This window comes from Flavobacterium hydatis (genome assembly GCF_000737695.1).
GTDB lineage: Bacteria > Bacteroidota > Bacteroidia > Flavobacteriales > Flavobacteriaceae > Flavobacterium > Flavobacterium hydatis.
The window spans coordinates 1-57671 of record NZ_JPRM01000024.1 but is presented as its reverse complement, the minus strand read 5'-3'; the positions used below and the strand labels follow the sequence as shown (position 1 = coordinate 57671).

Sequence of the window (57671 nt, the reverse complement as noted above, 5' to 3'; positions counted from 1 at the left end):
AACCGTTTGATGAACTGTTTTGATTTACGGCTGATGGTCTAAAATAACCTCCATCACCAATAGGAAATTGAAATTCATCATTTCCATTATGCTGTACATAACCATCTACATAACTATCATCGTTTGTGTTATCATGGCTTGCATTTGCTTCAAAAATGACTTTACCTCCAGAATTATTGTTGGATACTATTCCTTTATAAAAATTAGAAACTCCATAGATGTTAATTTGTGTTGATAATAAAAATGCTGGTTGAATCATTCTGTTTTCAAACCGTACATTATTGAATTCGCTTAACTCGTTACCAGAAATAATCTGTGCTGCAGCTGAACCCTTAAAATATGTTAGCCCAGAAATTGCCTTAGGATTAAAAGTTACTAATCCATCATTATTATAATTTGAATAAACAGTAAATTGTCCATCATTAATAAAATCTCCAGTTGGCTTGTTGTCAAAATCTGCTACTGTTGCAAATTCTGTTCCTGGCAGAATAGAAATTTCTCCTGTATTTGTGGTTTGTGCGTTAAGTTTACCAATAATAAAAAATAATACTGTAGTAACTATTTTTAAATAAAATTTGGCCATACTTTTTAATTTAAAGTGTTTAATTTAAATGTGACAAATTATACTAAAGACTATATTAAACACCTCAGTTATACTATTTATAAAAGAGGTGTTTTTGTGTTTTAGTTTGTGCTCATAGGAATGAGATTGTTTGAACTTGTGTTCTGTTCGATTAATTTTTCTAATCTTTCTAAACGTTGGTTCATTTTTTCAATTTCCTTGTCTTTTGCTATGATTGCATTATTTTGCTCGATTATATGTAGGTAAATCTCTTCTGTCTTTTCTAATAATTGAATAGATAATTCAGACATATTAAATGCATATCCTTCTGCTGATTTTTCCAATTCATTAATTGGTGTAATACCAGGAAGATGTTTGTGTGTTTTTATATATTCTTCTATTTCAGCTAGTCCTTTAAACTTGTAATCTGCTTTTATATCAGAGAATCCCTGGAAATAATCTTCGAATACGTAATCGGCATAAGTACTGTTTACTGTCGTGATAGAGCCTTTTATTCTCATTTTTTCACCAGCTTTTCCTGATGGAGTATCGTACCCGATACCTACCCAACCTTCAGTATAAATATCCTCTGTATTTGTTGTTGCTCCGGCTTTTGTTGTTGCACTAAACCAAGGTTCCTTTACAGCAGCACTTAAATTAATTGGGGTAACAACATTATTTTCATCTTTGTAATCTAATGTACCTGTTGCACTATTTACTTGGAGTGATGTTAATGTTTGCGTATCGCCTACTAAATCAACAAGATTTATAACTGTTGTTGGGCCAGTTTCGGCTTTATAACTTAATGTTTTAGCTGCAGCATCATAAGCCAACGATGTTAGTGTTTCGTTTGCTTTTACAATTTCATTGATGTTTACAACTTGTGTTGTTCCAGAAGCGTCTGTATATGTAAACTCATTAGTTACTGCATTGTAAGATACTGTACCTTCAGATTTAGTAATGAAATTATTTAAGACATTAGTTACAGCTGGATTGTTTACAATAGTTTCAAAATTGTTCGCTACATCTCCTACTACATTAATTGTTACCGAATCATCGCTCTCATTTACATAAGTATATGTTCCGTTATTATTGTTGGTTAATGTTGTAACAGTTTCTTTGGCATCAATAAATTGGGTTAACTCGGTTACAAACTTAGGATCGTTTAAGATTGTGCTTGCATTATTAATTACATCAGCAACAACATCTACCGTTGTTTCGGCTTTATCTTCATTTGTATAAAGATACTTTCCGTCATTTGCAGCATTTTTTACCAATGTTGTAATTGTTTCAGCATCTCCTACTAAATCTACAAGTTTAATTACGGTAGCATCACCTCTTTCTGGTTGATAGCTAAGTGTTTTTCCTGTTGCATCGTAAGTAAGTGACGTTAATGTTTCGTTTCCTTTTACAATTTCATTGATGTTTACAACTTGTGTTGTTCCAGAAGCGTCTGTATAAGTAAACTCATTAGTTACGGCATTGTATGATACTGTACCTTCAGATTTGGTAATGAAATTATTCAAAACATTAGTTACAGCAGGGTTATTTACGATAGTTTCGAAGTTGTTTGCAACATCTCCTACTACATTAATCGTTACCGAATCATCGCTCTCATTTACATAAGTATATGTTCCGTTATTATTGTTGGTTAATGTTGTAATTGTTTCAGCATCTCCTACCAAATCAACAAGTTTAATTACGGTAGCATCACCTCTTTCTGGTTGATAGCTAAGTGTTTTTCCTGTTGCATCGTAAGTAAGTGACGTTAATGTTTCATTTCCTTTTACAATTTCATTGATGTTCACAACTTGTGTTGTTCCAGAAGCGTCTGTATATGTAAACTCATTAGTTACTGCATTATATGATACTGTACCTTCAGATTTGGTAATGAAATTATTCAAAACATTAGTTACAGCAGGGTTATTTACGATAGTTTCGAAATTGTTCGCTACATCTCCCACTACATTAATAGTTACCGAATCATCGCTCTCATTTACATAAGTATATGTTCCGTTATTATTGTTGGTTAATGTTGTAACTGTTTCTTTAGCATCAATAAATTGAGTTAACTCGGTTACAAACTTAGGATCGTTTAAGATTGTGCTTGCATTATTAATTACATCAGCAACAACATCTACTGTTGTTTCGGTTTTATCTTCGTTTGTATAAAGATACTTTCCGTCATTTGCAGCATTTTTTACCAATGTTGTAATTGTTTCGTTTGCTTTTACAATTTCATTGATATTTACAACTTGTGTTGTTCCAGAAGCATCTGTGTAAGTAAACTCATTAGTTACCGCATTGTATGATACTGTACCTTCAGATTTGGTAATGAAATTATTCAAAACATTAGTTACAGCAGGATTGTTTACAATGGTTTCGAAGTTGTTTGCAACATCTCCAACTACATTAATAGTTACCGAATCATCTTTCTCATTTACATAAGTATATGTTCCGTTATTGTTGTTAGTTAATGTTGTAACAGTCTCAAAGCCTTTTAAAATACTTTCAAAATTTATTGTTTGATTACTACCAGAAGCATCAACATAAGTAAAATCATTTGTTAGTTCATTATAAATAACTGTCCCTTTGTTAGATTCAATTTCGCCAGCAATAACAATTCTGTTCCATTTGTTATTATGCCAGTAGTAATACCCAGGTTTAATATCGGCAATAGTTGCAGTATTAAATACCAATAAGCTATTTACATTACCATTTGTAATTGTGGTGGTATCAGTAGAATTTTTTAGCTCAATTCTTGGTATTAATACACCTTTATCATTTGCTACAACTTCTAGTTGAGAAGAAGAATTAGGCATAGTTGTGCCTATTCCAACTTGTGAGTAAGCTGAGTAACTTCCTAAAACAAAAATTAATGGGAGTAATCTATTTTTCATAAAAATTTAATTATAATCTGTTATTAATTTTATTTATAATCCTTGGTTAAAAAACTTAAGCTCAATATTCTTTTTAATTATATACTGCTTAACTGTTCTAAACATGACTTTTAATTATTTGACAAAATTATATACTCAGCTTTTTTGGGAACTACCACATAAATTTTTAAAATCAACATAAAAAGTTATAAATTTTAAATTGTGTAAATGATTGTCTATTAATGTTTTGATTTTAATTTTGACCAAAGAATATTAAAAAGTTCGACTATTGTCTAAATCCCATTTAACGAAAAAAGAGCTTGACATTAATTAAAATGTCAAACTCTTTTTTACCTAACAAACATTAACAAAAATTAAATTTATTCGTTCTGCTCCTTTATTATAATAATAAACTCCGAACGTCTGTTTAGCTCATGTTCAGCTTCTGAACATTTTATGCCATCATCACAATTATTAATAAGTTGTGATTCTCCATATCCATCACCTTTAACTCTATCTCGAGAAATTTCGCCTTCCAGAATAATATAATCCATGGTGGTTTTTGCTCTATTTTTAGATAGTCTTAAATTGTAGTCATCTTTTCCTCTACTATCTGTGTGTGATCGTACCTCGATAGAAATACTAGGACGTGTTTTCATTAAATTAATTACTTTATCTAGTTCTAGTTTTGATGATTTACGAATTGTATATCCTCCATAATCAAAATAAATTGGACTCAGTTTTAATTTTTCAGTAAGGTTGTCTCCTTCTTTAAGGGTTACTACTTTATTATCTACAATAACAGCTAACTCATTAAATAAAGTTACAGGTATTTCTTTTTTTTCTGAGATTTTCAGCCCTTTTGCAAATACTTTTTCGGTTGTATATCCTTTCTTCTTAAAAACTAAATTGTGATTTTTTAGTGGCGGTAAATCCAATGAATACTTTCCTAATTTATCACTAAAAATTACTTTAACCTTTTCGTTTAAATCATTTAATACTGTTACTTCAACCTCTTCAATCGGTTCACCAGATATACTATCTTTTATTGTTCCAAAATAAACGGGATTAAGTTTAAAAGGAAATACGATTGGTTTTATCTCCAAAAATTTATATAAATCATCATCACCAGTTCCTCCTTTTCTATTAGACGAGAAAAAGCCTTTTTTAGAGTCATTATCTATAACATAAGCAAAATCGTCGTTTATAGAGTTTATAGGTCTTCCTACGTTAATAACTGAATATTTTCCTTCATTGTCTTTTGCAGCAGCAAAAACATCTAATCCGCCTAAGCCAGGATGACCATCAGATGAAAAATATAATATTCCATTACTATCTACAAAAGGAAATGTTTCTCTACCGTATGTGTTAATCTCCTCTCCTAGTGATCTGACTTTATTATCGTAACCACCACCTTTTTTTATGCTTATTACATATAAATCTGTATCGCCCATTTTCTTTTTTCTGTTAGACACAAAGTACAATTCATTGTCATCTGGGCTTAATGCAGGATGTGTAGATGAGGTTCCTTCCATGTTTATTGGATATGGAAGTTCCTGAATGTTAACCCATTTATCATTTATCTTCTGTGCTTGAAAAATTTTGAGTTGAGCAATAGCTTTTTTATTTACAGCCTTATTCTTTATTTTATCATAAGGAACCAATCGGGTAAAATACATTGTTGAGCCATCTTTTGTTAGTACAGGTGTGCTCTGATGGTATTTTGTGTTTATATCTCCAGATATTTTTTTTTCATTCTCTAATGTTCCATCCTCAGTAATTTGTGCTGAATATAACTTAAGAAAAGATTTTTCGTTCCAATTATGTTTGCGTTTCAAGAAGACTCCAGAATCTTTGGCGCTTGCATAAATTACTTCTTTATATTTAGGAAGTTTTTCAAAAGATATTACTTCAATATCTTGATTTTCGTTTTCTTCGTTTTTCTGAATAAAGTATTCTCCCTTTGCAGCTAGTTTATTGTTATCTTCTTTTCTTCTTTTTTCAGCATTTTCTTTTATGATTCTTGTTTTTTCGGCTCTTTCAAATTTTATAACTTCAAGAGCTTGTTTTATTGCTTCCTCATTAGGTACTAATGCTGCACCAAAGTCTGCAAATACCGAATTTATTCCTGCTTCGCCTAATTCTGCATATCTATCAGATTGTTCTTCGATAGCATTTAGATACACGGCTGGATTCCAGTTTTCGGCTTGTTCTTTATTACCTGATTTCTCATAATAATCCGCCATTACTAATTGTGCTTCTTCATGCATATCGTTGGCTCTAAGGCATACAGAATATCTCTGATAATATTCTGGTGAGATAAATGTGCTGTTTTTTATCATTTTTGTATACCATGGCAGTGCATTTGAATAATCGGAGTTAAAAAAATAAGTATCTCCTAAACGAGCATATATTTCTTTAGAGTTATATCCTTGTTCGACTAATCTTTCATATAATTTTCCTGCTTTTATAAAAGAAAAATTTTCATATTCTGTATTAGCTTTGGCAATTTTTTTGTTTAGTTTTTGATTGTGCTTTTGCGAAAAACCTATAGTACTGCTTAAACAAAAAAGCAAAACAAGCACCTTATGTATTTTTATTCCCATAATTAATTTTAATTAGTTTTAGTTAGAAAAATCTTGGAGACATCATTCTTGTTTTTGACCTGCTTAATAGTTCAAATCGAAAAAAAACTTCGTGAGATCCTGAGTTATAATTAGCCAGTTTGGTTGTTTCAGCATCATAAGAATATCCTACAAATAAGGAGTTTGATACCTGAAACCCAACAAGACCACTTACAGATGCGTTTATTCGATATGCAAGTCCGGCAGTAAATTTTTCATTAAACAGAAAATTTGCCGAAATGTCTGTTTGTAATGGAGCTCCTTCTACAGCTTTGGCAAGTACCGAAGGCTTAAATTTTAGATTATAATCTAAATCAAAAACATAACCTGCCATTAGGTAATAATGCATGCGATTTTTTACAATATAACTTTGTGTTTCGTCTTTAGCTGATTTGTTAAAATGACTTTTTTCTAACATATTCGGAACCGAGATTCCAATGTAAGATTTATCAGAATGAAGGTAAACTCCTGCTCCAATATTTGGAGAGAATTTATTATCGATATTATCCTGAAATCTAGGATCTGCGGGATCGTAAATATTTAATTTAGTAAAATCAATATTTAATAAATTAGCTGTTCCTTTTAATCCGAATGATAATTTGTAAAAGGGTGAAGTTTCGATTGAATAAGAAAGATCAACAGAAATATTATTTTCAGTAGATGGTCCTATACGGTCGTTGATTACAGAAACTCCTAAACCCATATTACTGCTAATGGGAGTGTTTATAGAAAAAGAATTAGTTACTGGTGCTCCATCTAATCCAACCCATTGTGTTCTATGCAATCCGAAAATACTTATTGTACCACGAGAACCTGCATAAGCTGGGTTAATATTAATAGTGTTATACATATATTGTGTATACTGAGCATCTTGCTGACCATGCATTACACTGGAATAACAGCATAACATAACTGCTATAAATAAATTTAATTTTTTCATTTTTATCCTATTTTATTAAAATATGGGCAAAATTATTGCATCTTCCTTTTTTGCTACTACCACATAGATTCATAAAATCATCATGAAAAGGTTTAGTTTTTAGATGCTAAGGTCCTAAGGTGCAAAGAGACAAAGGGTGTGAGTTTTAGTGGCAGTTTCAGTTTCAGTAACAGTTTCAGTAACAGTTTCAGTAACAGTTTCAGTAACAGTTTCGGTAAAGGTGGCAGTTTCGGGAATCTTAGTGCCTCAGTACCTTAAAACTAAACCTTAGCGCCTCTAAAAACTCTTAGCTTTAAAAACTTCATTAGGTAAATTGCCATAATGTTTTTTGTATATCAATGAAAAATAAGATGTTTTGCTATATCCTAATTCATAAGCGATATCGCTAATTAGTATAAAGTCACCACTTTCTAATAGCTCTTTTGCAAGTATTAATTTTTCATTTTTAAAAAAAGTTGCAGGACTCATACCAAATATGTTTGTGTATAAACTTCTATATTTTGAAATCGACATATGTGCAAGACCAGATAATAATTTTACTCCGGGAAATGGCATTAAAAGATTTGATAATAAGTATTCCTGAGTTTTCATAATGGCATTTAAATCTTTTTCTAGAAATGATCCAGCTTTTGGCATATTAGAATTTAATCTTTCTAAAAAAAAGCCAAAGAGTTTGTAAGCAACGCTTTTTAATGAGAATTCATAATTAGAATCATTCATTTTTTGCTGCTTCAAGTTATATAGTTCAACTTTGCTTCTGCTGTCTATATGACCATAATAAAACATTTTTCTTTTTTTGTCATTAAAGACATTTTTGAAATCTTGTTCTAAAATTACATCATGAAAATAATTTTTGATAAACGATTTACGAATATACAATCGTAAAGAAAAGCTTCTTTCGCCCACCACAGAAACATAAGTACTCTTGATATGACTATCTATAATAGCAAATCCTAGTTTAGACTTATACCCTATTTGATGCTTAATATCATCGACAAAATGCTTGCTGAAATTATCGCTCAGATCATAATAAACAATCCAAAAATCTTCTTCGGATGGCATTCGCGTAAAGCGCATTGGTTCATTTAGTGTTACATCAACAATAAGTACTGATATGTCTTGCGAAATTTCTATAAAATACCCCGAACCAGTTGCTTTGTCCTTAGGGAAATTCATTAATTTATTATCGATTAGCGTACATCCTAAATCATTAACAAAGTCTTGTTGCCATTCGGGTGTTAATGATGCTGTATGCTTGAATTCGGGTATTGTTACATCCATATGCTCTTTTTTAAAATAAGCTTTGATATTCTTTAGGGAAAATGCCATACATCTCATTAAAGCGTTTTGCTAAATAGGAAACATTTGCATAATTCAATTTCTGTGCCACCTCATTAACCGTAAATTTTCCAGTTTCTAACATTTCTTTGGCTCTGTTTATTTTATTATTATAGAAGTATGTGCCTGGGTTTACACCAGAAATTTTGATAAAAAGTTTTTTGTATTTAGAAGGAGACATTGCAACTTGTTCTGCCAGAAAATTTACTCCGGGAAATGGCCCTTCGATAAGATTTTGCAGCATCGCTTTTGATGCTATAATATTCTTTACATCTACAGAAATTGTTTTATCTATAATTATTTTTTTATGAGTTAATTGCTTGAGATAGTTGCCTATTAAACCATATACAAGACCTCTAAAAAATATTTCATAAAGAGTACTATCATAAGGTATTTTTCTGAAAGAATTTATTAAAATTAAACTCTCAATACCCATTCTGTCTAATCTAATTATTGTGTTTTTTTGAGCGTCAAGAACAATGTCGGCTATTGGAGCTATTTTGGTAATTTTAGAGAAATTTTTTTTTAAAGTTTCTTTGTTAAGAATGATGCAGACAACAAATATTCGAGTTCCTTTTTGAACATGATAATCCATATCAATGCTAGAATCTACAATAGATAAGTTATAATTTAATTTTCCTACCGATGTGACTTCGTCATCCAGAATATAATTAACATCTAAATTAGTTAGGTAAAAATACAAACCTATAAAATTGGTATTTTCATTACGATATTTTAATAACACTTCTTCCTTGTAGGTAGTATCTATAAGCATAGCAGTAATACCTTCTTCTATGGGTAAGATAAAGTGAGTGCCTTTGTATGTTTCATTGTCTCCTTTAATGAAATTTCCTTCTATTGAACCTCCCATTGCATTGGCTAATACATCAATCCAATTAAGCGAAGTATCATAGTGATGTATTATTGTTTTCATCTTAAAATTGACTTTTATATTTTTGAATTTTATTTAACTAATACTTTGTATGTTAATACTTAAGTTTTTGATTTACTGAATAATGTGTTTTTAATTCATTAATCGTAAAATGTTTTTTAATAAGTTAAAAGAAAGAAGGTAAAATGATATTTTGATTAGATATAATTAAACTTCTAGAAACTTAATTGTAAATTTTGAATCTGAATACTCTAGTATATAGTTCCTTTTTTTCTTGGCTAATTCTTTTTTGATAATTAGTTTTTCGTAGATACTAAAGGCATCATGTTCCTTAACAGATAAATCATGATTGCACGCCCAGTTTCTAAGTGAATCTTTATATACTAAATGCCCATTTACAGAGTATTGTTCATAATCTATGATTGATATAATTGTTACGCTCATTATTCATTTTTATAAATTAGTTTAACTACATAGTAATTTCTAACAAAATCAATACTCACGAAAAAAACGCGTTAATTGTTGTTATGAAAATGATTTAGCAAAATTATATTGGGTGTGTCTTTTTTAACTACCACTGTGAACCATAAAATCAACATAAAAAGTTACATATCTTAAAATAAGCTACTATTATTTTAAACTTTTAAAGCAAAAAAATCCCGATTACATAATGCAATCGGGAATGCAAAAATGGATAATATTTAATAGATTTTGTATGAGTTATCGGAGTGCTGTATTGGGCAGAACGCCAAAATAGTTTCTGTAAATAGAAGAGAAATAAGCAGTTTTATTATAACCTAATTCATAAGATACATCACTTATTAGCTTAAATTCTCCACTCTCTAATAATTCTTTTGCCAATAGCATTTTTTCATTCTTAAAAAATAACGCCGGACTCATTCCGTAAATAGTATTATACAGGCTTCTGTATTTTGTAGCCGACATATTGGCAATATTTGCTAAGAATTCTATGCCTGGAAAAGGGATTAAAAGATTAGATAATAAATGTTGCTGACTAAGCATTATGGCATCTATATCTTTTTCTAGATGTGTTGCCATATTAGGCATTTTGGCATTTAATCTTTCTATTAAATAACTGAATAAAGTATAGGCAACTCCTCTTAATAAGAATTCATAATTTGGGTTATCAATATCTTGTTGTTTTAGGCTATGTAATGCTACTTTGCTTCGACTATCTATATGTCCGTAAAAGAACATTTTCTTTATATTATCGTCAAAAACATCTTTAAAATCTGTTTCAAATTCGCCATGATCAAAGAAAGTTTTCATATACGATTTACGAATAAAAAGTCTTAACGAATAAAACCGTTCTCCTACTGTAGCTAAGTAAGAACTTTTTATTTTACTATCTACAATAGCAAAATTAAGTTTAGACTTATACCCTATTTTATGATTTATATCTTCTACAATGTGCTTACTAAAACTATCGCTCAGATCATAATATACAATCCAGAAATCATCGACAGATGGAAGTCTCGTAAACCGAATTGGTTGATTTAAAACAGAGTCTATAATTACTACAGATATATCGGGAAGGATTTCTAAAAAGCAACAAGAACCACTAGCGTTTTCTTCGGCAAAGTACATTTTTTCATCTATTATTGTACCGCCTAATTCATCAATAAATTTTTGACGCCATTCAGGCGTTAAAGAATAAATATGCTGGAACTCGAAAGCTTCACTCATAGATAGATTTTATAATAAATTTTGATATTCTTTTGGGAAAACTCCATACTTACTATTAAAGCGTTTGGCTAAGTAAGAGATGTTGGCGTAATTTAGTTTATCAGAAACTTCACTTACAGTATATTGTCCAGTTTCCAATAATTCTTTGGCACGTTCTAATTTATTACTATAAAAAAATGCTCCCGGACTGACACCAGAAATTTTGGTAAACAATTTTTTATATTTAGATGGGGACATAAAGACTTGATCTGCTAGAAAATCAACACCAGGAAATACTTGATCTATAGATTCTAGCATTGAATTTTTGGAAGCGATAATACTTTTTATATCATCTCCTATTACTTTGCCAATGATAAATTTTTTTGTTAATAATTGGTCTAAGTAATTTCCAATTAATTGATATACTAATCCTCTGAAGTAAAATTCAAATAATGGATTTTCGTATGGTATTTTTTTGAAATCATTTATTAAAATAGAACTTTCTGTATTCATTCTTCCCATACTGATAATAGTATTCTTTTCAGTATCAAAAACATCCTTGGATACTGACCTTAGTTTAGGCATTTTATCAACATAACCTTTTAATGCTGTTTTATCAATAAATATGCAGATTACATAGATTCCAGTTCCTTTTTCAACAGCATAATCTGTTTCTAGCTCAGTATCAATTATAGTTAAGTTGTAATCCGATTTTCCAACTACACTAGCTTTATCATCTAATATAAAATTAACATTGTTGTTGGTAATGTAAAAGTACAATCCAACAAAACTGTTTTTCTCATTTATGTAGTTTAATAATACACTTTCTTTATAAGTAGTATCTATTACCATTGCAGAAATCCTATCTTCTATAGTCAGAACGAAATGTGTACCAGTATATATATCATTATCTCCTTTAATGAAATTACTATTAACTGTACCGCCCATTGCTTCGGCTAGTACGTCAATCCATTCAGTTCCTAAAGAATAGTAATGTTTAATCACTTTCATGAGAAAAATATTTATTATAAAATTAATAAAATTTATAATATAAGTGTATTGTAAGCTTAATTAAGAATGTAAATTCTTTGTATATTAACAGTAATTGTATTTTGGTATTTAATTTAGAACAAAAGGAAGTTTTCATTATATATACGCAAAAGATCAAGTGTTTGTACTCGATTGCGTAATCTTGAAATTTCATAATTTTATTGTTTAAAAAATATTGTTAGAAGCTTTCGGGTTATAAAATTATATTTTGCTACTCTTATAAAAGCTATTTTTTTTTCAATTTTAAGATATAAATTATGTGTAAATCTATTTTAACTATAAGTTTGTTATCGATAATAGTATTTCTTTTTTCGCTAGATATAAATGCACAAGGAAAAGGTTTTCAGGTTATCCTGACTACTGAAAATGACTTTTTGGCGATTAATAATGCTGATGAAAACTATACAGGAAGTCTAAAGATTGAAGCTCAATTTCCTGAGGTGGCTAAATGGATGCCTTTTTTTAAATATGGTACACCTGGAAAATCATTGACTATTCAACGTGCGGGAATTGGAGGAACAGCTTATACTCCCCAAGATTTAGTTTCTTCAGAGCCTGTTACCAATGACAGACCTTATGCATCTCTAATGTTTATCAACTTTGGAAATACATCTTATAATACTGAATCAGGAGCTGTTTTGCAGAGCGAATTGGTGTTTGGTCTTGTTGGTACATCGTTGCCTGGAAATGCACAATCCTATATTCATGAACATAGATGGTTCGGTACTGATCGTCCAATTCCTATGGGATGGGATAATCAGATTGGATATAAAGGATCACTTGTTATAAATTACAATTCAAAAATTGAATATCCTATTTTTCCAGGATTTGATACAGGAACTAACACTAGTTGGTTACAACTGAGAGTACGTGGTGGAGCTGAGTTAGGAAATTATACTGCTAATTTAAAAGCAGGATTTAAGATGAATATAGTGAATCTTAATGCAGGACTTATGCAGGATTATTCTCCAAATATTCTCGGTGCTTCTATTCGAGGATTAACTAATAATATTTCGGCTATTGATAAACCTGTTAATTATCCAAAAATTAGGATGAATGTTTTTGTAACTCCTGAAATAAGAGCAGTTGCCTATAATACCACTTTAGAAGGATTAATGTTTAGCGATCATAGTGTTTATAAAATTCCTCACAATGATATTACACGTGTTGTTTTTGATATTAGTGCAGGTTTTAATATATTATTATATGATCAGTATTATTTTAAATATGCAATGTATGGAAGAAGCCAAGAATATAGTGATGGCAAAAATTTCCATTATTGGGGAGGAATCTCATTAGGGTATTCTCCTGACAAATGGAACAGATAATAGATTGAGTCCATAACTTAGATTTATCTTAGTAAACAAAGGATATTTTGAAAACAATTGCCGATTATACAAATCAAATTAATCCTAATTTTTTCATAATTTGTTGGTTTCTATGACGGTTTAAAAAGTTAAAAATACTTATATTTACTTTTTTGGTGATAAAACTAATTACACGAATAGTTCATTCCTGTAGGTTAAGCCGATTAATTTTAAGCAGTCAAGATGGAAGACAATACCATATCAATAGCATTATTACCATTAGTGGATAATCGAGTACCGAATAATAAAATAATAAAAGCAGATTTATTGCCGAATCCAGAATCAAGGTTAGATTCAATGGAAATGAAGGAAACTCCTCTTTATGATTCGAGCATTCCGTATAGAAATTTAACGAATGCAGCTACCAAAAAAGAAAGTATTGCCCAGCTGATAGATAAATTAGATGTAGAGAAAAATACGAGATACCAAAGAACTGTAGAAGATACGTATTGTAATGTGTACTCTTATGATTATTGTTATTTCTCTAAAGTTTATCTCCCAACGGTTTGGTGGACTGACGAGGCTCTAGAAAAAATATTAGACGGACAAGAAGTTGAAGCTATTTTTGAAGAAACTGTTGAGCGTATTTACTCCAGCGCCATACACGATTGGTTCTTGCAATGGGGAGCTAGTTTTGGGTGGGAAAGAATGTTTACAGCAGAAGAAATCCAAAATAAGGTAAATACTAATGGCGGAATTGGAATGATTTGCGCCAAAAGAAGAGAAAAAGGACTCTCTGGACATATTGTGCCTGTTGTTCCTGAAACAGATTTACATAAAGCATATCGTGAGAATGATGTTGTTGTGTATCCGTTGCAATCGCAGGCCGGAAAGCTAAATTATAATTACTTTTCGGAAGTTAGAAAAGATTGGTGGAATGATGAGTTATATTCCTCTTATGTCTTTTATTATCATGAATAAAATAAGTTTTAGGCTTTATTTTTAAACCTCAAAAAAATGCATTGATTTCCAGTGTAATAACAACTTGGAAATGATAAAATAATTTACTACTTTTGCAACTTAGAAAATACAAGGAGTGGCAAAAGTTGTAATTCGGCTATTCTTATGCTTAAATTATTGATATAAAAGTGATTAATTACAATAATGATTTTATAACCTCATTATAAAATTTTAGTTTTTTTTCAACTTATCAGTCGCTACAAGTACAAATTTTCTAAGATATAAATTCCTATATTTTTAAAAGTAAACGAAGACTTTTATAATGGAGGCAACAATGATGCTCAATCCGTTACAAGGTTTCTTGTCTCTAATTTTAACTGAATTAGACTCCCGTTTGCGGATAAAAATTATCATCTTAAAAAAAAGTTTTATCAACCATAAAAAAGAAAATTAGTATAAATGAAAGACAATCAGACAAAAAAATATTATTGGGGAATTGGATTAGAAAACGAAACCTATTTGCAATTTGAAGACCCCCTAATAGTTTCTGGTGAATTTATACAAGAAAAAATTGGTTTTGAGAAATACAGTATTGATTATAGGAAATGTTATAAACCAGAAAGCCTGGCTCCTATTTTAAAAAAAGCTTTTGGATTAAACGAAAGCTATAAAGTTAGCCGAATGATGAATAGTCATTCTCTGGAAAAACTAGATATAAACTATCAGCACAAAACATTATCGCCAATAAAACCATTAATTGATACAGATAATGGTGAGGTAAATGCGCAACCACGTGAGAATCCCGATTATCTCGGAAAATCTATAATGGAACTTTTCCTTGAGGATCAGCCATACAATATTCAGAGTATGATTACTCAAAGAAACAAAACAATGGGTTCTGTACATTTTGATGGAGATTCTATCGAATTTGTAACTAAATATTTTGAAAACAGAACAATAGCTGATTCTTGCAAAGAGCTAAAAGCAACCAAAAAGTTATTCATCGATAAAATTAATGAATCGCAGGTATTGAACGGAAAATTAAATTTCCCAGATTACAATAATGGGCTTAATATGTTTATGACAAATCAGGAAAACTTGGTTTTGTTTAATAACGGAACATATCATTTTCATATTACATTGCCGTCATTAACAGAAGATAGCAGAATTGTAGATTATAATGAGTTTGAGAAAACGCATGGCAATGCTATTTATTTGCTGCAATGGTTCGAACCATTTTTTATAGCAACTCTTGGTAGTCCCGATATTATGGGAGTAATAAGTGATACGTATAGTATGGATAAAAAATTTACTTTAGGTTCTATGCGAAATGCAATGTCTCGTTATATTGGTGTGGGAACGTATAACAAAGCAATGCCAAAAGGAAAAATTCTGACTTATAAAGTAGATGATTTTAGAAAATTACTAAAATTTGAAAAAGAAGAAAACATTTGGTGGCGTGATCAGGTTGAAGCTGATATGGAATATGAAATGCTATCAGAAGTAGGCCTTGACTTTAATCAGGAAAAAATGTACCAAAGTGGTTTTGAATTCAGAAGTTTTGATGAGTTTCCGGCACAGTATTTAAACGATGTTCTTTTTTCTATTATCCTAATTTGTGAGCATTCTTTAAACCTGCCCGATGTACAATGGGGACACGATAGTAAAGCATGGAATAATCTTGTTTTTAAAACTTTAAAAATGGGTTATTTAACTGAAATTAATGAAGAGGAAAAAAATGAAGTTCTGAATTTATTGCAAATACTAAATCCTTCGGATGCTAATTATAATGCGCTAAAAGCTGAATTTGATGCGATTGTAATGCTAGATGAATTCTTCTTTAAGATTTTGGCTGTTTTACATGATAAATACAAAGACAACAACGTTTGCTTGGATTCTATGTACGGACAAAAAACAAACTTCCCTCCTAAATGGGATAACTTTAATAAATACCAAACAGAGAGACATTTAAAACAAATAGGATCTTTCTGCGAGAATTAAAATTTATATACTAGATTTTCTTGTTTGTAAATTATTTCAAAACAAGTAATTCTAATTTATTGATCATTTGCAAAAGTGCTAAATTGAAAGATTTAGCACTTTTTTTATGCCTTATTACTTCAGGAAAATTTTACTTTTTTTTGCTTATATTAGCTATTATAAGTAACTAGTAAAAATAGATAACCTACTATCAAAAAAAACTTTTTATGAAAAAAGACAAAAACCTAAAAAGCAGTATAGCACTTTCTCTACTTCTTTTAACTACGCTCACGGCAGAAGTTTATGCTTGCACAAGAGTGGTCTATAAAGGACCTAATAACACTGTAATTACTGCGCGATCAATGGATTGGAAAGATGAAATTGATGCTAATATCTGGGTTTTTCCTAGAGGATTGCAAAGAGACGGAAACGTAGGTAAAAGTTCCATTAAGTGGACATCTAAGTTTGGAAGTGTTATAACCAGTGCATGGGACATTGCTACAACAGATGGTATTAATGAAAAAGGACTTGTTGCAAATGTTTTATGGTTGGTAGAGAGTCAATATCCAAAATATAATCCTCAGGGCGCTGTAAAAGGAATTACGATCTCTGCATGGGCACAATATGTTTTGGATAACTTTGCTACGGTTAAAGAGACTGTAGATGAGTTAAGGAAAGAAGATTTTGTTATTGTATCTGATTATATTCCCGGTACGACAAAATTTACTACTTTACATCTTTCTGTTTCAGATGCATTGGGTGATAATGCTATTTTTGAATATGTAGGTGGGAAATTAATAATTCACCATGATGCATCTTATACTGTAATGACTAATTCGCCTTTATTTGACGAACAATTAGCCATCAATAAATATTGGCAAAGTATTCCTGGCACTGTTATGTTGCCTGGTACAAATAGGGCTGCCGATAGATATGCAAGAGCTTCTTTTTATATTAATGCAATCCCACAAACTACAGATATTCGTACATCTATTGCCAGTGTTTTTAGTGTTATTAGGAATTGCTCTGTTCCTTTTGGAATTTCATCGGAGACAGAACCTAACATTTCTTCTACTAGATGGAGATCTGTTGCTGATCAAAAAAATCTAGTTTATTATTTTGAAACAGCTCAAACACCAAATACGTTCTGGATTGATTTAAAGAAAATTGATTTTAATAAAAATGCTCCAGTTAAGAGACTAAGTGTAAGTAAAAATGAAACTTACGCTGGAGAAAGCTCAGGGAAATTCATTACCACTAAGCCATTTACTTTTATCGGAATATAACTTAGTATAAAACAAAAAGATTATTTCAGTTCCTAAGAAATGAAATAATCTTTTTTATTAGTAATACGCTATCTCAGCTCTATTACTGGGATTCCATTATACAGCTAAATAAATAATTCTGCTGATTAATAATTTATTTTTAATGATGTGCATGATCGTGTTTATCATCGCTTTCACTTGCAGATTTAGTTCCTTCTGAAACATTTACGGTAAAATCTGCAGTATGAATTTTACCATCTATTTTAAACTGTACCCACATTCTATACAGTCCTGCTTTTTTTACTTGTGTCTCTGCATAAATAGGGAAATTTTTATCAGACATAGGGTGAATATGCAAGAAGTCTTTAGTTTCTTTAGCGACCATCACAATATGAGCACTTGCTCCTAGATACTGCTCGATATCTTTCTCTTCGAGTTTCTTACCGTCTTTTTCAACAGTAAACTTTAATACCTGCCCTCTTTCTGTTTTTAAATCGTTTCCATTAGTTAATGTAACAGTATAATTATCAACTTTAGAAACTAGTTTTTCAGTATCCATTTTTGGAACATTAAATGGCTTTCCTTTTACATCAACTTCTTGTAATTTAACGCTTCCAGATGATTCTCCTACGGGTTTATAATCCGTAAATAGTAAGTATTTACCTCCACCAGGAAATGTTTCCGAGACACTATAAGTACCATCGGCTTGTTCTTTTGGGTGTACATGATCAAACCAAGTTAATTCTTCGTTCATTACTAAAAGATGCATTTTCATTTCGTGTACTACATCCATAGCTACAATTTTACCATCTTCGGTAATGGAGATAGAAAGATTTGTTGGTTTGCCAGCTTCTATTACTTGTGGCGTGCTTGATAATTTAACATCAAATTCCCTAGCTTTTTTTGCATCTGAAAGTTCTAATTCCATTCCGCATTTTGGGCATTTCTCCCCTTTTTTTCCTGTTACTTCAGGATGCATAGGACAAACATAATTACTATCTGTTTTTGCGTGCTCATGTCCCTCCATATCTGATGTATTTGGCTTGTTTTCTTTATTATTACAAGCGGATAACAAAGCAATACATGCAAATCCTCCGAGTAGTATCGTTTTTAATTTATTCATTGTTTTAATATTTTTAATGGTTTTATTACCTGATTACAAAATTCTATATTTCTTAGTATCTAATCGTTACAAGTTTTCTGGTTTTATTTATGACATTTACAGATTGTGCTAATAAATCTCTCGCAAAGATGCAAAGTCGCCAAGTTTATATTAATTTTCTTTGTGACTTTGTGTCTTTGCGAGGAGATGATTATAAGTCAAAAACTTAATTAAATTGGCTTATCTATGAGTAAATGTACAAAAAGAAAAGAGCCCGATTCGATACCGAGCTCTTTTCAAACTGCATAACTGTAATAATATTGACTTTTTGTTTTTAACCTCTTTTGGAATAAGGTGTATTTACAATACTAAACAGATAAAGGTTCCGCTTTAAAACCTTTACTTTTAATGATAGCAACAATTTCTTCTTCTGTTGCTCCTTCTGATTGTACTGTAAGGATTTTGTCGGCATTGTCAGTGTCTACATTCCATTCGCCAATACCTTGAGCGTTGTCTAAATCAGATTTTACTTTTGCTACACATCCACCACAATTTAGGGTTGTTTTGAATTGAAGATTTTTATTTTCCATTTTATTGATACTTTTATAATTATTTGATAGAGCAAATTTCGGGCAATTATGCTTCAAACGGCTTACAATATTCCTTATTTGATTTGTGATATTTACTGATTAATAAGTAAGTCGAAAGTTTTAAAGTCATAAAGTCAAAAGGACTAGCATTAATTAAATTATTTGAAAATCAATTAATTGTTTTATCTGATTTTAAAATGCGATATTACAATGTGATTGTTGCTTAGCTATCTTTTGTATTCTTTAAAATTTCATTTTCTGAATCCTAACAGCATTTAGTATAGCTATTAGCGCAACTCCTACATCGGCAAAAACAGCTTCCCACATTGTGGCAAGTCCGCCTGCTCCTAGCACCAGTACAATAGCTTTTATAGAAAAAGCAAGTATGATGTTTTGCCAAACTATCTTTTTGGTTTGTTTACCAATGTTTATAGCCATTGCAATTTTTGATGGCATGTCGTCTTGTATTACAACATCGGCAGTTTCTATGGCAGCATCACTTCCTAAACCTCCCATTGCAATTCCTGCATCGCTCAAGGCAATTACTGGTGCATCATTTACGCCATCGCCCACAAAAGCGACACTTCCGTTATTGGTTTTGATTTCTTTTACCTTGTTTACTTTGTCTTCTGGTAGTAAATCTCCGTAAGCATTATCTATTCCTAATTGTTTGGCAACGTGAGTTACAACGGCACTTTTATCACCACTAAGCATAGTAACTCTTACATTCATACTATGCAACTTATCGATTGCCATTTTTGCATCAGCTTTAATGCTGTCTGAGATCGTGAGATAACCTGCAAATTTTCGGTCGTAAGATATAGCAATTACCGTGTAAACAATGTCTGTCGTGTTGGCATCATAACTGATATTAAACTTATCAAGTAATTTAAAATTCCCTACCAGTAATTCCTTTCCATTCACAGTTGATTTAAGTCCGTGTCCAGCTATTTCTTCTGTGTCAACCAAATTAATGGTATTGTCTATTTCGCCTACATAGTCATGAATAGCAGTTGCTACAGGATGTGTACTCTGGCTTTCTAGCGCATTAACCATTTTAAGGATTTCGTCTTTATTAAATTCAGGTTTTAGTATTACTTCCTGAACTTTAAAAACTCCTTCGGTCATTGTTCCAGTTTTATCAATTACAACATTTTGAATGTTGGCAAGAATATCCAAAAAGTTAGAACCTTTAAACAAAATACCATTATGACTTGCTGCCCCAATACCACCAAAATAGCCAAGCGGAATAGATATTACTAAGGCACATGGACAAGAAATAACAAGGAATACTAATGCTCTGTATAACCACTCACTAAACACATACGTATCTACAAAAAGAGCCGGTAGCAGCGTAATACCAATAGAAAGTAATACGATAATTGGTGTGTATATTTTGGCAAACTTACGAATGAACAATTCTGTAGGTGCTTTTTGAGCCGTTGCATCTTGTACAAGCTCTAGTATTTTACTTAGTTTACTATCCGAATAAGCTGTGGTTACTCTCACTAGGCTTATAGTGCTACCGTTAATCATACCTGCCAATACGGTTTCGCCTTTAGATTTTGTATCGGGTTTACTTTCTCCCGTAAGAGCAGCAGTATTAAATGAAGCGCTTTCTGAAATTAGTTCGCCATCCAATCCTAATTTTTCTCCTGGTTTTAACTGGATGATATCCCCTATTTGAGCATTTTCGGCTTTAATAACTTCTGCTTTGTTTTCTTTGAGTATAGTAACTTCGTCTGGGCGCTGGTCTAATAGTGATTTGATGTTTCCTTTGGCTCGCGATACAGCAAGTGTTTGGAACACCTCGCCTACGGCATAAAACAACATAACGGCTACGGCTTCGGGATATTCGCCTATGGCAAATGCGCCAACTGTAGCAATTGTCATAAGAAAGAATTCCGAAAAGAAATCTTTGTAGCGTATACTCTCAATCGCTTCTTTAATTACAGGTAGTCCAACCGGAATATAAGCTACGATGTACCATGCCAATCTTATCCAACCTGTAAACCAAGTTTGCGGAAAATAATTATCGAAGCCTATCGCAATCAGCAATAAAGAGAGCGAGGTAATGGCTGGTAAAAATAACTGAAATGCCGTTTTGTCTTCGAGGTCGTGGCTATGGTCATGATCGTGTCCGTGACTATGGTTATTTCCGTGATCATGGTCTTTTTTCGTAGTATCGCACTGATGTTGGTGCGCCTCATTTTTTTGAGGTTTTACAAAATTATCTGTGGTGCAGCATTGCTTTGACATAACTTTTAGTTTTAAATTCTATGACAAAGTTATCGGTCTGTTTTGGGAACCTGGTTGCAATTTATACTTCTGAAATAAAAAATCGTTAGTCAAAAAACAATTTTATTAAGTTAAGGAAAAATCGATTATCCATACTGTTTGTCATTTCGAGGAACGAGAAATCTTCGTGAGTAACTCTACAAAGCTAGGACTCTCGTCGCGGAGTTTCTAGTGGAGATTTACTACGTCTGTTCGCTATCGCTCGAGTCTCGTTCCTCGAAATGACAAGATTGTGTTTGAGCTTTACGTTTTTTTAATCTTTACAAGATTATATCCACAAGGTTGTATTTCTAGCCCTGATAGAAGGGAAAATCCTTTTTTATTGTTTTTCTCAATAAAAAAGATTTGGAATGATAGCAGGAAATAGCTTCTGAAAAATCGTTATAAATAACTAGTCGATTCTTGAGGAAATCTAAAAGAATTTGGAGCAATTTTCGCAAATTCCTTTCATTACAAAATTGACACTTTCTAATAAAAACTTTTCAGGAAGTTGAATTGGTGGAATAGAAACACTTTCGAGACAATACGTATTATGACAACGATTGCAATTAAAATGAACATGCAACTCGCCAACGGTACACATACAGGTTTCGTTACAAATGGAATATTTCATTGAGCCAGAACCATCGTCAATGTTATGAATAAGCAAGTTTTCGTGAAACAAAGTCAAAGTTCTAAAAATGGTCGATTTGTTTACGGTTTCTAATTCCGTTTCCAGATCAGTTAGGCTAAAAGTTTTTTTGAATTCGGTCATTGTTCTAAATATCAATAACCGTATTGATGTTGGCTTTATATTCCTGTTCAACAATCTTTTTTCTAAGCTTTCCATTTTACTTTATTTATGCTTCTATTACAAATTTAAGAAAATTGCCAACGATAAAAACATTACAAATAATGTATATAACCAATCTCTGGTAAGTACATACAATTGTCACAAGTATCATATTCGATAGTGGCTTTAGCTGGTTGTTCAAAATTAGCTTTTAAAAAGGCATCTGAGAACAAAGCATACGGCGGAAATTTGGCTATATGGTTTTTGAGCATTTTGTGAGCTTCTACAACTGGCGCTCCGTAAAGCTTTTCAAACTTGCCAATTTTATATCTGGTAAAAGTGCCATAGTGTACAATAATTTTTAATGATAAAGGAATTTCCATCGTAAGTTGTAATGATAATCTGGATACTTCTTTCTTGAAATTATTGTACATTGTTTCTATTTGAGTTAATGTACTGTCAAATGAGGGTATTTTGTGATATTTGTAAAACAATATGGCATCGCCTTCTATCTCGGAAACTTCTAATGATAATGTATTGCTGTTTATTATTGATTTTAAGAGGCTTTCGGTTATGTATTTTCCGATTGTCATATTGGTATTTATAACAAAATTTGTGAAACCGGATATGTCCGGAATCATAACCATTCCTGTTTTATATAGGGTATTAAATTCTTCCATGTTGCTGATGCCTTATCTAACAGTTGAATTTTGTTTTAGTTTACACAACATCCTGACGAGGTGCTCGAAGAATTATTGGTAGTATTGTTGCCAATGGTGTAACCTGCCTTTTTGATAGCTTCGATAAGATTTTCTGCTGCATCATTGTCGTCTACAAAAGCGGATAGTTTTCCTGCTTCTAATTTTTGTACTTGAATGCCGTCAATATCTTTTATTGCAGTATTTACCCTAGCCTGACAATGTTCGCTTTTCATATCAGGAATATTTAATATTATATTTTCCATTTTGTTTGATTTTATTTTACAAATTTCAGAATAGTATGGCTGTTTTTCATGATGTAATTCCTTGTTTGATTTATGAAATTTACTGATTGATTGAGGAAGGTTCTAAGGCTCTGAGGTGCAAAGGTTCAAAGGTTTTCCTGTAGAGACGCACCGCAGTGCGTCTTAAAGAATGTGTTTATAAAGGTTCTGAGGTTCAGAGGTTTCTTGCGTATCGCAGATTTATAGAAGTTTGTTTTTCAAAAAAAGACCCCATCATTAATCAAGTTCCAAACTATTAAAGGAGAGGATTAAAAATGAGGTCAAAAAAATGGTATTGTTTTAAGAATTTATAAAGCTTGCTTCTTGAATAGTTACTTATTGTTTAAGTGTTTTTATAGAAAAAGTTGCTATGATTGCGGCAATCACACATATAACTGCTGCTGATAAAAAAGCGGTTTGGAAACCTGAGTTTAATGCCGCAATATCAGTTTCGCCCATTGCTTTAAGCGTATTTGTTTTTGCAGCAGAAATAGCTACAACAATACCTAGTCCTAATGCTGAACCTACTTGATAACTTGTATTGACCAAGCCTGAAGCTAGTCCCATTTCTTCGGGTTTAGCTCCAGACATTGAAGCAATCGTTCCCGGAATATAGGCTAATGACATACCTAGTGCTCCTAGTAAAGAGGCTGGTAATACATTGATTAGGAATGTTCCGTCTGGCGGAATGGTGCTAAACAGAAGTAGTGATCCTGTAAGAGCAATTAATCCTGCTATTAGATTGGCTTTAAAACCAAATTTAGCTACTAATTTCCCAGTAACGCCAACCATTAAAAACATGATAGCAATTGTCATTGGCAATAAGGCAAGTCCGCTATTAAAGGCCGAATAATTAAGCGTTTGTTGCAAATAAAGATTCAGAAAAAACCATAACGGAATCCATCCTGCAGCCATTAATGCCATTACTAGATTACCCCCTGAAAGATTAGGAACTTTAAAGATACTCATTGGTACTAATGGTTCTTTTTTCTGTTTCTGAACAATAAAGAAAATAAGAAATAATACCAATGAAAGACCTAGTAATCCAATGGTTTGTAATGACTTCCACCCTGCTCCTTCTCCCGAAACAATGGCATACACCATTAATACTAATGCTGTTGTGGCTAGAATTGCACCTGCAACATCTACTTTTCCTTTGCGGGTAACACCAGCAAATAATAAGCTTTTGCTATATGCCAAGACTATAATTCCTACGGGAATATTAATTAGGAATATCCAATGCCAAGAAAGCCATTCGGTAATTGCTCCGCCAAGGAAAACTCCTGCTGAACCTCCCGCTGCAGCAGATGCGCCCCAAAAACCTAGTGCTTTATTAAGTTCTTTTGGGTCGGTAAATTTAGATAATACTAAAGTTAGTGCTGCTGGAGCAATAAGAGCCGAACCTAAGCCTTGTAAAGCCCTTCCTGTATTTAGTGCTGCTTCTGACCAAGCTACACCGGCCAAAAGTGATGCTGCAGAAAGGATAATGAATCCCCACATAAAAATTTTACGTGCACCAAACAAATCGGATAAACGCCCACCAAGAAGTAAAAAGCCTCCGAATAGGATAACGTATGCGTTAAAAATCCATTGTAAACCGCTTTGCGAATACCCAAGATCAGCTTTTATTGCAGGCAGGGCTACCCCAATAATTGAGGTGTCCATAATTACTATAAATTGTGCTGTACAAAGTAGGAATAGTGCCGACCATCGTTTGCTATATGGTACTGGTTTGTCTATTGGTTGTTTATTATTTTTAGTCATATTTTTTATTTAATTGTTATTGGTTAGTAATTATAGACTTAAGAGTCCGAGAGCTTGTTGTAGCTCTACGTGCAGTATTCGCAGATTATATACTGCGTTTAGGTAGTTTATTTTGGCTTGTGTTAATGCTAGTTCTGCATCTGTAAGTTCAAGTCTTGAGCCTAAGCTATTTCTAAAACGATCATCAATCATTTGGTAGTTTAATTCTGCCGACTTTACCGTTGTTTCCTGTATGTCTAATTGCGTTACGGATTCCTTCCATTTGCTTATAATCGTAGCTAGTTCGGTTTTAACTTCCTCTTTTAAATCGGTTAGCAATATATCTTCTTGCTGCGTTTTAATTTTGGCTTGATTAATCTGAGATTTAGTACGATTACCATTAAAAATAGGTACGCTAAGTTGTATGCCCAAGAAAGAGGTTCTTGGCCAGGCATATTCGTTAAATTGCATATCATCAGCTTGTGCTTGTATCTGATATTGTCCAATTAATGCCAACTTTGGTAATAATTCTGACTGAGCTGCCTTTAATTTCTTTTGCTGAAGTTCAATGGTTAGTTTTTGGATATTCAAATCTTTCCTGTTTTTATCAGCAATTATCAATGCTTCGTCAACTTGATAAAATTCGCCTTGGCTTACTTTTATGTTATACTCAAGGTCGTCTGTTAGTTCAATCTCACCCGGGTCTTCCAATCCGATGAGCCTTTTTAATTCAATGCCAGATACCTCAATATTGTTTTTTAAATAAGAAACAGATGATTTTAAATTGGCTACAGCAATAAAGCTTCTTAGTGTATCTGATTTTAATCCTCTGCCTTGTGCAAATAACGATTTGGAATCTTGAAGTGCTTTAATATTACGTTGATGGCTTTGTTCAAGTAATCCTAGTTGTCGGTTCATCATCAATATGTTAAGATATCGACTAGAAACCTGAAGTGCGACTCTGCTTTTTAAATCGGCAGTTTTTTCGTCCTGAATTTTCTCATTGATTTTTGAGGCTTTTGTAAGCTGATGTGTGGCTGGCGCAAAGATGGGCTGATACAACGATACGTACGCATTATAGGTATTTCTTCCGCCAACTGCAAAGTCCTGCACTGCCTTGTTTGTGCCTACAAATGAACCTGGGAGAAATATTACCTGCCTGTCAAAATAATGAGAATAGCCTGCGTTTGCCGAAATACTAGGTAGCAAACCTCCTTTTGTTTCTCGGGTTATTTCTTTGGCGTTTATTTCTTCTAATATTTGAACCTGCAATGCTTTGTTTCCTTGTTTAGCCATTTCTAATGCATCTGTGAGGGTCAGCTTTTTTTTCTGTGCATGCACCGCATTAGCGCTGCTAAGCAATAGCAGCGCTGTAACTATGTGTAAGATATTTGTTTTCATTTTATCTTCTTTGAGATTTAAAATCATGATTCTATGGTTGGACTGTTTGTGTCTTCAGAATCTTCTTCTACAATAACAACTTCTCCTTTTTTGCTTGACAAATAAGAATAAACTGCTGGGATGATAAACAGGGTTAATATTCCAGAAAAGACAAGTCCTCCAACAATAACAATTCCTAATGACTGGCGGCTGTTAACCGTAAGGGCAATGGGTAATGCTCCGAATATCATGGCTAGAGATGTCATTAAAATTGGACGGAAACGCTGCTCTGCTGCCTGTATTGCGGCATCGTATTTAGAAAGTCCTGTATCTTTTAGATGATTGGCAAACTCTACGATAAGTATTCCGTTCTTGGTAATTAATCCTACCAGTGTAATAATCCCGATTTGGCTGAAGACGTTTAAACTCTGACCAAACCATGACAAACTTAAAATTGCTCCTGTTACTGCCATTGGTACCGTTAACATAATAGTTAGCGGATCACGAAGATTTCCGAACTGAGCGGCTAGAATCATATAAATAAGTAACAAAGCGAGAACTAGTGTAAAGGCTATATTACCTTGACTTTCGTCATAATCTCGTGATTGACCCGCTAATGAACTTTTGAAATTCTCTCCTAACACTTCTTTCTTTATCTTTTCGATTTCTTCAATTCCTTCGGCAAGGCTCACTCCTTCTGCAGTTGCTGCCGATACTGTAGCCGAAATGTATTGGTCGTATCGGTATATGGCTGCTGGACTTACTGCTTCTTCTGTGGTTATCAGGTTATTCAATGGTATCATCTTACCTGTTGCTGAGCGAACATAGATAGCACTTAAATCACTTTTATCATTTCGGTGTTGACGGTCTAATTGCCCAATTACTTCGTACTGGCGGTCGTTGCGCAAGAAATATCCGTAACGCTGTCCTGAGAACGATAGTTGTAGTGTGTGGGCTACTTCTTCCATAGAGACGCCCATTAAGGCTGCTTTTTCTCTGTCGATGTTTATTTTTACCTCTGGTTTATTAATCTTAAGGTCAGCATCAACAAAGAGTAGTTTTTTGCTTTGGCGAGCTGCTGCTAAGAATTTTGGAAGCACCGCTGTTAGGCTGTCAAGATTTGGGGATTGCAATACATATTGTATAGGCATACCTCCTCCATAGCGACTTCCGATGGTTGGTGGCAAATATGGAAACAAAAGAAATCCTCTAAATTTACCTGATGCTGCACCATATTGATTGTACAAATCCTTAATACTTGATTTTCGGTCTTTTGGATCTTTAAGGTAAATACTTTGTACAGCCACATTAACGGGTGCTGGAGCAGGAATAAATGAAATTGCAACCATCGAATAGGTTTGATATAACCCATCGGTAGAGTCGTTTACATATTTTCCGACTTCGGTCATGTGTTTTTTCATATAATCGAAAGAAACACCTTCGGGAGCAACGGCAATTAGATTCATGTTTGAACGGTCTTCTATCGGAGCAAGTTCTGAAGGAAGTCCTTTTCCAACGAGATAAATAAGCAAAGTTGTACCTATCAAAAATACCCATGCTAGCCATCTAAATTTCATAAAAGCGATTAGTAAACTAGCATATCCATTGTTCATACTTACGAAAAAAGGCTCGGTTACGCGGTAAAACCAACTAGGGCTTTCTTTTTTCTTCAGGAAATAAGCACTTAGCATTGGAGTAAGTGTTAGCGCGACAAAAGCCGATACCATTACAGATCCCGATACTACAATTGCAAATTCTTTGAAAAGTTGACCACTGATTCCTCCCATAAAAACTATAGGCAGGAATACTGCTGCCAGTGTAATGGTTGTAGATATAACTGCAAAATAAATCTCCTTAGAACCTTTAAACGCTGCTTGTATGGGCGACATTCCTTCTTCTATTTTTTTGTAGATATTTTCGAGTACAACAATGGCATCATCGACCACAAGTCCTATAGAAAGTACCAAGCCTAAAAGAGTAAGTATATTGATGGAAAAACCAGCTATATACATAATAAAAAATGCAGAAAGTATAGAAACTGGAATAGCTAATACTGGTATGATTGTAGATCGCCAGTCTCTAAGGAATAGGAAAATGATTAATACCACTAAACCAAAAGCGATAAACAAGGTTTCTTCTACTTCTTTAATAGATTCCCTCACAGAGCGGGTATAATCGAAACCTACAATCAAGCGGTATTCGGACGGGATATCTTTTTTTAACTGATCAAGTCTTCTGTAAAATTCATCTACTACTTCAATCGCATTTGCGCCACGTTGTATCTGGATTGCTACACCCACACCAATACGGTTAAGGTTTCCGGTTTCATTAATGATAGCCGTACGTTCGTTTACTTCTCCCAATTCGGCAGAGCCAATATCTTTCAGTCGGATTACCCTATTGTCTACTTGTTTGATGAGCATTTCCTCAAAGTCTTTTACCGTTGTAAGGCGTCCCATGGTACGAATACTTAGTTCGCTATTATCTCCATCAATTCTACCTGCAGGCAAATCGATGTTTTCTCTTAGTAATGCCTTACGAATATCTTCGGGAGTTAATTGATAAGCAGCAAGTTTAGAAGGTTCAAACCGGAGGCGCATCGCATATTTATGTTCCCCCACGATAGCAACATTATTGATTCCGGGGATAGATTGTATCCTATCTTTTATTGTAGTGGATGCAAGGTGACTTACCTCTTTTATGTCTTTGGTATCGCTTTCTACTTCAAGAAATGCTACCAAATTGTCTGGTGAAGATGCTTTTTGTACTATGGGCGGATCCACATCTGTAGGAAGCTGTTTTCGTGATTTGGCCACCTTATCCCTGACATCGTTTAATGCGTCTTCAATGTTTATTTCACGGTTAAACTCTATCGAAATAACACTTACCTGTTCTCTGGATTCGGAAGAAATTGTACGTATTCCGTTGGCTTCGGAGATGGATTCTTCCATTGGTCGGGTAAGCTTAGATGCTATTACATCTGGGCTTGCACCTGCATAGAAAGTAATTACCGAAATTACGGGTGGTTCTGTTAATGGAAATTCTCGAATCCCTAATTGTTTCCATCCTATTATTCCTAAAATAACAATGAGGAGGGAAAATACACCGGCTAAAACCGGTTTTTTTATGCTTAAAGCTGATATACTCATAACGCTAAAATTTGAATTTGATTAATTGGGTACAACGGCTTTTACAGGAGTACCATCTCCTATACGCAGCATATTTGAAACTATAATATTATCACCAGTTTTAATCCCAGATGTGATTACAGCATCCGTTTCTGTTCTATTACTTATGGTTACTGCCACAGGTTTTGCAACTCCATTTTTTATTACAAAAACAGCATAACCTTTATCACTTGGCGACAAAGCTTCTGTTGGTATCATGATACCTTTTGCTCCTTTCTCGGTAACACTGAAATAAACTTTTGCAGAGAGACCTGCACGAAATTTTCCGCCTGTATTACTTGTTATTGCCTGTACCTGTAAGCTTCTGCCTTGAGCATCAAGACCTGGTTCGGTAGCATTAATAGTTGCCGAATATTCCTGATCAGACAACTCAGAAGTAAACCTTACTTTATTTCCTGTTTGTATCAATGGCAAATATTTTTCTGGTACAGCAAAATTGATTTTAATACTGCTTTGATCTTGAAGGGTTACCAGTTCTGCTCCAGGTGATACATAAGCGCCAAGATGCACTTTTGAGATTCCGATTTTTCCTGAAAATGGTGCACGGATCACGGTCTTGGCTAAGTCTACTCTAAGTAGTTCTTGCTGCGCAATCAAGGATTGGTAATGCATTACAGCTTCATCATTTTCTTGTGGTCTTACAGTTTCTGTTTTTAAAAGATTTGCCATCCTGTCTTTAGTTAAACGAGCCAGTTCTAGTTCGGCACCAACTTGTTTTAAGCGTGATCTGATGTCAGCATCATTCAGTTTGTAAAGTACTGCTCCCTGACTAACGTAGCTACCATCCTTAAAAGCTACATGAGTAATTTTTTGAGGAAGTTCGCTCACAATAGCGACTTCTCGATAAGGCATCATCGTTCCTACTACAGCTTCTTCTTGATTGAGCTGTTTTTCTTGAGCAATTATAATGTCAACTGGTAATTTGTTGGCATCTGCCTTGGCTACAGCATCACTTTCTGGTGCTTTTTCAGTTTTGTTTTCACAAGCAATTAATAAGATGCTCAATAAGGGAACTAAAATCCCTAACCTTTGTGTAGTATGTTTGTATAACATGTTCTTTTTTTTAATTATCCAACTAACTATTAAATTTCGTTGTCAAAATTACTTAGAGATGCTAGTGGGCTTTATACACAATTACAGGTAAGAGTTATGAGATTTACTTTTTAGGAAGGTGCTAAGGTTCTGAGGTACTGAGGTGCAAAGGTTTTCCGTAGAGGCGCACCGCAGTGCGTCTTAGGTAATGTATTTATAAGGTTCAAAGGTTCTGAGGGGCTAAGGTTCAAAGGTTTTCTGTAGAGGCGCACCGCAGTGCGTCTTAAGTAATGTATTTATAAGGTTCAAAGGTTCTGAGAGACTAAGGCGCAAAGCCACAAAGAAATTGAATAGAAACTTGGCGTCTTTGCGACTTTGCGAGAGATTATTCAAGATTGTGTTAAGACTATTTTATATCCTTCGACTCTGACTCAGGAGGACAAGTCTGAGTGTAAGTTATATTTAATTTGCACGCTTAGACCTTTGTCAAAGTTCAAAACTTCGCCAAAGGTTTTCATGTGTCGTTTGTGTCCTTTTACTCTGCTCAGGAGGACAAGATTGTCTTAAGATTAAGACAGAAAAGGATTTTAAGAAGCCTTATTTTTATGAGATTGCTTGTCGATGATAGCTAGTTTATCAAGTCTTATTTTTTTGTAGTAAGAAGAAGTAAAACCAGTATATTTTTTTAACTGGTTAGATAAATGTGCTGGGCTGCTGTAGCCTAAGGTATGGGTAATATCGGACATCGATTGATCAGTATAAACAAGGAGTTCTTTTATCTTTTCGATTTTTCTCAGAATTATATATTTTTCTAATGTTTGTCCTTCTACAGACGAAAACAAAGCACTAAGTGTATCGTAGTTCTTGGTAAGTTTATTACTGATTAATGAAGAAAATTTGGTCGGTTTTCCGTTATCCAATTGCATCTTGATACCTATTTCTACAAGTTCCTTGATCTTTTCTACCGTTTCTTCGGTTTTGGTAAATAGTAGTTCAAATCCGTTTTTTTTAAGCATAGATTTAATTGCTTCTTGACTCATAGAAAAATTGACTGTATCTTTTATTTCAACGCGTCCTAACTCAATTGCAATGATTTCTAAACCTAGGTTAAAAAATTCTTGCTCAAGAACATAAATACATCTGTTGCATACCATTCCTTTTATTAGTAATGTCATAAAATTGATATTAATGATGCTTTTTCCATTTTCCTTGATTTTGTTCTACAAATTTCTTGATAGTTGAGTTGTGTCTTATATTGCTATTCCTAATTTGATTTATAATATTTACTGATTGTTTGAGGAAAGGTTCTAAGGTTCTGAGAGGCAAAGGTGCAAAGGTTTCCCGTAGAGGCGCACCGTAGTGCGTCTTAAAGAATGCATTTATGAAGGCTCTGTGATACAAAGGTTTCTCTTGTGCCGCGTATTTCTCAAAAAAAAGACCTCATTTTAACTAACTTCAAAGGTTATTGAAGAGGAAAAATGAGGTCAATAATAAAAATCAATTAAATTATAAGTAATATAAAAACGGCGGCCTATACATTTAGGAAACCGCCGTTTGGCAAACGCATCAAGGAGTTTACTTTTTCCACTTTAAGCGTAAACTGTTGCTTACTACACTTACGCTGCTCAAAGCCATTGCGGCTCCAGCAATCATTGGGTTTAGTAAGAATCCGTTTATTGGGTATAATATCCCTGCAGCAAGAGGAATACCAATAAGATTATAGATAAACGCCCAGAATAAGTTTTGTTTTATGGTTGCTACCGTTTGTTTAGACAGGCGAATAGCTTGAGGTATCTTGGTAAGATCTGACGAAATAATGGTCATTTTAGCGACATCCATTGCAATGTCACTCCCTTTACCCATTGCTATACTTACATCGGCAGTTGCCAAGGCTGTACTGTCATTAATACCATCACCTACCATGGCTACAACTTTACCTTGCTGTTGTAATTCTTTTACAAAATCGGCTTTGTGCTGAGGCATTACCTCTGCTTTATAATGTTTTATTCCTGTTTGTTCTGCGATAGCTTTTGCTGTAGCTTCATTATCTCCTGTAAGCATATAAAGTTCGATACCCATATCTTGCATTTGCTTAATCGCTTCTACAGATGTTTCTTTGATTTTATCAGAAATTGCAATAACCGAAAGTGCTTCTTTACTACTAGCAAACCAAATTACTGTTTTAGATTCTTTACCCCATGCATCTGCTTGATCCAATAATGTATTGGCAATAGTAATATTATTTTCAGCTAATAATTTTTTGTTCCCTACAAAATAGGTTTCGTTGTTATAAACTGCTTTTGCTCCTTTACCAGTAATACTATCAAAATCAGTTAAAGTAACATTTTGCACACCTTCTAAATTCTTTACTACGGCTTCCGCCAAAGGATGTTCGGATTGTTTTTCGATACTTAATAAAATATTTTTTGTTATATCATTATTATCTAGCCATTTAATACCTGTCACTTGCGGTTTACCTTCAGTAATAGTTCCTGTTTTATCTAGGACAATAGCGGTAACTTTTCTGGCTAGTTCTAAGCTTTCGGCATCTTTAATTAGGATACCATTTTCGGCACCTTTCCCCACTCCTACCATAATTGCTGTAGGTGTTGCTAGACCCAATGCACAAGGACAAGCAATAACTAATACGGTAACAGCTGCTAATAAAGCTTGCGCTACAGCATTTTCTCCTCCTAGAACTATCCAGGCAATAAAGGTTAGTATTGCGATACCAATTACAATTGGAACAAAAATTCCGGCAATCTTATCGACTAGTTTCTGTACAGGAGCTTTACTTCCCTGTGCATCTTGCACCATTTTAATGATTTGCGCAAGCATGGTTTCTTTACCAACTTTAACAGCCTTGAACTGAAAACTTCCTTTTTGGTTTATAGTTCCAGCAAATACCTTTTCGTTTTCTGTTTTTAATACAGGAACAGGTTCTCCGCTTAACATACTTTCGTCAACGTATGAATTTCCAGAAGTCACCATTCCGTCTACAGCAATTTTTTCACCTGGTTTTACGAGAATAATTGCTCCAGCATGTACATCTTCAATCGCTATTTGTTTTTCTGTTCCGTCTGGCTGAATAACCATCACAGTTTTAGGCTGTAAACCCATTAACTTTTTAATTGCAGACGAAGTATTTCCTTTGGCTTTTTCTTCTAATAATTTACCCAGAAGAATAAACGCAATAACTACAGCTGCAGCTTCAAAATATACGTGAGCATGTAATCCTCGCTGATGCCAGAAATCCATAAACAACATATTGAATACACTAAACAAATAAGCAATTCCTGTGCTTAAGGCTACCAAAGTATCCATATTGGCAGATCCATGTTTTGTTTGTTTCCAAGCATTTATAAAGAAGTCTTTTCCTAGCCAAAGAATTACTGGCGTAGAAAAAAGCCACATGATTTCGTTACCATAAGGCATATCCATAAAGAACATTCCAATCGTTACTACAGGTAACGATAGTAAAACTGCCCAGATGGTTTTGTTTTTTAATTTTTTGAATTTCTCGGCATGAATCGCTTCAAGTGATTCTTGCTGCTTGGTTTCGTCTACAATAAGTAAATCGTAACCAACGGCTTGAACCGCTTTTTGTAGTTTATCTGCACTTGTTAGGTTTGGAAGATACTCTACAGTTAAGTTTCCTGTTGCAAAGTTTACCGATGCATCTACTACTCCCAACTCATACGTTACTATACTTTCGGCACTACCTGCACAAGAGGCGCAAGTCATACCTAGAACCGGAAAAGTATTTTTAACAGTAGGAACACTATATCCTAAGTCTTTAATCGCTTTTACAGCATTACCAACGGTTTCATTTCCTTTAACAGTAATAGCTGCTCTGCGGTTGTTTACTTCTACTTTATGAGTTTCAATACCTTTTACTTCCGCTAATCCTTTCTCTACGATTAAAGCACAGTGCTCGCTATCTACATTTTCTAGCGGAATGAAAATTGTTTCCTTAATATTATTATTTGTCGCCATAATTCACTTGTTGTAATTTATTATGCAAAGTTGGCAACAATATCAATGGATTTTATTGTGTAATTATGGATTTGATTTGTAAAATTTACTTAAACCTTATCCAATGGTTTTCTTTTTTCTTCTCGAATTTGCTTAAAATGGCTTGGCGTTAAACCTGTTACTTTCTTGAACTGATTGCTTAGGTAAGCAACACTCGAATAGTTTAAGCGCAACGCTATTTCGCTTAGCGATAACTCATCATAAACCAAAAGTTCTTTTATTTTCTCGACTTTTTGTGCAATAAAGTATTTTTCTATCGTAGTTCCTTCTACCTCCGAAAACAGATTAGAAAGGTAGTTATAGTCATGATTGATTTTTTCGCTTAATATGTCAGACAAATTGTTTTTTGTGTCATTATCCTGATGATGTACTAAGTCGATGATGATGTTTTTTATCTTTTCGATAATTCTACTCTTTTTATCATCAATTACCTCAAAACCCAAAGGAACCAATGCTTCTTCTAACGAGTTTCTTTCGTCTGAGCTTAGTTCTTTTGTTAAGCTAACTTCTCCAAGCTTAATATTTGTAAAGTCTAAACCGAGTTTTTCTAGTTCATTTTGAACTACCATTATACAGCGATTGCAAACCATGTTTTTAACGAATAATGTACTCATATCCTTGTAAGATCAGAATTTTTATTAAATATATTATCGACAAATCTACTATTAAAATTTAATTAACCGTTTTATAAATACCGTTAAGTTTACCGCAAAGAGCGCAAGGGTTTACGCAAAGGACGCAAAGTTTTATAATCGTAAGCTGAAAAGTTTAACCATTAAGACATTAAGTTTCATTAAGGATTAAGCTTAATTTTTCTTTTTCTCTTAATGGTGAAAATATTTTGATGGTCAAGTTAGGCTTAACAATAAAGAACGAAAGGGTTTACGCTAAGCTTTGTGCTCTTTGCGTAAACCCTTGCGCCCTTTGTGGCAAAAATAGTTTAGAAAGTCACAAATTTAACTCCTAAACTAAACCATCTAGACGGAAGCGGAACTGCTCCAACTTCGTAATAAGTAGTATTGAAGATATTTTGTGCATCAACATAAATGGTTACTTTTTTTATAGATTGACTCACTCTAAAATCATTAATCCAGTATGATGGTCCTGTTATTCTTTTATTAAAGCGTGTAGCAAATAAAGCAGTAAAGTTTTTATGTTGAAAATCGATTGTATTTGTTATTTGATGCTCTAAAGACGAAACTAAATATTTAGCATATAGATCATCAATAACATCTTGAAATTTAAAATCTAAATAAGAATACGCCAGATTAATATTCAACCTAGAATCACTAGAAAAGTTAACTCTATAATTAGTACGCAAATTAAAACCATTTGTGTTTAGATTTCCGTAATTGTTACTTTGCCAAGGTTGAGTAGTTACATTTCTTGTCCAATCTATAAAATTGCTAATTTTTCTGTAGAAATAATTGGCATTAAAACTAAAATTTTGCTTGGTGTATTTAAAACCTATCTCGCTCTGAAATGCATTTTCGGTTAACAAATCTGGATTTCCGATATTTCCTGGACGTTGGTTAAGATATAAATCCGTAAACGATGGTATACGCTGACTTGTTCCGATATTTCCAACAATCTTAAAAGCATCTGTTACGGCATAACTTGCATCTATTCCTGGATAAGCTTGCCATTTATAATCTGAATTATAATTAAGGTAAGTTCCAAAATTTACATCTAGTTTTTTTATAAATGTCGTTCTGTATTGTAGATAAATTCCAAAATTTTCTCGATCATGATCTCCTATGTTAGAGGAACTAATATTTTCATTTCGAACTTCGGCACCAAAACCTAGTTCTCCCCTTTCCATCTTGTAGGTGGTGTTAATCTCTGCGGCTACGGAGTTGGTATAATGCTGACTTCTACCCGCTTTTAGGTTAGAAATTCCGAAATAACGATAATCATCATAATTATATCTGTAGCTTAGTCTCGGCATTAATGTCCATTTTTCTGATAGCGTATGTTTAGATTGTACAGATGCAAATGTGGTTTGTACGACCTCACTTGAGTTTCTGTCGCCAGGAGCGGCATAAAATCCATTAGCACCAAATCCGTTATTGATATAACCGAAAGAACTTAAAATTTCGTTGTTGTCATTAAGCTGAAAATTTCCTTGATAAAATATTTTATTATTTTCGAATGCAGTATTATATCTATAACCGTTGCTTTTATCATGTGAGGCAAAAAGCGAATGTTGTTGTTTCTCTTTGCTCAAAACTCCGCCTACCTGAATTCCTGTACCGTAAAAAGTATCTCCAGTATCTTGTGTATCTTTTTCAAAATTAGAACCCGCATAAGTATTTACTAAAAAGCCTGATTTGGTTGGTTTCTTGGTAATAATATTTATCGCTCCTGTTAAGCTGTTTACACCATAAGTAAGTGCAGCTGGACCACGAATTATTTCGATTCTTTCGATTACTTCAACCGGAATAGGTAAATTAAGCATATTATGTGCCGTTTGTGAGTCGATAATCTTTGTTCCGTTTATAAGAACAACTGTTTGCTCAAAACTTCCTCCATCTATACTTACATCGGCTTGGCTTCCAAATGGGCCTCTCTGTCTTAAATCTACACCATTGGCATATTGTAAAATTTCCTGGATAGATTTTCCTGGTAATTTTGCAATGGCAACTTTATCAATTACATATACGTTTCTATTTTTTTTAGATATAGGTGTACTAAACCTATTTTCATTAATTATTACTTCATCAATTTTAATCGTGTCTTTTTGCACCTGAGCGTATATACTAAGGCTCATAAAGGTTAATATAGCAAAATAAATCTTTGTCATTTGTTTTAATTTTTTGCAAAAGTAGTATCTTGCCGTACTACTAATGTGTACCAGTTTTATAAAAATGGATAGTCCGGTTCAAATTCCCTTCAAAAGTTTTATTCAGCTTAAGCCTGAAGAGTCTACTGCTATATACCTACAGATTGTTTTTGAGTTTATAAAAGCCATACAAATTGGATTACTTCCTGAAGGCACAAAACTTCCGGGAACACGCATATTATGTACATTATTAGAGGTTAATAGAAATACGCTTATTAAAGCTTTTCAGGATTTAGAATTACAAGGCTGGATTGAAATTTTACCAAATAAAGGCACGTTTATCTTATCTGAAAAAAAACAAAAAAATAAAGACGAATTTATTCCTATTGAAAGTAAAAATGCTTCAAAAATAAGCGAACCTTTTACCTTTAGACGTTCTACAATTCTTGAAAACCCAAAAGAAACAAGCACTTTGCCTTATCAATTTAATGACGGTTTACCCGATTTACGATTGGTTCAAACTGATGTTCTGGCAAGGCTTTATGTTTCTAAATTAAAAAGACAAAAAAACGCAAAAACATGGGAACAAGTTCAGACACAATCCCATTTAAATTTTAAGACTCAGTTTTCTAATTTTTTAAATCTTACAAGAGGTATACGTATTTCTACATCTAATTTACTCACAACAACGAGTCACGAAATAAGCTTGTATCTGGTTACAAAATTACTTATTAGTCCAGGAGATAAAGTTGTTGTTACTTCTCCTGGCTATTATATGTCGAATATGACATTATCTGATAGTGGTGCACAAATAATTGCAATACCAGTTGATAAAGACGGAATTGATACGGTACATCTAAGACAAATTTGCGAAACACAAGAAATTAGGATACTGTACCTTACATCTAATTATCATTATCCTACAACAATTTCTCTTAGTGCCAAAAGAAGAATGGAAGTACTTGAATTAGCAAATAAATATGGATTTGTTATTGTAGAGGATGATTATGATTTTGATTTCCATTATGATAATAATCCTGTTTTGCCTTTGGCAGCATTAGATTCTAATGAAAGAGTTGTTTATATAGGTTCTTTTGGAAGGTCTTTGCCAGCAGGTTTTGGTTATGGTTTTATTGCTGCTCCATCAGAATTTATTAAGGAACTTGAAAAACATCAAAACATTTTGGAACCTGAAATAGATGTTATTAAAGAGCAGGTTTTAACCGAATGGATTATGGAAGGTGAAGTTCATAGGCTTTCCAAAAAAAACAAAAAAAAATATAAAGAACGCAGAGATTATTTTGTTTCGTTATTAAAGGAAAAATTAGAAGGGAAAATCAAATTTCAGATTCCCGTTAGAGGTTTAGCAATTTGGGTAGAATGGCTTGATAATTTTAATTTGATAAAGTTGCAAAAGCAATGTATGACAAACGGCTTATTCTTGCCTAAAACTATTTTGTATCAAACAAAAGATTTAACAGCTACACGTTTGGGTTTCGGGCATTTGGATGAAGTGGAAATGGAAAACGCTGTTGCTATTTTAAGTAAATCGCTTGAAGAGATTATTTCTTAAATTATAGTTCAAAAAAAATATCCCATAAAGAAAAGGCTTCTTTTGGGATATTTTTTTAATTGAAAAAAAGAGTTTTAAGCTACTTCTTCTACTTTTAATATTTCGAATTTCAAATCGCCTTTTTTAGCTGGCCATTCTACTAGGTTACCTACCTTGTACCCTACCATTGCGATACCTTCATCAGAAAGAATTGAAATTTTATTCTTGCTTACTTTTGTTTTCTCAGGACCTACAAATACAACTGTTTTTTCTTCGTTTGTTGTATGATCTTTATAGGTTACTTTTCTATTTACTGAAACAATATCTTCTGGTAAATCTCTTCGTAGTACCTGTGTTGCCTTTTTAAGTTCATGAAGTAACAATTTTTCTTCTTCTATTGTTACTTTCTTTCTTCTTACGTGATCTTTAATTAAATCGTATATTCCTGTTGTTAAAATAATGTTTTGATTTACTGACATAACTTTCTGTTTGCTCCATTTTTATAGGTATGACATATAACTCATCATTGAACTTTTGCGGCTCTTGTGTGTTTGAATTCAATGATGTCATAATCCTAAATAGAAATTGAAGATTAAATAAATGAGCTTTCCGGATGAAAGAATCCCTGTCTAGAGTTTTGACAGGGCTTAATTAATAAACTCTTTAGAACTTTTTAAGAAAGTATCGTCATGCAGATATAATAACGTACCCATAAGGCGCATCAAGCGATTATTTTTTAAATAAAAATTTGAAGTTGTCATTATTATACTTGCTTTTAACTTTGTAAAGATACTCCTTTTTTTTGAAAGAAAAAATCCTCAAAAAAAGAAAGTAAATTATTCATTGTTAACTCTATACCCAAAACCAAAATAGTATAAATAAACAAAGCCTGAACATTGTCAGGCTTTGTAGTTGTATGAACTATAAGTTTTATTTTACTGTTCCGAACATCATGATTAATTTATCACCAAGATAAAAATTCAATGTTTGTTCAGCTACATCAAAACGTATTTCTTTATTATCTAAAAGAGATAATATTTTTTGTTCTGTTTTAGAAGCTTCTGGATCAATACATGCCATTCTTGTAGAACCTAAATTACTAAACTGAATTTGGTCGTTTCCTTTAAGTGTATATGTTCCGAAGAAATTATTACATCCAGAATTTCCACTCACTTTTTTAGTAGCTGGGTCAAATTTGATGTAAGCTTTTCCATAATCTTGACCTACGTTTTCAAGCATGATTAGCTTCCAGTCGTTTTTAGCAATAAAGCTCCAGATATCATTTTGAGTAGGAATTGTAAATTCCATAACGATTTTATTTTTCGAGTTTTTAAACTGTACTTTATTGTTTTTCTGTGCAATTTTAAACTTTTTGTCTTGTATAGCTTTAGTAAACTCTTGCTCTAATTTCATGTTTGCTTCATCGCAAGCCATTAAAGTTCCAATAGATGAACCAACTTGAATTTGATTTTTTGAAGCTAGTTTAGTGTAGTTTACACTGAATCTGTTACAACCGCTTTTTCCGCTAATTGTTCCTGTTTCAGGGTTTATTATCATGAATACACTTCCTGTAGTAATGTTTTTTCCATTTAAACGAGTCAATGTCATTTTTGTATCATAAATACCTTTAGCCGCAGTTACAGGCGTTTTAGAAATAATACTTTTCAGTTTATACAAATGTGAAGAAGCATCTGCGGGAATGATACCTTCTCTTTTTGTTTTTATCACAACGATTTCGTATCGGTTCCCTTTCTCAAAATTAAAGCCTTCGATATGATCGTAAAAAAACTGCCAGTCTTTGCTATTTTCGTACTTTACTTGTAAGCACTCCATAGGTCCTACACCCACACAAGGTACTTTATTTTCTTTCACAAACATTTTCAGGGTCTCTTGTCCATAAGTAAATGAGGTTACTAATGTTACCATCATCAAAACAAACGTGCATTTTAAATTTTTCATTCTTTTAATTTTTGTAATACTTCTTGAAGTATTGATTATTCTATGTTTTGGTTCTTTTGCATTAATTGTGCCATTTTAAAATGTTTTCTGCTTTTTAAAATAATTTTAAGATTTTTTTGAAATTGAAATAAAGATTAAATTATGTCTTTTTAAGAGACAGTATTTTGTTTCTTAGTGACTTATAAATTTATTAAATAAATAGATTTGATCGAATGAATTTTGTGATTTTTTTTTCTGCCAAGCAAATAAAAAACTGGATTATAATGAAGATATCGTCAAAATATATTGTCTCATTTTGGATAAATATCCTCAAAAAACAATTTTAGGTTCGATTTTTGTTTTTACATGTATATTATTAATCTAATAAAATTTGAAATCATGAAAATATTGAAACATTTATTTATAGGAATAGCTTTTCTTACGATTAGTTTTTCATCTGCTCAAGTATCGGTTAATGTTAATATTGGGACTCCACCAGCATGGGGACCTGTAGGATATACTGATGTACGCTATTATTACTTGCCAGATTTGGAAATGTATTATGATATAAATGCATCTAATTACATTTATGTTAGTAATGGAAAATGGATTAGAGCAAGAAATTTGCCTAGAAATTACAGAAATTATGACCTTTATAACGAGTATAAAGTTGTTCTTACTGATTATAGAGGAAATGCACCGTATGACAATTATAGAAGTCATAAAGAAAAATATGGCAAAGGTTATAAAGGTAAACCACAAAAAACTATTGGTCAAAAACCAGGTAAAGGGAATAACAAAGAACATAAGAATAACGGAAATGGTAATAATGGCAATGGTAATGGAAACGGAAAAGGACATGGGAATGGAAAACATTAAATAATAAAAAGGGTTACTCTAAAATTGAGTAACCCTTTTTTGTATTAAAAGATGTCTTATAAAGTTGCCTTAATTTTATACTTACTATAAAAAATCAATCGGGCGTATTAAGTATTTTTTTCATATGTTACAACCTTACATAAGCTGCTACTTGCACTATATTATTTACTGTATTATTATTTTTGCCAAGTACATATTGGTTCATGTAACCTGCTTCGAGATCAAATTTAGGAGTTAATCTCCATCCTAATGCCAGATATGCTCTGTTTTGGTCAAAAAAATTATCGTTTGGAGCATTCTGTACATTAAAGAATACTTCATTTTGTAAAGCCAGGAAAGCTCCTTTTGTAAAATTATCAGTTTTGGAAAGCGGAAAAATGGAACGGGCAAAATAACGTAATCGCTGTGCAAACTCATAATTATCGGTTACAAGTTCGTTTTGATCAATTGTAGCTTGTCCCATAAAACGCTGTTCTAATCTAAAACGGTGTTGTAAAGTAACTGGACGATCAGCTAGTTTGAATTTTTGATTAAAAATAAATTGTTCCCATATTCTGTGCTCAGGTATCCAGCCATCAATATCCATAACGCTTCTGTTATTTCCTATATAGGCATAACCTACTGTGGCAATCATATTATCTTTTATATGATAATTTAATCCGGGACGTATAATATATGATTGAAGATTTTTTAGTTCATCACTAGATCTTGCTTGACCATCAAAATGAAGACTGAATTTATCATTTAATTTATAAGTAAAAAATACGGCACTCCATCCAGTAAATGTGTTTTGTGTTTGTGCATTTACAGTTGTACTAAGGAACAGAATAGTTATGCTAATTAAGCTAATCAGAGGTAATCTAGAAATCATTTTTTGATAATTTATATAAGGGAATTGCTAATTTATATAATTTATAATAGAGTTCTGTCTCTTGCATTGTTAATTCTCGCTTTATTTATGAAAATCAATTTTTTACTAAGTTATTTTTTGCCAAAAAATGTTAAATCAATTATAGTAGTTTATCTAAGTCATTTTAAAAAAATAAAGCCCTTCCTTTTATATAATGTATTTGCTTTTAATTAATGGGTTTTACCAATTTTTATTAGCTACGGATATTAATTTATCTAAGCGTATTTGTTGCTTTTTTCCTATCTTTAAGAATTAGATATAATACCATGATAGAAATTCTTAGCCTTGACAAAAAACACTTCCCAAGCGGATTTAGTGCGGACATAATTACATCTCAGGAGAACCAACTTTTAAATCAGTCATTTAGAAGTACTTTTTACCAAATGTTTTGGTTAAAATCAGGGGAGTTAACGCTTAATTTGGATAATAATCTAATAGATATAAATAAATTTGAATGCGGTTTTATAGGCATAAACCAAGTATTTAGTGTTGCAACAAAATCTAATTTTGAAGTGCTTCTTGTTTGTTTTAATGAAGATTTTTATTGTCGTACAGATCTAGACAGACAGTTTTTATCCTCGTGTGTATTTTTTAATTCTGAAGAAGTATTAAAATATAAATTACATAGTTCTTTCAAGAAGATTATTCAACAATATCATCAATCGTTATTACATTTATGCAGACAACCGTTTGATGAGTTGATGTATCACTTTGCGCATAATACTGTAGAGCGATTGTTACTTTTTTCTCAAAAGGAACTATTAGACAGAGCTTACAGTCCTATAGAAACGTTTAAAAAAGGGGATGTAAATATTGCAAATCATTTTAGAAAGTTAGTAAAAGAAAATTTAAAGCAAATACGACTTGTAAAAGATTATGCAGACAAACTTGGTATATCTGTAAAATCTTTAAACGAAATATGTAATGCAATTTATGGTATGTCTCCCAAAAAAGTAATTACTGAAGAAATTGTTATAGAAAGCAAGCGCTTGTTACGATATACTAATATGAGTATTAAAGAAATAGCTTTTGAACTTCATTTTTTGGATCCAAGTAACTTTATTCGCTTTTTTACAAATGCTACAGGAGTGTCGCCTACAAACTACAGAACACAATTTGAAGAAAAAAGAGTTTATATACCAAAAAGCAAACTTATATAAATGATTAGTTAAGATAGGTATTGATGCCAAAATCATACTATTTTAATGTTTTTTAGTGTAAATCTTTGGTGATTTTTTGCAATTAATTACGGATGTCATTTTTTATAACATTCTATTAATGTGAATGTTAAAGAATGGTTAAAATCATGTTTTGTCTTAAAATGACAATAGAAAGTCTTTTTTTGACTTTGACTTCCGTTGTTCACGCAAGTACTTTTGCACCAAATAAATTAAGTGTCTAATATTTAGAACTTAAACTAAAAAACTTTATAAAATGAAGAAATTTTTAATAGCTGCATCATTTGCACTTATTGCAATGTCGGCAAATTCAATGTTTGCTCAAACAACTAATTTAAATGTAAATCTTGCAAATGTTTATTCTATCGAGGTAACTAATCCAACTGTTACTATCGGGATGAATACTGCTGCAAACTTTACTGAAGGTAATACTACAGGTTCTTTACCTAATCATATTAAAGTAAGTGCAACTAATGGTTACAAAGTGACTATTCAGGCAGCTACAGATTTAACATCTCCAGGTAATGATGTTATCCCAGTATCTACTGTTGTTGTTAAGACTACTCCGGGTACGTTTTCTGGTGCTCCTGGTAGTATTGATGCAGGATCAAACGCTGCTTTCCCTGCAAATGCTCCAGCACTTAGCGCAACTACTCCTGTAGAACTTATATCTTCGACTACAGGTGATATTCGTGGATTTAATGTACAGTACACAATTCCTCCAGTAAGTGCTCCTGTATATTTAAACAAGCCTGAGGCTGTTTACAGTACTTTGCTTACTTATACTATAGTAGCAAACTAATAACAAAAGCTCATAATAAAATGGCACTAATCTTATTTTGAGGTTAGTGCCTCTTTTATCTCTATTATTTTCAGAATTAATTGTTTTCTGGAGGGTATTGTTTAACCATTTAGAAATATAATTAGGTTTGAAAACTCTTAAAAACATGCAAAAAATATTTTTTGTATTGCTTTTTCCTGTTGCCGCAATGGCTCAAAGTATTGGTTCTGCACAAACGCAGGTAAATGTAACTATTGCACAGGTACAAAGCATACAAATTTCTCAGCCTACAGTTAATATAAGTATGGCAAAGCCCTCACATTTTCTTTACGGAAATGATTCTGGGCAACAATCTAATCACATAAAGGTGAGTTCGAGTACAGCTTATGAAGTAAATGTAAAAGCAAGCTCTGAATATTTTTCTCATAACGGGAATAGTACTTCATTGCCTGTAAATACAATTGCTGTAAAAACAGTAACTGGTAATCTTACAAATTCTAATGCTGTTCCTCCCGCTGAGCTTAAGGTAGTGCCACAAATTATGCTTTCTACGCTACCTACAACTATCATAAAATCTCCAGCAGGCGAATGGGGACGCGGGTTTCATGTTAATTACGCTATACCCGAAACAAAATCACCAAATTACCTTAATCGCGAATCAGGTACATATAGTACTACAATTATGTATACTCTAATTCCGCAATAATTGGTATATTTACTAATATTAAACAATAAAAAAATGAAAAATTTTATATTGGTTTTAGTTGGATTATTCATTGTAAATCTTTCACAGGCTCAGGCTGGTATATCTGTATCGCCAGGGCGTTTATATTATAAATTAAATGCATCAGGATCCGGTTCTCAATATGTTAGCTTAACAAATCCTACTGATAAAGAACTTGAAGTTGGTGTTTCTTTTAGCGACTGGGAATATGAACCATCTGGTAATAATAAAATTGTAGCGGCAAATACGCTTCCTACGTCATGTACGGATTGGATACAAATATTACCTTCCTCCTATTTTGTTGTAAAACCAGGTGAAACCAAGCAAGTTGAAGTACTTTTTAAGGTTCCTGCAAATGCAGATTCATCTGTACCTGTACATACGGGAATGATTTTCTTTACTCAGCTTAATCCTGGTACTGCTTTGGATCAAAATGGTGCAGCTATACAGGTAACTGTAAGAATGGGTGTAAAAGTGTACCATAGCTTTATTAAAGAAAATAAAGTTCTTGTAGATTTTGTTGACTTTACAAGCTATGCTGATGATAATAAGAATAAAGTCATTGAACTAAAAATAGAAAATCAAGGCGACTTATGGACTGATGGAAAAGTAAAATGGGAATTGTTTAATAATAGTACTGGTAAAAAAAGTACTTTAAAAGAATCTGAATTTTACACGCTTCCTAAAGATATTAGAATACTAAAACAACAATTACCATCTGATCTTGCTAAAGGAAATTATACCGTTTCGGCAATCTTAACCTATGGTGAGAACGATGTTATAAAAATTGCTGAACTAGAATTTAGTCTATGAAACAAATAATAACTAGTATAGTTTTTTTCTTATTTGCCCAATATGTAGTTAATGCTCAATATATGCTAGGTGCCTACAATAATGGGCAACCTATATTTTCTACCTATTCAGAAATGGTAGCGGGAAAAACACATAACAATCAAATTTCTATTCCTATACAGTATTATGGTGCTAATATGAATGTAAACGAATGGAAACTTACTGCAAGACTTACACAAGATTTTACCAATGAGGTTAATAGCGCCTACACTGTTGGAGCGCAATACGCTTATTTAAAATTTAATAGTCAGGAAAATAGTGGTTCTGCAAACGGAATACTTGTAAATGTTCCTACTCAGGTATTTCAGCTAAGTAAGTATAATGAAGTTACGCTTATTCATAGCAATGTTAATTTAAATGGTGCTGTAAATAGAATTTTCCGTTATAACTTAACCATTCAGGGAGGTAATCATTTATTGGTTAACCCTAACGGTATGTATAATTCATCGTATGAATTTAAGCTTTATAAAATATCTAATGGAACTGAGCAATTAATTGGTATCTACACCTCTCCTATTGGCGATGCAAGGTTTCAGTTGTCATTTGGTGGGAATTTTGGTAGCCAAAGCGTTATATTACAAAATGGAGCACAACAATTTAATTTAAATTATAATTCTCCATCAGATTATACTATTGAAAAATCGGTTATGATACCAAATGCATTACGAGTTAATACCTATAATTCGCAGTTGGCTGTAGAGGCGTCTGGTGATTTTATATCTTCGACATCATCACAAACAATACCGCTTTCTATCTTAAAATTACAATTAAGTACCAATCAGAGCTATAAAGGATTACAGATTATTTCTCCCGTAACATTGGCAACAACAACACAACCTGTAGCAATTAGATCTAATAGTACTGCGCAGGATATCACATATAATGTAAAATTCTTTATACCTGCTAATAGTCCGGGACTTAATGTTACACCAGGAACATATAGTACTCGTGTTTATTTTGTAATAATGCCAAATTAATGCTGTTTATTGATGCTGGGTAAATGCTATAAAATATTATTATTTCTTACTGTTTTTGGATCAGGTTTAAGCGCTTGGTCACAAAACAATAGCTTCAGCATTGAATTTACAAACAAAAAAATTGAAACAAATAGCAAAGGTGTTATTGATGCTTATGTAAAGATTGTAAATAGTAGCCAAAATTCTATAGAAGGAATTTTTGATATTCATAGTAGTCATGAAGACATTTACCTTTCGCAACGAAAACCTAAAAACATTGCATTAGCTGCTCACGATAGTATTTTTATTCCAATAAAAGCTATTGTAACTGGAACTGCAAAAGCAGGAAATCAAAGTACTATTGAAGCTATATTTACTATAACTGGAACTCAAGATACAAAAAGTGCTTTATTGCCTGTTTTTATTAGTGAAAGGAAATTGGTAAAAGTGATGTTGCTAGAAACAAATATTATCTACGAAAAAACTGGCGATAGTCTAGCGATTCCTATACGTATTTCTAACGAAGGAAATACGACTCAAAAAATTACCATTTTAGCCCGTTATCCTGATTTTATTACCCGAAATGCTATAGAAAATAAGGATATAAATATTCAGGCATTTACAGATACTATCGTTGTTTTAAAAAAGATAGTGAATAAGACAGTATTAAATCAAGAGGATTTTACCATTAATATTACTGCTTTATATCATAATGGAGATATTATTAATAATGGTACAGTAAGAGCAAGTTCTATAAGGCAAGACAGAAGATATGTTATGCCTTATAATCCTGATTATAACTATACATTTAACCAGACTAATCAGGTTACGGCGAGCGTACAACACAACAGCGACAATACAAACGCCTATTTTTTGTATGCTAATGCTCAGACTGAAATTAACAATGGTACCTTGCAGGCAAATCTGGATATGAACTGGTGGGAGAATTCAGATCAGGTATTTTTGCGAAATACTTGGCTTGGATATAGCCAAAAGAATTTTGGTGCTACAATCGGGAATGTATCGAAGTTTTTTGATTTAAATCTTATCGGAAGAGGTGCAGAAGCTTTTTATAAACCCAACGAAAAAAGCACTATTGAAGCTGGTGCAATTGATAAGACATTTAACCTTATTGATAATCCTAGCTTGTCTTTTGGTAAATCGGCATGGGCGATGTTTACCCACAATAACGGATGGATGCAAAAGAAAGGCTACGAAAACACAATTATTTATGATGACGATGCCTATTCTGGAACAAAAAACTATTTAGCATCATCGCGTTTTTCATTATATACCTCCGAGAATTTTAATCTTAGATTTGGAGGTGCTATAAGTAATCTTACATCAGATATTGAAACTGGAAATAAAGTTGGTGGCGCAGGAGAAGTTCAGTTTAATGGTAAATGGAACAACTTGTTTTACAGCAGTTCTAATTACCTTAGTTCTGGCTACTTTTCGGGAATGAGAAAAGGTGTTGTAAATCTTAACGAGCGAATTAATTTGCCTGTAGGTAAATTCAATTTTTGGGGTGTTTACAATTATTTGTCTGCAAAACCCGAAGCATTTGCAAATCAGTTTACCTCGACACATTTTTCGACAGCGCGATATGATATCGGTGCATCAAGACGATTTTCATCCTTAATAGTATCACTTTCTCCTTATTATTATACCGAAACTCGTAGAGAACAACTTAGTATGATTAATGCTCAAGAATATTCGATGAAAGCTGCCCGAATGACTTTGGGTTTAACTTATTTTAATACGCCTACAAAACAAAATGTCTCATTATCTTTTGAAGGAGGTCTTTTTTCAGCCAATACAATGGAGAATAAAGAATTTCATTTTAAAACAAATTTCATTTATAGCTGGAAAATATTTAATCTTTTAGCTTTCTATCAATACAATAACTTCTATTTAGGAGAGATCATTGCTAACTCGCAATTAGGTATAACGGATATATATACCAACTTGACTATAAGTCCTACTTTACAGAAAAAGTTCTTTAATGATAAGCTTAATGTCAACCTCGGAATGGTGTATTCTAAAAACAGCATAATTAGTGAATCGCTTCAGTTTAATGGGCGCTTAGATTATGATATATCTAAAGATTTTACTGTTTTTCTGTACAATTATTACAGTGATTTCTCTACTAGCATAAATACTTTAAATACTATACAAATAGGTCTTACAAAGCGATTTAATCCAATAAAAATAGATAAATCAAGAAGCGAGCTTGAGGTTTATGTGTATTATGAAACAGGTGATAAAAACGAAACTATTACTAAAAAATCGCCTGCAGTAAACCAACTTGTAATCATCGAAGGAAAAGCATTTAGAACAGATAATAAAGGTATTTTAAAATACAGATCATTACCAGAAGGTTCCTACTCTGTAAAACCCGTTAATACAAATGAATGGTATGCAAATGCTGTAAAAGTAGACATTAGTGCTGATACTAAAATTGCTATTGGTTTAAACAAAACAGCTACTATCAAAGGTTCAATATCTTATATTACAACAGATAAAAGCTTTGATATTACCAGAAAAAAAGGCGGATTACCAATAATTGCAATTGATGATACAGGTAAAGTATTTACAACTAAAACAGACGAAAACGGAAACTTTATATTGTATGTGCCAAAAGGTTTATACACAGTAAGTCTTGAAAAAACAGGTATCTCAGAATATGTAGATGTAGAAGATAATAATCAGCTTATAAATGCTGAACCTACTGATATAAAAGAAGTTAAATTTACTTTAAACATTAAAGAAAAACGTGTAGAAACAAGAAAATTCAGTTCTAATGGATTCAAAAAATAATAAGTTTGTTTGTATTTTGTAGGATAATAGAAAATCTTTCGGCTTACTTAAGCAGGATTTAATACTAAATTATGGTTTAATTTTGCTTCAATTAATGGCAAAGTAAATTTAAAAGTACTCCCCTTTCCTGTCTCACTTTCAGTCCAAATTTCACCTTGATGCATTTTTATAAATTCGCTGCAAAGCAAGAGTCCTAGCCCGCTTCCTGTTTCGTTATCTGTACCTTTTTGAGTTACATTTTCGTTAATTTTAAATAACTTTTCTTTAATGTTATCAGGGATTCCAATACCGTTGTCAGCGATAGATATTTCGGCTTTTTTGTTTATTTTTTGAATCTTTACGATAATTTCTCCGTGTTTTTTCGTAAATTTAATTGCATTAGTTAGCAAGTTACGTACGATAGTATCTATCATATTTTTGTCTGCTTCGACTTCAATAAGTTCAGTAGATTCAAAAGAAAGTGTTATGTTTTTGTTTAATGCTAAATTTTTATTCAGTTTTACATTATCTATAATTAAAGTATTTAGTGCAATTTTTTCAGGACTGTATTCAATCATTCCTGTTTGTACTTGCGACCAGTCTAAGAGATTTTCTAATAGTTTATAACTGTTTTTATTTGATTGATGCAGCATTTCTATAATTTCCTTGATTTCGTCTTGGCTGTATTCTTCAATATTTTTAGTCAATATATTCGAAAGTCTGACTGATGATCCCAATGGTCCTCTTAAATCATGGGCTATGATAGAAAAAAATTGGTTCTTGTCTTTTAAAAGTTTTTGAATTTTAAGATCCTGTTTTTCTTTTACTAATAATAAAAAACCAACTGTTCCGATAAGTGTTAGCAAGAATAAACTAATGCTATACAAACTGTCAAAAATACTATGAGAAAAGAAAGCCGTTTGCGGATTATGGTAATTATAAATGGCACGCATAACAACTAAAATTTCAAAACCAGCGTAGCAAAGCACATAAAAGGTTCTGAAAAAAGTATGTCCTTTTTCGGTAAAATATCTAATTGTTGGCGGCAAATAAATAGCAAATATCCCGATAGATATAATTAAAATACGATTGTTTATGTTGCTGTCTAATAGTAATACTGCTATGTTAAAAACAATTATTGCAGCAATTGTAATTATCATTTGTAACTGATAACGCTTTTTGGATTTGGCATTAAGCATTGATAACATTGCTATAGTTTCGTAGCAACAACCAGAAAATATAAGCGTGTTTGCAATATTTATGGAGATTAAATCTGGGACAACGCCTCTTAAAGCAATCAGTACCCACCCGATGGTAAGTAATAGTTTTCCGTAGCCAAAAGTTTTTAATATTTTTCTGTTCTCGCTGGTAGCGTAAGAAAAGGAATAACTAAAAATGAGAATGCAAATAAATAAGTTTGCCCAAAAATAAAGTTGGAAAACGGTTTTTGGATCTAGCATTAAAATTTGGAGCATTGTAGATTTACTTTATTAAAAACTGCGGTCAAATATACAAATTAAGGTAATAATCAGATGTGATTTTAATGTGAAGTCGTTGCCTTTTTTATAAAAAAGTAAATGAATAATATATTAAAACGCAAAGAATAATTCTCAGAGTTTTGTGATAATTAATTTTTTGTAAATGCAATAAATATTATAATTAAATGTTTGTTTTAAGTAAGAGTTAATGAGATTAATTTAATACTATAAATCATGAAAAGGATATTGTTTTTAATAATTATAATCGGCGTTTCTTTGCAAGGATACGCTCAAGACGAACTTAACGGTAAATTTAAACCGATTCCTCCAAAAGATTCGAAAATTAAAGAAGTTATTCCTCCAAAAGAAGTTACACCAAAAGTTGAACCACCTGTAATTGTAGAAAAACCTGATCCTTTACAAATTAATCCAGAGGAACTTTTTAAAGACCCCAATTTATACAAAAAAGAAGCTAATGTAGAAGGCATCTTTTATAGAAGAAATCAATATTTAGGGAGTTTTAAAACAAAATCTATTACATCTACAATTCGTTATCGCGATGCTGCTTTTGTAGATGGCGATAAAATAAAAGTATATTTAAACGATAAAGTTGTTGTACCCGAAGTGAGTTTAAATGGAGATTTTCAAGAATTTAAAATAGAACTAGTTCAAGGGATTAACAAAATAGATTTTGAAGCATTAAACGAAGGTTTTGCTTCGCCTAATACAGCCGAATTTCAGGTTTATGATGATAAAGGAGCTGTTATTGAATCCAGCCAATGGAATGTGGGTACGGGTTATAAAGCTACAATTGTATTAGTTAAAGAATAAAATCATCACTTTTTTACGTATTGTACGTGATTATTTTCTTTTTGTAGCTCAGGAGCCAGTTTACGCATGCTTTTATTAATAATGCTACGTACTGATTTCTTTTTGTACTCATACGCTTTAGTACATTTTTCGAGTTCTGCATATAATAACTGAAATTTATCATACAAAGCATCAAGCTCTTCCATAGCTTTGCGTGTATTGTTTTCTTCAGATTCTTCAATCTTATTTTTGGCCATCTTAGACAGATATTCAAATTTATGAAATGCTGTGAGCAAAATTCGATGTTCTCTTGAGTTTATTCCTTGCATAATATGGTAATCTAGATATTGATAAACGATATAATTGTTTTTAAACCATATAAGCGATTTAAGAAACCATAAGTTTCGTACACTTAGCTTAATGGACTTACATAACTTATATGTTTGACTTTTTTAAATAAAACTAGGATTTAAGGTGTAAAACGCAATAAAGGATCTATATCGGTATAAATTGTTGACGTAGGTAACAATCGTAATTTAGTACCCTCTTTTTTACTAACATTTCCAGATATTCTTCCTAATGCTGTACTCAACAAAACTTCTGATCGGTTTCCTAAAGGAAAGACTTCAAGTTCTTGTAGTTCATCTGAATATATCGATGGATTGATTCCTTTTGAGTAATTGCCTTCGTGTTTGGCATTAAATAATTTATAAATCGAAGGGTATAATACCCAACCTTTTGTTCCTGCAATTCGGTTATCTTCTATAGGAAATCCTGCCACATCTTTGCCAAAGGTTTTACCTCCTATGGTAATAACATCCATATAAGGTTTCAGATTATTGATGATTAATTCTGAGGCAGATGCGGTACGATTTCCGCACAATATATATACTCTATTTATTTGGGGATGTGCATTTTGTAATGCCTCAAAACTTATTTTAGATTCATTACTTTCTAATGCTTGTTTGAAGGATTGATCTACATTTCCACCATTTTTGTTTCCTTCAAATTTTATAAAAAGATCATTGGCACGAACATTTGGAGCTGTGGCAATGCTAAGCGCTGTTGCCGATGCAATATCTCCTCCTCCATTATATCTTAAATCCAAAACGAGTTCGGATATAGATTTACTTTTTAATTCCTGAAAAATTTGCAGGATTTGTTGTGATTGTCCAACATCAAAATGCGGAATTTGTACATATCCTATTTTTGTATTCTTATCTGTAATTATTTGATATGATATTGGTTGTAAAAAAGTAAGCCCTTGCGATAAAGAAATATCTTTTGTTTTAGAAAAACCAGATTGTGCTGTGTAGGAATTTATACGTAAGTTTAATTGAGTTGATGTTATCATATTGCTATACATACGATCGTAATTACCTTGATTTAAATCTGTTCCGTTTATCTGAGTAATAAGATTTCCTCTTTGCAAACCGTTATTTTTAGCCGGAGAATCTTCTAATACATATAATATAACGCCATAATATTTTCCTTCAAGCTCAACAAAACTTACATCAAAACCAAATTTTCTCCTTAAGCTCTGAGGTGCTGTATCTGGTAATGCAGGATGTAAAGCATAAGAAAAAATATCATCTTTCTGTAACAGTTTTGCGAAGTACTCTTTAGGAGTAGCCGACAAATCGCCTTGGGCTGGCATAGTTTCGTTCCAGCGATAATATTTTTTCATTTGTTGGTACATCCATTCATTTATATATTCGTTAGTACCTTCAGTATAGACTTGCGTCGAATGATCATCTGGTGTACAGGAAATAAACAAACACCATAGAAAAAAAAATAAGTAGGTAATAAAAATAAAGGGGCGTTTCATATTTTATCCTTAAGATTATAGAGGCAAGTTTTATTTGAGAACTATTTAAAAGTGAAATAATCAACTAAATTTAGAGTTCCATCTACTCCTGAAAAAGCTCCGTTTGCATCCTTTTTTTCATCTAGTACAATTAATCGTGATTTATTTACAGACATGGTCATCATAACAGTAACTTTCTTTCCTGTAATATAAGATTCTGTTGTGCCATGTTTTACAAGTTCCATTATGATTGTAGGTGGCGAACTAAAAGGAAATTCTATAAACGAACTAAATTTATCATTATCTATATTCTCAACAATTCCCAGAACCTGTCCATTAATTTTACGGATAATTCCATCGAGTTTTCCTTCATATCCACTATTAGAATATTTGTTTTTGGTCGGGAAAATAAATTTGTAACCACTATTACTCGTTTTGCTTAATACGCCTGGTTTTATTGATGTAATTTTATCAATCCAAATGTTTTCTTTAGCAAAAAAAGAAAGTGTATCAATAGGTATTTTAGAGTTAAAACGATAGGTGTGTAATAATTCCTTTGTTGCTTTATTTGTAATTTCTAAAGTCTTCTCACTATTTCCGTAATAAACAAATTCATACTCTTTTTCTATTTTTTTTACAAAGGCGGTTTTTTTATCCTTCCCTATTTCAATCAGTTTACCATTTGCAGTTATCTGGATAGAATCTGCCAAAGCGTTATATCCTACTATAACTACTTTTCCTGGTTGGTTGATTTCATTGCTATAATAAGGAGTTAGCTCATCATTGGCACAAGATCCCAAAAAAGCCATTGTAATCGTAAAAAATAGTACTCTTGTTACTGTATTCTTCATATTTGTTTTTTTATTGTAGAAACTCTGTTTATCTGAAAAGTGTGAAAACTTTCTTTAATATTATTTTTTAATGAATTTTAATTTTTTAGAAACGTTATTATTGGTTACTAAAAGAAAATAAACACCTTGTGATAAATTATCAACTGCTATACCTTCTTCTTTGTAAGGTGATGCTGTAACTAACATTCCGCTTGTATTGTAAATTTTTAAGGATGTTTTTTCATTCTTAAATTCTTCTCCTAATTCTAATTGTAAATTTTCCTGAACTGGGTTTTGTTTTAATTTGCAAACCTGTGCTTTTAACTCAGCTTCATCTACACCTAATAATGATTCTGCAGTAACTGAAATTTTATCAATTTCATATCCTATAAAACCAACTGCAGGGTTATTTCCTAAGGCAATATATACTGCTGGTTTACCTACAAATTGCGAAATATCTACTTTATAATCTTTAAATTCAGGATCTTCAACCGTTGATCTGTTTAAAGTTACTGTACTTAAAAGTGTAAAAGTTGCAGGATCTGGAGAAGTTGATCCATATACGAACAAATCCTGATTGCCATCATAAATACTAGGTTGAGCATTTAGAACCAAAGAAATTTTTCCAGAATAAAAGGAAACATCTATAGCAGGAGATATAGCCAGATTATCTTCTAAAGTTTCTAATTGTCCTCCAGTTACAAAATCGATATTATAAGTTCCTAAAACATCAATAGTACCATCTACTCCACCTAAAGCATTATCCCATTTTAAATTTTTTTTGGCTTTCCAATTACTTCCATTTCCGTCTTTGTCTAATAAAGTCCAGTCTGAAGCATCGGCATCATCAAAATCATCTTCCCAAATTGTATATTGAGCAAATGATGTCCCTGTAACCATGATAAGTAATAATAAAAGTAGATTTTTTTTCATTTTTTTAGTTTTTTAAAAACATGGGCAGTTTAGTACTGCCCATGTAGAGTTTTAATAGTTAACCTAATACAATTAAAAATTTGCAAACTTTGTCCAAGTACCAGTCCAGTTAGATTCAGTTTTGAATGCACCTGTAGTACCTGCAAAGTTTAACGTTCCATCATTAAAGAATGGTTGGCTAAGAGCCCATTTTGTAGCTGGATCTGCTGTAGAAGTACTTGTACCTGCACCAGTAATAGTTGTTCCTACTGGCAATAATGGGTTATCAAATCCGTGGATTGATATTCTTAAGTACGAAGAACCAGTTGGAACTGAAGGAGTTTCCCAGTTGATACCTCTGTTGTATCCTGTAACAGTAACATCTGTAAGGCTTATGTTACCTGCTCTACGTACGTGAATAGCGTTTTCGTATAAATCTGCTACTGTATTAGAGCTAACTCCGATAATTGATAATTGAGAAATAACAGGACGTGTAATAATTGCTGTAACTGTTCCTGTTGCATTGTTGTCTAATTCTATACCATTAGAATCTGGTTTTCCACCGCTTAAACTGTGAGTCGAATTACTGTCTGCAATTGCAATAGCTTTAGTAATATTTCCTGTGTAACCAAAGTCGAAATCGAAGTTATCATCATCTGGAGCAAATGAAACTAAGTGACTAGCATTTACTTTACCACCAAAGAATTCGAATGAATCATCTTTACCATAAGATACCTGAATGTGATCTACTACAGTTCCGCTACCTACTCCTGCAAGTGTAAGACCATTAATTTCAACATCAGTATCTAAGATACGTCCTGCAAATTCGATACGTACATAGTTTAAAGCACCTGCACTATGAGCATTATTTGAACCTCCGTAATAGAATTCAGCAAAGTTTGATTGATCATCTAATCCTTCAACGATGTTAGTAACTGAACCAGTGTTAACTTCTGCATCTCCTAAAAGAACTACACCTCCAAAATCACCAGGAGCTGCTACAGTATTTGCGTTACCATCTAATAAATTATAACTTGTAAAAATTACTGGAGCAGTTGCAGTTCCTTGCGCATCGATTTGTCCAGTTTTTGTAATTACAAGTACTCCTGTAGCTACACCAGGAGCAAGTGGTTTAGCTTTAATATAAGTACCTGCTTGTATAGTAAGTTTAGCACCATTTTTTACAGTAATAACTCCATCAATTTCCCATACTCTGTCGTTTGTCCAAGTAGTATTGGCTGTTATAGCACCACTTACCGTTTGAACTGCTGCTGGATATCCTGTGTAATCTGCTCCAGAAGCTTTCATAGAAAAAGAAGAATCTGTAGATGAATCATCATTTTGGCAAGAGCTCACAACTAGAGCTACCATTGCGAATAGAAAAAATTTTTTCATAAATAGTTTAATTATTGCTATATTTGCCGCTATTACAATCTAGGCCTTTGGAGAGAGCAGCAAAATATCTTTCCTCAGGTCTTTCTCTTTTTTGGTAAAGATTTTTTTATATATTTCCCCGCTTACCGTCGGGTTTTGTACCTACTATTTCCATCTTTTGCTCTTAGGATTTTTTATCGCAGCCAAAGGTTATCTTTTCATTCTTTTTCAATTTTATTGTCCAAAATTGAAAAAGACCATATAAAGTATTTCATTATTATTTTTGCTTAATGCATTAAAACAAAAATCAAATTCAATACTTACAACTATCTATATTAGACTTTGAAAAACCAAAATATCATGTCTAATTTTATTGTTAACGGTTTCTTAATATTCAGTAATCTTAATAAGATGTAATACTTTAAATTGTATTTTATAATGTATTGATATAATGAGTATTATATAAAATTTTAAATATTTTTTATAAAATTAAAAATTCACAAA

General features: G+C 32.4%; 45 protein-coding genes (1 of these 45 running past the window's edge). 13 read left to right on the top strand and 32 right to left on the bottom strand.

All coding sequences use genetic code 11. The features are described 5' to 3' along the window. The 9 genes from IW20_RS15045 to IW20_RS15005 form a co-directional block, all read right to left on the bottom strand. A protein-coding gene (locus tag IW20_RS15045) for a gliding motility-associated C-terminal domain-containing protein (protein ID WP_035623932.1) crosses the window boundary here: on the bottom strand, nt 1–583 show its beginning. 650 nt of this gene lie to the left of the window's left edge; 583 of the gene's 1233 nt are visible here — the first part of the coding sequence; its start codon is at nt 581–583; its stop codon lies off the left edge, out of view. Between the two features lie 101 nt (nt 584–684). Next, nucleotides 685–3462 carry an autotransporter outer membrane beta-barrel domain-containing protein gene (locus IW20_RS25400; RefSeq protein ID WP_051885794.1) on the bottom strand — a complete coding sequence of 926 codons (2778 nt, stop codon included), beginning with the start codon at nt 3460–3462 and terminating at the stop codon, nt 685–687. A gap of 359 nt (nt 3463–3821) precedes the next feature. Next, nucleotides 3822–6047: an OmpA family protein gene (locus IW20_RS15035; protein ID WP_051885792.1), complete on the bottom strand. Its 2226-nt coding sequence runs from the start codon at nt 6045–6047 to the stop codon at nt 3822–3824. Between the two features lie 22 nt (nt 6048–6069). Beyond that, nucleotides 6070–7005 (bottom strand): PorP/SprF family type IX secretion system membrane protein, encoded by a 936-nt coding sequence (locus IW20_RS15030; protein WP_035623929.1) that lies wholly within the window; start codon nt 7003–7005, stop codon nt 6070–6072. 276 nt (nt 7006–7281) lie between these two features. Beyond that, the gene (locus IW20_RS15025) at nt 7282–8286 is read right to left on the bottom strand and encodes a helix-turn-helix transcriptional regulator (protein ID WP_165571449.1); all 1005 of its coding nucleotides are present in this window, start codon (nt 8284–8286) and stop codon (nt 7282–7284) included. A 10-nt stretch (nt 8287–8296) separates the two neighbouring features. Continuing rightward, on the bottom strand, nt 8297–9277 hold the full coding sequence (locus IW20_RS15020) for a helix-turn-helix transcriptional regulator (RefSeq protein WP_035623927.1): 981 nt from the start codon (nt 9275–9277) through the stop codon (nt 8297–8299). A gap of 165 nt (nt 9278–9442) precedes the next feature. Then, nucleotides 9443–9679 (bottom strand): hypothetical protein, encoded by a 237-nt coding sequence (locus tag IW20_RS15015; protein WP_035623924.1) that lies wholly within the window; start codon nt 9677–9679, stop codon nt 9443–9445. A gap of 276 nt (nt 9680–9955) precedes the next feature. Then, nucleotides 9956–10942: a helix-turn-helix transcriptional regulator gene (locus tag IW20_RS15010; RefSeq protein ID WP_035623920.1), complete on the bottom strand. Its 987-nt coding sequence runs from the start codon at nt 10940–10942 to the stop codon at nt 9956–9958. Nucleotides 10943–10951: 9 nt separating this feature from the next. Further along, nucleotides 10952–11932, bottom strand: coding sequence for a helix-turn-helix transcriptional regulator (locus tag IW20_RS15005; protein ID WP_035623917.1), 981 nt, complete (start codon nt 11930–11932; stop codon nt 10952–10954). A 296-nt stretch (nt 11933–12228) separates the two neighbouring features. On the opposite strand from IW20_RS15005, the gene IW20_RS15000 reads away from it, so the two are divergent. From IW20_RS15000 to IW20_RS14985, 4 genes are all read left to right on the top strand, one after another. Beyond that, nucleotides 12229–13299 carry a lipid A-modifier LpxR family protein gene (locus IW20_RS15000; RefSeq protein WP_035623914.1) on the top strand — a complete coding sequence of 357 codons (1071 nt, stop codon included), beginning with the start codon at nt 12229–12231 and terminating at the stop codon, nt 13297–13299. Between the two features lie 222 nt (nt 13300–13521). Continuing rightward, nucleotides 13522–14259 (top strand): hypothetical protein, encoded by a 738-nt coding sequence (locus IW20_RS14995; RefSeq protein WP_035623911.1) that lies wholly within the window; start codon nt 13522–13524, stop codon nt 14257–14259. Between the two features lie 438 nt (nt 14260–14697). Then, nucleotides 14698–16239 (top strand): hypothetical protein, encoded by a 1542-nt coding sequence (locus IW20_RS14990; RefSeq protein WP_035623910.1) that lies wholly within the window; start codon nt 14698–14700, stop codon nt 16237–16239. Between the two features lie 206 nt (nt 16240–16445). Further along, on the top strand, nt 16446–17504 hold the full coding sequence (locus tag IW20_RS14985; protein WP_081912491.1) for a linear amide C-N hydrolase: 1059 nt from the start codon (nt 16446–16448) through the stop codon (nt 17502–17504). 139 nt (nt 17505–17643) lie between these two features. Here the strand turns inward: IW20_RS14985 and IW20_RS14980 are convergent, their stop codons facing one another. The 14 genes from IW20_RS14980 to IW20_RS14915 form a co-directional block, all read right to left on the bottom strand. Further along, nucleotides 17644–18606 (bottom strand): heavy metal-binding domain-containing protein, encoded by a 963-nt coding sequence (locus IW20_RS14980; RefSeq protein WP_240478496.1) that lies wholly within the window; start codon nt 18604–18606, stop codon nt 17644–17646. Between the two features lie 347 nt (nt 18607–18953). Beyond that, nucleotides 18954–19175 carry a heavy-metal-associated domain-containing protein gene (locus IW20_RS14975; RefSeq protein WP_035623909.1) on the bottom strand — a complete coding sequence of 74 codons (222 nt, stop codon included), beginning with the start codon at nt 19173–19175 and terminating at the stop codon, nt 18954–18956. Nucleotides 19176–19418: 243 nt separating this feature from the next. Beyond that, nucleotides 19419–21434 (bottom strand): heavy metal translocating P-type ATPase, encoded by a 2016-nt coding sequence (locus IW20_RS14970; RefSeq protein ID WP_035623907.1) that lies wholly within the window; start codon nt 21432–21434, stop codon nt 19419–19421. Between the two features lie 451 nt (nt 21435–21885). Beyond that, nucleotides 21886–22302, bottom strand: a complete 417-nt coding sequence (locus IW20_RS14965) for a Fur family transcriptional regulator (protein WP_035623905.1) — start codon at nt 22300–22302, stop codon at nt 21886–21888. A gap of 56 nt (nt 22303–22358) precedes the next feature. Continuing rightward, nucleotides 22359–22925, bottom strand: coding sequence for a DUF2652 domain-containing protein (locus tag IW20_RS14960; protein ID WP_035623902.1), 567 nt, complete (start codon nt 22923–22925; stop codon nt 22359–22361). A gap of 35 nt (nt 22926–22960) precedes the next feature. Continuing rightward, on the bottom strand, nt 22961–23209 hold the full coding sequence (locus IW20_RS14955; RefSeq protein WP_051885788.1) for a heavy-metal-associated domain-containing protein: 249 nt from the start codon (nt 23207–23209) through the stop codon (nt 22961–22963). Nucleotides 23210–23563: 354 nt separating this feature from the next. Continuing rightward, the gene (locus IW20_RS14950) at nt 23564–24991 is read right to left on the bottom strand and encodes an MFS transporter (protein WP_035623899.1); all 1428 of its coding nucleotides are present in this window, start codon (nt 24989–24991) and stop codon (nt 23564–23566) included. Nucleotides 24992–25021: 30 nt separating this feature from the next. Then, nucleotides 25022–26371: a TolC family protein gene (locus tag IW20_RS14945; RefSeq protein WP_035624247.1), complete on the bottom strand. Its 1350-nt coding sequence runs from the start codon at nt 26369–26371 to the stop codon at nt 25022–25024. A 23-nt stretch (nt 26372–26394) separates the two neighbouring features. Then, on the bottom strand, nt 26395–29499 hold the full coding sequence (locus IW20_RS14940) for an efflux RND transporter permease subunit (RefSeq protein WP_035623896.1): 3105 nt from the start codon (nt 29497–29499) through the stop codon (nt 26395–26397). 21 nt (nt 29500–29520) lie between these two features. Beyond that, nucleotides 29521–30591, bottom strand: coding sequence for an efflux RND transporter periplasmic adaptor subunit (locus IW20_RS14935; RefSeq protein WP_035623892.1), 1071 nt, complete (start codon nt 30589–30591; stop codon nt 29521–29523). Nucleotides 30592–31157: 566 nt separating this feature from the next. After that, nucleotides 31158–31745, bottom strand: coding sequence for a helix-turn-helix domain-containing protein (locus IW20_RS14930; protein WP_035623889.1), 588 nt, complete (start codon nt 31743–31745; stop codon nt 31158–31160). A 400-nt stretch (nt 31746–32145) separates the two neighbouring features. Next, nucleotides 32146–34566, bottom strand: a complete 2421-nt coding sequence (locus IW20_RS14925) for a heavy metal translocating P-type ATPase (RefSeq protein ID WP_035623886.1) — start codon at nt 34564–34566, stop codon at nt 32146–32148. An 89-nt stretch (nt 34567–34655) separates the two neighbouring features. Then, the gene (locus tag IW20_RS14920) at nt 34656–35219 is read right to left on the bottom strand and encodes a helix-turn-helix domain-containing protein (RefSeq protein ID WP_035623883.1); all 564 of its coding nucleotides are present in this window, start codon (nt 35217–35219) and stop codon (nt 34656–34658) included. 326 nt (nt 35220–35545) lie between these two features. After that, complete coding sequence (locus tag IW20_RS14915) at nt 35546–37408, bottom strand: TonB-dependent receptor plug domain-containing protein (protein WP_035623879.1); 1863 nt, start codon at nt 37406–37408, stop codon at nt 35546–35548. A gap of 64 nt (nt 37409–37472) precedes the next feature. On the opposite strand from IW20_RS14915, the gene IW20_RS14910 reads away from it, so the two are divergent. Then, complete coding sequence (locus IW20_RS14910) at nt 37473–38960, top strand: aminotransferase-like domain-containing protein (RefSeq protein WP_035624244.1); 1488 nt, start codon at nt 37473–37475, stop codon at nt 38958–38960. A 74-nt stretch (nt 38961–39034) separates the two neighbouring features. Here IW20_RS14910 and IW20_RS14905 read toward each other — a convergent pair whose 3' ends face one another. Both IW20_RS14905 and IW20_RS14900 read right to left on the bottom strand, forming a co-directional pair. Further along, nucleotides 39035–39418 (bottom strand): GreA/GreB family elongation factor, encoded by a 384-nt coding sequence (locus tag IW20_RS14905; protein WP_035623877.1) that lies wholly within the window; start codon nt 39416–39418, stop codon nt 39035–39037. A gap of 451 nt (nt 39419–39869) precedes the next feature. After that, complete coding sequence (locus IW20_RS14900; RefSeq protein ID WP_035623874.1) at nt 39870–40898, bottom strand: META domain-containing protein; 1029 nt, start codon at nt 40896–40898, stop codon at nt 39870–39872. 378 nt (nt 40899–41276) lie between these two features. Between IW20_RS14900 and IW20_RS14895 the strand changes: the two genes are divergently transcribed. Further along, complete coding sequence (locus IW20_RS14895) at nt 41277–41756, top strand: hypothetical protein (protein ID WP_035623872.1); 480 nt, start codon at nt 41277–41279, stop codon at nt 41754–41756. A 127-nt stretch (nt 41757–41883) separates the two neighbouring features. Here the strand turns inward: IW20_RS14895 and IW20_RS14890 are convergent, their stop codons facing one another. Continuing rightward, the gene (locus tag IW20_RS14890; RefSeq protein ID WP_035623870.1) at nt 41884–42627 is read right to left on the bottom strand and encodes a DUF2490 domain-containing protein; all 744 of its coding nucleotides are present in this window, start codon (nt 42625–42627) and stop codon (nt 41884–41886) included. A 305-nt stretch (nt 42628–42932) separates the two neighbouring features. Between IW20_RS14890 and IW20_RS25395 the strand changes: the two genes are divergently transcribed. From IW20_RS25395 to IW20_RS14860, 6 genes are all read left to right on the top strand, one after another. Then, nucleotides 42933–43826, top strand: coding sequence for a helix-turn-helix domain-containing protein (locus IW20_RS25395; protein WP_051885786.1), 894 nt, complete (start codon nt 42933–42935; stop codon nt 43824–43826). Nucleotides 43827–44100: 274 nt separating this feature from the next. Then, entirely contained in the window at nt 44101–44646 is a 546-nt protein-coding gene (locus IW20_RS14880; RefSeq protein ID WP_035623868.1) for a hypothetical protein, read from the top strand. Between the two features lie 145 nt (nt 44647–44791). Then, nucleotides 44792–45331: a hypothetical protein gene (locus IW20_RS14875; protein WP_035623866.1), complete on the top strand. Its 540-nt coding sequence runs from the start codon at nt 44792–44794 to the stop codon at nt 45329–45331. Between the two features lie 33 nt (nt 45332–45364). Continuing rightward, on the top strand, nt 45365–46162 hold the full coding sequence (locus IW20_RS14870) for a fimbrial biogenesis chaperone (protein WP_035623864.1): 798 nt from the start codon (nt 45365–45367) through the stop codon (nt 46160–46162). Then, nucleotides 46159–47178: a hypothetical protein gene (locus tag IW20_RS14865; RefSeq protein WP_035623861.1), complete on the top strand. Its 1020-nt coding sequence runs from the start codon at nt 46159–46161 to the stop codon at nt 47176–47178. Before IW20_RS14870 ends, IW20_RS14865 begins: the two co-directional genes overlap by 4 nt. A 12-nt stretch (nt 47179–47190) precedes the next feature. Continuing rightward, a complete protein-coding gene (locus IW20_RS14860; RefSeq protein ID WP_035623858.1) occupies nt 47191–49977 on the top strand; it encodes a hypothetical protein in 2787 nt (928 codons plus the stop codon). Nucleotides 49978–50024: 47 nt separating this feature from the next. On the opposite strand, the gene IW20_RS25390 is transcribed toward IW20_RS14860, so the two are convergent. After that, the gene (locus tag IW20_RS25390; protein ID WP_051885783.1) at nt 50025–51431 is read right to left on the bottom strand and encodes a sensor histidine kinase; all 1407 of its coding nucleotides are present in this window, start codon (nt 51429–51431) and stop codon (nt 50025–50027) included. A 237-nt stretch (nt 51432–51668) separates the two neighbouring features. Between IW20_RS25390 and IW20_RS14850 the strand changes: the two genes are divergently transcribed. Beyond that, on the top strand, nt 51669–52265 hold the full coding sequence (locus tag IW20_RS14850) for a hypothetical protein (RefSeq protein ID WP_035623855.1): 597 nt from the start codon (nt 51669–51671) through the stop codon (nt 52263–52265). A gap of 5 nt (nt 52266–52270) precedes the next feature. Here the strand turns inward: IW20_RS14850 and IW20_RS14845 are convergent, their stop codons facing one another. From IW20_RS14845 to IW20_RS14825, 5 genes are all read right to left on the bottom strand, one after another. Continuing rightward, the gene (locus IW20_RS14845; protein WP_123869523.1) at nt 52271–52573 is read right to left on the bottom strand and encodes a hypothetical protein; all 303 of its coding nucleotides are present in this window, start codon (nt 52571–52573) and stop codon (nt 52271–52273) included. A gap of 140 nt (nt 52574–52713) precedes the next feature. Further along, nucleotides 52714–54072: a S41 family peptidase gene (locus IW20_RS14840; RefSeq protein ID WP_051885781.1), complete on the bottom strand. Its 1359-nt coding sequence runs from the start codon at nt 54070–54072 to the stop codon at nt 52714–52716. A 41-nt stretch (nt 54073–54113) separates the two neighbouring features. Next, complete coding sequence (locus IW20_RS14835; protein ID WP_035623852.1) at nt 54114–54902, bottom strand: hypothetical protein; 789 nt, start codon at nt 54900–54902, stop codon at nt 54114–54116. A gap of 60 nt (nt 54903–54962) precedes the next feature. Next, entirely contained in the window at nt 54963–55814 is an 852-nt protein-coding gene (locus IW20_RS14830; protein ID WP_035623849.1) for a T9SS type A sorting domain-containing protein, read from the bottom strand. Nucleotides 55815–55886: 72 nt separating this feature from the next. Next, nucleotides 55887–57188, bottom strand: a complete 1302-nt coding sequence (locus IW20_RS14825) for a hypothetical protein (protein WP_035623846.1) — start codon at nt 57186–57188, stop codon at nt 55887–55889. Nucleotides 57189–57671: the final 483 nt, after the last annotated feature.

Bases quoted from the DNA above. Each gene is read 5' to 3' on its own strand.
- IW20_RS25400 (WP_051885794.1), bottom strand. From the start codon at position 3,462: ATGAAAAATAGATTACTCCCATTAATTTTTGTTTTAGGAAGTTACTCA.
- IW20_RS15035 (WP_051885792.1), bottom strand. From the start codon at position 6,047: ATGGGAATAAAAATACATAAGGTGCTTGTTTTGCTTTTTTGTTTAAGC.
- IW20_RS15030 (WP_035623929.1), bottom strand. From the start codon at position 7,005: ATGAAAAAATTAAATTTATTTATAGCAGTTATGTTATGCTGTTATTCC.
- IW20_RS15025 (WP_165571449.1), bottom strand. From the start codon at position 8,286: ATGGATGTAACAATACCCGAATTCAAGCATACAGCATCATTAACACCC.
- IW20_RS15020 (WP_035623927.1), bottom strand. From the start codon at position 9,277: ATGAAAACAATAATACATCACTATGATACTTCGCTTAATTGGATTGAT.
- IW20_RS15015 (WP_035623924.1), bottom strand. From the start codon at position 9,679: ATGAGCGTAACAATTATATCAATCATAGATTATGAACAATACTCTGTA.
- IW20_RS15010 (WP_035623920.1), bottom strand. From the start codon at position 10,942: ATGAGTGAAGCTTTCGAGTTCCAGCATATTTATTCTTTAACGCCTGAA.
- IW20_RS15005 (WP_035623917.1), bottom strand. From the start codon at position 11,932: ATGAAAGTGATTAAACATTACTATTCTTTAGGAACTGAATGGATTGAC.
- IW20_RS15000 (WP_035623914.1), top strand. From the start codon at position 12,229: ATGTGTAAATCTATTTTAACTATAAGTTTGTTATCGATAATAGTATTT.
- IW20_RS14995 (WP_035623911.1), top strand. From the start codon at position 13,522: ATGGAAGACAATACCATATCAATAGCATTATTACCATTAGTGGATAAT.
- IW20_RS14990 (WP_035623910.1), top strand. From the start codon at position 14,698: ATGAAAGACAATCAGACAAAAAAATATTATTGGGGAATTGGATTAGAA.
- IW20_RS14985 (WP_081912491.1), top strand. From the start codon at position 16,446: ATGAAAAAAGACAAAAACCTAAAAAGCAGTATAGCACTTTCTCTACTT.
- IW20_RS14980 (WP_240478496.1), bottom strand. From the start codon at position 18,606: ATGAATAAATTAAAAACGATACTACTCGGAGGATTTGCATGTATTGCT.
- IW20_RS14975 (WP_035623909.1), bottom strand. From the start codon at position 19,175: ATGGAAAATAAAAATCTTCAATTCAAAACAACCCTAAATTGTGGTGGA.
- IW20_RS14970 (WP_035623907.1), bottom strand. From the start codon at position 21,434: ATGTCAAAGCAATGCTGCACCACAGATAATTTTGTAAAACCTCAAAAA.
- IW20_RS14965 (WP_035623905.1), bottom strand. From the start codon at position 22,302: ATGGAAAGCTTAGAAAAAAGATTGTTGAACAGGAATATAAAGCCAACA.
- IW20_RS14960 (WP_035623902.1), bottom strand. From the start codon at position 22,925: ATGGAAGAATTTAATACCCTATATAAAACAGGAATGGTTATGATTCCG.
- IW20_RS14955 (WP_051885788.1), bottom strand. From the start codon at position 23,209: ATGGAAAATATAATATTAAATATTCCTGATATGAAAAGCGAACATTGT.
- IW20_RS14950 (WP_035623899.1), bottom strand. From the start codon at position 24,991: ATGACTAAAAATAATAAACAACCAATAGACAAACCAGTACCATATAGC.
- IW20_RS14945 (WP_035624247.1), bottom strand. From the start codon at position 26,371: ATGAAAACAAATATCTTACACATAGTTACAGCGCTGCTATTGCTTAGC.
- IW20_RS14940 (WP_035623896.1), bottom strand. From the start codon at position 29,499: ATGAGTATATCAGCTTTAAGCATAAAAAAACCGGTTTTAGCCGGTGTA.
- IW20_RS14935 (WP_035623892.1), bottom strand. From the start codon at position 30,591: ATGTTATACAAACATACTACACAAAGGTTAGGGATTTTAGTTCCCTTA.
- IW20_RS14930 (WP_035623889.1), bottom strand. From the start codon at position 31,745: ATGACATTACTAATAAAAGGAATGGTATGCAACAGATGTATTTATGTT.
- IW20_RS14925 (WP_035623886.1), bottom strand. From the start codon at position 34,566: ATGGCGACAAATAATAATATTAAGGAAACAATTTTCATTCCGCTAGAA.
- IW20_RS14920 (WP_035623883.1), bottom strand. From the start codon at position 35,219: ATGAGTACATTATTCGTTAAAAACATGGTTTGCAATCGCTGTATAATG.
- IW20_RS14915 (WP_035623879.1), bottom strand. From the start codon at position 37,408: ATGACAAAGATTTATTTTGCTATATTAACCTTTATGAGCCTTAGTATA.
- IW20_RS14910 (WP_035624244.1), top strand. From the start codon at position 37,473: ATGGATAGTCCGGTTCAAATTCCCTTCAAAAGTTTTATTCAGCTTAAG.
- IW20_RS14905 (WP_035623877.1), bottom strand. From the start codon at position 39,418: ATGTCAGTAAATCAAAACATTATTTTAACAACAGGAATATACGATTTA.
- IW20_RS14900 (WP_035623874.1), bottom strand. From the start codon at position 40,898: ATGAAAAATTTAAAATGCACGTTTGTTTTGATGATGGTAACATTAGTA.
- IW20_RS14895 (WP_035623872.1), top strand. From the start codon at position 41,277: ATGAAAATATTGAAACATTTATTTATAGGAATAGCTTTTCTTACGATT.
- IW20_RS14890 (WP_035623870.1), bottom strand. From the start codon at position 42,627: ATGATTTCTAGATTACCTCTGATTAGCTTAATTAGCATAACTATTCTG.
- IW20_RS25395 (WP_051885786.1), top strand. From the start codon at position 42,933: ATGATAGAAATTCTTAGCCTTGACAAAAAACACTTCCCAAGCGGATTT.
- IW20_RS14880 (WP_035623868.1), top strand. From the start codon at position 44,101: ATGAAGAAATTTTTAATAGCTGCATCATTTGCACTTATTGCAATGTCG.
- IW20_RS14875 (WP_035623866.1), top strand. From the start codon at position 44,792: ATGCAAAAAATATTTTTTGTATTGCTTTTTCCTGTTGCCGCAATGGCT.
- IW20_RS14870 (WP_035623864.1), top strand. From the start codon at position 45,365: ATGAAAAATTTTATATTGGTTTTAGTTGGATTATTCATTGTAAATCTT.
- IW20_RS14865 (WP_035623861.1), top strand. From the start codon at position 46,159: ATGAAACAAATAATAACTAGTATAGTTTTTTTCTTATTTGCCCAATAT.
- IW20_RS14860 (WP_035623858.1), top strand. From the start codon at position 47,191: ATGCTGGGTAAATGCTATAAAATATTATTATTTCTTACTGTTTTTGGA.
- IW20_RS25390 (WP_051885783.1), bottom strand. From the start codon at position 51,431: ATGCTCCAAATTTTAATGCTAGATCCAAAAACCGTTTTCCAACTTTAT.
- IW20_RS14850 (WP_035623855.1), top strand. From the start codon at position 51,669: ATGAAAAGGATATTGTTTTTAATAATTATAATCGGCGTTTCTTTGCAA.
- IW20_RS14845 (WP_123869523.1), bottom strand. From the start codon at position 52,573: ATGCAAGGAATAAACTCAAGAGAACATCGAATTTTGCTCACAGCATTT.
- IW20_RS14840 (WP_051885781.1), bottom strand. From the start codon at position 54,072: ATGAAACGCCCCTTTATTTTTATTACCTACTTATTTTTTTTTCTATGG.
- IW20_RS14835 (WP_035623852.1), bottom strand. From the start codon at position 54,902: ATGAAGAATACAGTAACAAGAGTACTATTTTTTACGATTACAATGGCT.
- IW20_RS14830 (WP_035623849.1), bottom strand. From the start codon at position 55,814: ATGAAAAAAAATCTACTTTTATTATTACTTATCATGGTTACAGGGACA.
- IW20_RS14825 (WP_035623846.1), bottom strand. From the start codon at position 57,188: ATGAAAAAATTTTTTCTATTCGCAATGGTAGCTCTAGTTGTGAGCTCT.